56 protein-coding genes (1 of these 56 only partly in view) are annotated in these 55638 nt (G+C 71.5%); 23 read left to right on the top strand and 33 right to left on the bottom strand.

Going from position 1 to position 55638, the window contains the following annotated elements; genetic code table 11:
• The 3 genes from AC07DO_RS39525 to AC07DO_RS39515 form a co-directional block, all read right to left on the bottom strand.
• On the bottom strand, positions 1-102 hold the beginning of the coding sequence (locus AC07DO_RS39525) for a chaplin (RefSeq protein WP_150219425.1). 144 nt of this gene lie to the left of the window's left edge; 102 of the gene's 246 nt are visible here — the first part of the coding sequence; its start codon is at positions 100-102; its stop codon lies beyond the left edge, outside the window.
• A gap of 147 nt (positions 103-249) precedes the next feature.
• Positions 250-921 (bottom strand): response regulator, encoded by a 672-nt coding sequence (locus AC07DO_RS39520; protein WP_479067320.1) that lies wholly within the window; start codon positions 919-921, stop codon positions 250-252.
• The gene (locus AC07DO_RS39515) at positions 914-2059 is read right to left on the bottom strand and encodes a GAF domain-containing sensor histidine kinase (protein ID WP_479067318.1); all 1146 of its coding nucleotides are present in this window, start codon (positions 2057-2059) and stop codon (positions 914-916) included. The genes AC07DO_RS39520 and AC07DO_RS39515 overlap by 8 nt, the downstream gene beginning before the upstream one ends.
• Before the next feature lie 439 nt (positions 2060-2498).
• Here AC07DO_RS39515 and AC07DO_RS39510 point away from each other — a divergent pair, with 439 nt between their 5' ends.
• Positions 2499-3215 (top strand): transglycosylase SLT domain-containing protein, encoded by a 717-nt coding sequence (locus AC07DO_RS39510; RefSeq protein ID WP_479067316.1) that lies wholly within the window; start codon positions 2499-2501, stop codon positions 3213-3215.
• A gap of 112 nt (positions 3216-3327) precedes the next feature.
• On the opposite strand, the gene AC07DO_RS39505 is transcribed toward AC07DO_RS39510, so the two are convergent.
• Positions 3328-5991 (bottom strand): ABC transporter ATP-binding protein/permease, encoded by a 2664-nt coding sequence (locus AC07DO_RS39505; RefSeq protein WP_479067314.1) that lies wholly within the window; start codon positions 5989-5991, stop codon positions 3328-3330.
• Positions 5992-6257: 266 nt separating this feature from the next.
• Between AC07DO_RS39505 and AC07DO_RS39500 the strand changes: the two genes are divergently transcribed.
• Entirely contained in the window at positions 6258-8216 is a 1959-nt protein-coding gene (locus tag AC07DO_RS39500; RefSeq protein WP_479067312.1) for a streptophobe family protein, read from the top strand.
• A gap of 907 nt (positions 8217-9123) precedes the next feature.
• Positions 9124-10338 carry a phosphoserine phosphatase SerB gene (gene serB / locus AC07DO_RS39495; protein ID WP_479067310.1) on the top strand — a complete coding sequence of 405 codons (1215 nt, stop codon included), beginning with the start codon at positions 9124-9126 and terminating at the stop codon, positions 10336-10338.
• A gap of 125 nt (positions 10339-10463) precedes the next feature.
• On the opposite strand, the gene AC07DO_RS39490 is transcribed toward serB, so the two are convergent.
• The 4 genes from AC07DO_RS39490 to AC07DO_RS39475 all read right to left on the bottom strand — a co-directional run bounded on the left by AC07DO_RS39490 (position 10464) and on the right by AC07DO_RS39475 (position 13006).
• A complete protein-coding gene (locus AC07DO_RS39490; protein WP_479067309.1) occupies positions 10464-10982 on the bottom strand; it encodes a SixA phosphatase family protein in 519 nt (172 codons plus the stop codon).
• An 88-nt stretch (positions 10983-11070) separates the two neighbouring features.
• Positions 11071-11286: a hypothetical protein gene (locus AC07DO_RS39485; protein ID WP_479067307.1), complete on the bottom strand. Its 216-nt coding sequence runs from the start codon at positions 11284-11286 to the stop codon at positions 11071-11073.
• A gap of 168 nt (positions 11287-11454) precedes the next feature.
• A complete protein-coding gene (locus AC07DO_RS39480) occupies positions 11455-11571 on the bottom strand; it encodes an SGM_5486 family transporter-associated protein (RefSeq protein ID WP_268770442.1) in 117 nt (38 codons plus the stop codon).
• A gap of 115 nt (positions 11572-11686) precedes the next feature.
• Positions 11687-13006, bottom strand: coding sequence for a CynX/NimT family MFS transporter (locus tag AC07DO_RS39475; protein ID WP_479067305.1), 1320 nt, complete (start codon positions 13004-13006; stop codon positions 11687-11689).
• Between the two features lie 122 nt (positions 13007-13128).
• Here AC07DO_RS39475 and AC07DO_RS39470 point away from each other — a divergent pair, with 122 nt between their 5' ends.
• Complete coding sequence (locus AC07DO_RS39470; protein ID WP_479067303.1) at positions 13129-13815, top strand: FadR/GntR family transcriptional regulator; 687 nt, start codon at positions 13129-13131, stop codon at positions 13813-13815.
• Between the two features lie 29 nt (positions 13816-13844).
• Here AC07DO_RS39470 and AC07DO_RS39465 read toward each other — a convergent pair whose 3' ends face one another.
• The 3 genes from AC07DO_RS39465 to fabG all read right to left on the bottom strand — a co-directional run bounded on the left by AC07DO_RS39465 (position 13845) and on the right by fabG (position 15802).
• Complete coding sequence (locus AC07DO_RS39465; RefSeq protein WP_479067301.1) at positions 13845-14171, bottom strand: hypothetical protein; 327 nt, start codon at positions 14169-14171, stop codon at positions 13845-13847.
• A gap of 145 nt (positions 14172-14316) precedes the next feature.
• A complete protein-coding gene (gene fabI / locus AC07DO_RS39460; RefSeq protein ID WP_479067299.1) occupies positions 14317-15078 on the bottom strand; it encodes an enoyl-ACP reductase FabI in 762 nt (253 codons plus the stop codon).
• A 4-nt stretch (positions 15079-15082) separates the two neighbouring features.
• Positions 15083-15802, bottom strand: coding sequence for a 3-oxoacyl-[acyl-carrier-protein] reductase (fabG, locus tag AC07DO_RS39455; protein WP_479067297.1), 720 nt, complete (start codon positions 15800-15802; stop codon positions 15083-15085).
• A gap of 186 nt (positions 15803-15988) precedes the next feature.
• Here fabG and AC07DO_RS39450 point away from each other — a divergent pair, with 186 nt between their 5' ends.
• Genes AC07DO_RS39450 through tyrS form a run of 3 tightly spaced genes read left to right on the top strand, consistent with a single transcriptional unit; the run spans position 15989 to position 20226 of the window.
• A complete protein-coding gene (locus AC07DO_RS39450) occupies positions 15989-17512 on the top strand; it encodes a TldD/PmbA family protein (protein WP_479067295.1) in 1524 nt (507 codons plus the stop codon).
• On the top strand, positions 17509-18903 hold the full coding sequence (locus AC07DO_RS39445; protein ID WP_479067293.1) for a metallopeptidase TldD-related protein: 1395 nt from the start codon (positions 17509-17511) through the stop codon (positions 18901-18903). Before AC07DO_RS39450 ends, AC07DO_RS39445 begins: the two co-directional genes overlap by 4 nt.
• Positions 18904-18960: 57 nt before the next feature.
• Positions 18961-20226, top strand: coding sequence for a tyrosine--tRNA ligase (gene tyrS, locus AC07DO_RS39440; RefSeq protein ID WP_150166290.1), 1266 nt, complete (start codon positions 18961-18963; stop codon positions 20224-20226).
• A gap of 60 nt (positions 20227-20286) precedes the next feature.
• Here tyrS and AC07DO_RS39435 read toward each other — a convergent pair whose 3' ends face one another.
• Positions 20287-20562: a GlsB/YeaQ/YmgE family stress response membrane protein gene (locus tag AC07DO_RS39435; RefSeq protein WP_150183375.1), complete on the bottom strand. Its 276-nt coding sequence runs from the start codon at positions 20560-20562 to the stop codon at positions 20287-20289.
• A gap of 225 nt (positions 20563-20787) precedes the next feature.
• On the opposite strand from AC07DO_RS39435, the gene AC07DO_RS39430 reads away from it, so the two are divergent.
• Together AC07DO_RS39430 and AC07DO_RS39425 are read left to right on the top strand one after the other, a co-directional pair.
• Positions 20788-21174, top strand: coding sequence for a DUF3099 domain-containing protein (locus AC07DO_RS39430; protein WP_479067290.1), 387 nt, complete (start codon positions 20788-20790; stop codon positions 21172-21174).
• A 189-nt stretch (positions 21175-21363) separates the two neighbouring features.
• Positions 21364-21612: a hypothetical protein gene (locus AC07DO_RS39425; protein ID WP_479067288.1), complete on the top strand. Its 249-nt coding sequence runs from the start codon at positions 21364-21366 to the stop codon at positions 21610-21612.
• Here the strand turns inward: AC07DO_RS39425 and moaA are convergent, their stop codons facing one another.
• The 3 genes from moaA to AC07DO_RS39410 form a co-directional block, all read right to left on the bottom strand.
• Positions 21613-22620: a GTP 3',8-cyclase MoaA gene (gene moaA, locus AC07DO_RS39420; RefSeq protein WP_479067286.1), complete on the bottom strand. Its 1008-nt coding sequence runs from the start codon at positions 22618-22620 to the stop codon at positions 21613-21615.
• Between the two features lie 158 nt (positions 22621-22778).
• Entirely contained in the window at positions 22779-24416 is a 1638-nt protein-coding gene (locus AC07DO_RS39415) for a solute symporter family protein (protein WP_479067284.1), read from the bottom strand.
• Positions 24413-24832: a DUF485 domain-containing protein gene (locus AC07DO_RS39410; protein WP_479067282.1), complete on the bottom strand. Its 420-nt coding sequence runs from the start codon at positions 24830-24832 to the stop codon at positions 24413-24415. The genes AC07DO_RS39415 and AC07DO_RS39410 overlap by 4 nt, the downstream gene beginning before the upstream one ends.
• A 351-nt stretch (positions 24833-25183) precedes the next feature.
• On the opposite strand from AC07DO_RS39410, the gene AC07DO_RS39405 reads away from it, so the two are divergent.
• The 4 genes from AC07DO_RS39405 to AC07DO_RS39390 all read left to right on the top strand — a co-directional run bounded on the left by AC07DO_RS39405 (position 25184) and on the right by AC07DO_RS39390 (position 30095).
• Positions 25184-26731, top strand: a complete 1548-nt coding sequence (locus AC07DO_RS39405) for a S8 family peptidase (RefSeq protein ID WP_479067280.1) — start codon at positions 25184-25186, stop codon at positions 26729-26731.
• Positions 26732-26745: 14 nt separating this feature from the next.
• Positions 26746-28323: a S8 family peptidase gene (locus tag AC07DO_RS39400; protein ID WP_479067279.1), complete on the top strand. Its 1578-nt coding sequence runs from the start codon at positions 26746-26748 to the stop codon at positions 28321-28323.
• 82 nt (positions 28324-28405) lie between these two features.
• Positions 28406-28948 (top strand): hypothetical protein, encoded by a 543-nt coding sequence (locus AC07DO_RS39395; RefSeq protein ID WP_479067278.1) that lies wholly within the window; start codon positions 28406-28408, stop codon positions 28946-28948.
• A gap of 91 nt (positions 28949-29039) precedes the next feature.
• On the top strand, positions 29040-30095 hold the full coding sequence (locus tag AC07DO_RS39390) for a CopD family protein (protein ID WP_479067276.1): 1056 nt from the start codon (positions 29040-29042) through the stop codon (positions 30093-30095).
• On the opposite strand, the gene AC07DO_RS39385 is transcribed toward AC07DO_RS39390, so the two are convergent.
• The 6 genes from AC07DO_RS39385 to AC07DO_RS39360 form a co-directional block, all read right to left on the bottom strand.
• Complete coding sequence (locus AC07DO_RS39385) at positions 30002-30721, bottom strand: lysoplasmalogenase (RefSeq protein WP_479067274.1); 720 nt, start codon at positions 30719-30721, stop codon at positions 30002-30004. The two genes, AC07DO_RS39390 and AC07DO_RS39385, sit on opposite strands and share 94 nt — an antisense overlap.
• Positions 30718-31665, bottom strand: a complete 948-nt coding sequence (locus AC07DO_RS39380; RefSeq protein WP_479067272.1) for a sterol desaturase family protein — start codon at positions 31663-31665, stop codon at positions 30718-30720. Before AC07DO_RS39380 ends, AC07DO_RS39385 begins: the two co-directional genes overlap by 4 nt.
• Before the next feature lie 169 nt (positions 31666-31834).
• Complete coding sequence (locus tag AC07DO_RS39375; protein WP_479067270.1) at positions 31835-33088, bottom strand: amidohydrolase family protein; 1254 nt, start codon at positions 33086-33088, stop codon at positions 31835-31837.
• Entirely contained in the window at positions 33085-34368 is a 1284-nt protein-coding gene (locus tag AC07DO_RS39370) for an amidohydrolase family protein (protein WP_479067268.1), read from the bottom strand. Before AC07DO_RS39370 ends, AC07DO_RS39375 begins: the two co-directional genes overlap by 4 nt.
• A gap of 14 nt (positions 34369-34382) precedes the next feature.
• A complete protein-coding gene (locus AC07DO_RS39365) occupies positions 34383-35267 on the bottom strand; it encodes an SDR family NAD(P)-dependent oxidoreductase (protein WP_479067266.1) in 885 nt (294 codons plus the stop codon).
• Position 35268: 1 nt separating this feature from the next.
• A complete protein-coding gene (locus AC07DO_RS39360) occupies positions 35269-36066 on the bottom strand; it encodes an acetoacetate decarboxylase family protein (protein WP_479067264.1) in 798 nt (265 codons plus the stop codon).
• Positions 36067-36149: 83 nt separating this feature from the next.
• On the opposite strand from AC07DO_RS39360, the gene AC07DO_RS39355 reads away from it, so the two are divergent.
• From AC07DO_RS39355 to AC07DO_RS39330, 6 genes are all read left to right on the top strand, one after another.
• Positions 36150-36785 (top strand): TetR/AcrR family transcriptional regulator, encoded by a 636-nt coding sequence (locus AC07DO_RS39355; protein WP_479067262.1) that lies wholly within the window; start codon positions 36150-36152, stop codon positions 36783-36785.
• 31 nt (positions 36786-36816) lie between these two features.
• Positions 36817-37812: a DEDDh family exonuclease gene (locus tag AC07DO_RS39350; RefSeq protein WP_479067260.1), complete on the top strand. Its 996-nt coding sequence runs from the start codon at positions 36817-36819 to the stop codon at positions 37810-37812.
• A 102-nt stretch (positions 37813-37914) separates the two neighbouring features.
• Complete coding sequence (locus AC07DO_RS39345; protein ID WP_150166323.1) at positions 37915-38148, top strand: hypothetical protein; 234 nt, start codon at positions 37915-37917, stop codon at positions 38146-38148.
• Between the two features lie 49 nt (positions 38149-38197).
• On the top strand, positions 38198-38986 hold the full coding sequence (locus tag AC07DO_RS39340; RefSeq protein ID WP_479067258.1) for an SURF1 family cytochrome oxidase biogenesis protein: 789 nt from the start codon (positions 38198-38200) through the stop codon (positions 38984-38986).
• A gap of 125 nt (positions 38987-39111) precedes the next feature.
• Positions 39112-40890: a glycoside hydrolase family 15 protein gene (locus tag AC07DO_RS39335; protein WP_479067329.1), complete on the top strand. Its 1779-nt coding sequence runs from the start codon at positions 39112-39114 to the stop codon at positions 40888-40890.
• Positions 40891-40894: 4 nt separating this feature from the next.
• Positions 40895-41650: an SDR family oxidoreductase gene (locus AC07DO_RS39330; protein ID WP_479067256.1), complete on the top strand. Its 756-nt coding sequence runs from the start codon at positions 40895-40897 to the stop codon at positions 41648-41650.
• 101 nt (positions 41651-41751) lie between these two features.
• On the opposite strand, the gene amaP is transcribed toward AC07DO_RS39330, so the two are convergent.
• From amaP to AC07DO_RS39305, 5 genes are read right to left on the bottom strand one after another with little or no spacing between them, the layout of a single operon-like run.
• Positions 41752-42339 (bottom strand): alkaline shock response membrane anchor protein AmaP, encoded by a 588-nt coding sequence (amaP, locus tag AC07DO_RS39325; protein ID WP_479067254.1) that lies wholly within the window; start codon positions 42337-42339, stop codon positions 41752-41754.
• On the bottom strand, positions 42336-43004 hold the full coding sequence (locus AC07DO_RS39320) for a DUF6286 domain-containing protein (protein WP_479067252.1): 669 nt from the start codon (positions 43002-43004) through the stop codon (positions 42336-42338). The genes amaP and AC07DO_RS39320 overlap by 4 nt, the downstream gene beginning before the upstream one ends.
• Positions 43001-43345 carry an Asp23/Gls24 family envelope stress response protein gene (locus AC07DO_RS39315; protein ID WP_479067250.1) on the bottom strand — a complete coding sequence of 115 codons (345 nt, stop codon included), beginning with the start codon at positions 43343-43345 and terminating at the stop codon, positions 43001-43003. Before AC07DO_RS39315 ends, AC07DO_RS39320 begins: the two co-directional genes overlap by 4 nt.
• Positions 43346-43348: 3 nt before the next feature.
• Positions 43349-43534 carry a hypothetical protein gene (locus AC07DO_RS39310; protein WP_150166335.1) on the bottom strand — a complete coding sequence of 62 codons (186 nt, stop codon included), beginning with the start codon at positions 43532-43534 and terminating at the stop codon, positions 43349-43351.
• A 9-nt stretch (positions 43535-43543) separates the two neighbouring features.
• The gene (locus AC07DO_RS39305) at positions 43544-44029 is read right to left on the bottom strand and encodes an Asp23/Gls24 family envelope stress response protein (RefSeq protein WP_479067248.1); all 486 of its coding nucleotides are present in this window, start codon (positions 44027-44029) and stop codon (positions 43544-43546) included.
• Positions 44030-44137: 108 nt separating this feature from the next.
• On the opposite strand from AC07DO_RS39305, the gene AC07DO_RS39300 reads away from it, so the two are divergent.
• Entirely contained in the window at positions 44138-44878 is a 741-nt protein-coding gene (locus AC07DO_RS39300) for a nucleopolyhedrovirus P10 family protein (protein ID WP_479067246.1), read from the top strand.
• A gap of 15 nt (positions 44879-44893) precedes the next feature.
• On the opposite strand, the gene AC07DO_RS39295 is transcribed toward AC07DO_RS39300, so the two are convergent.
• The 4 genes from AC07DO_RS39295 to AC07DO_RS39280 form a co-directional block, all read right to left on the bottom strand.
• Positions 44894-45697: an enoyl-CoA hydratase/isomerase family protein gene (locus tag AC07DO_RS39295; RefSeq protein WP_479067244.1), complete on the bottom strand. Its 804-nt coding sequence runs from the start codon at positions 45695-45697 to the stop codon at positions 44894-44896.
• Positions 45698-45865: 168 nt separating this feature from the next.
• Positions 45866-46087 carry a helix-turn-helix domain-containing protein gene (locus tag AC07DO_RS39290; protein WP_055550175.1) on the bottom strand — a complete coding sequence of 74 codons (222 nt, stop codon included), beginning with the start codon at positions 46085-46087 and terminating at the stop codon, positions 45866-45868.
• Positions 46088-46468: 381 nt separating this feature from the next.
• The gene (locus tag AC07DO_RS39285; protein WP_479067242.1) at positions 46469-48067 is read right to left on the bottom strand and encodes an ABC-F family ATP-binding cassette domain-containing protein; all 1599 of its coding nucleotides are present in this window, start codon (positions 48065-48067) and stop codon (positions 46469-46471) included.
• A gap of 121 nt (positions 48068-48188) precedes the next feature.
• Positions 48189-48944 (bottom strand): hypothetical protein, encoded by a 756-nt coding sequence (locus AC07DO_RS39280; protein ID WP_479067240.1) that lies wholly within the window; start codon positions 48942-48944, stop codon positions 48189-48191.
• A 226-nt stretch (positions 48945-49170) separates the two neighbouring features.
• Here AC07DO_RS39280 and ypfJ point away from each other — a divergent pair, with 226 nt between their 5' ends.
• Entirely contained in the window at positions 49171-50061 is an 891-nt protein-coding gene (gene ypfJ, locus AC07DO_RS39275) for a KPN_02809 family neutral zinc metallopeptidase (protein WP_479067238.1), read from the top strand.
• Positions 50062-50089: 28 nt separating this feature from the next.
• On the opposite strand, the gene AC07DO_RS39270 is transcribed toward ypfJ, so the two are convergent.
• The 3 genes from AC07DO_RS39270 to AC07DO_RS39260 form a co-directional block, all read right to left on the bottom strand.
• Positions 50090-51547, bottom strand: a complete 1458-nt coding sequence (locus tag AC07DO_RS39270; protein ID WP_479067236.1) for a hypothetical protein — start codon at positions 51545-51547, stop codon at positions 50090-50092.
• A 101-nt stretch (positions 51548-51648) separates the two neighbouring features.
• The gene (locus AC07DO_RS39265) at positions 51649-52785 is read right to left on the bottom strand and encodes an alpha/beta hydrolase family protein (RefSeq protein ID WP_479067234.1); all 1137 of its coding nucleotides are present in this window, start codon (positions 52783-52785) and stop codon (positions 51649-51651) included.
• Positions 52786-52904: 119 nt separating this feature from the next.
• Positions 52905-53609, bottom strand: a complete 705-nt coding sequence (locus AC07DO_RS39260) for a class II aldolase/adducin family protein (protein ID WP_479067232.1) — start codon at positions 53607-53609, stop codon at positions 52905-52907.
• Positions 53610-53923: 314 nt separating this feature from the next.
• Between AC07DO_RS39260 and AC07DO_RS39255 the strand changes: the two genes are divergently transcribed.
• Together AC07DO_RS39255 and AC07DO_RS39250 are read left to right on the top strand one after the other, a co-directional pair.
• A complete protein-coding gene (locus AC07DO_RS39255) occupies positions 53924-55222 on the top strand; it encodes an inorganic phosphate transporter (RefSeq protein ID WP_479067230.1) in 1299 nt (432 codons plus the stop codon).
• A gap of 12 nt (positions 55223-55234) precedes the next feature.
• The gene (locus AC07DO_RS39250) at positions 55235-55459 is read left to right on the top strand and encodes a hypothetical protein (protein ID WP_479067228.1); all 225 of its coding nucleotides are present in this window, start codon (positions 55235-55237) and stop codon (positions 55457-55459) included.
• The last annotated feature ends 179 nt before the right edge of the window (positions 55460-55638 follow it).

Here is a 55638-nt window from a genome sequence, read left to right as displayed (position 1 = left end):
GTCGGCGTGCGCGCCGCCGTGGGCGGAAGCCATGCCGGCGCCGGCCGCAACCAGGCCGCCGGCCACCATCGTGACGGCAGCGGCCTTCTTCAGGTTCTTCACTTCTACGTCCTCCTGAGCAGAAGCTGCGGCCAGCCGCCGCAGCACGCACTGGAGAACGCCCGAACGCCCCGGGGGATACGCCATCCGGGGGACATCCACACGACGGTATGAATCTCAGACCGCAAGTCGACGGTTCGGCGGAAGGTCTCAGCCGGCCACGCCGTGGCGTACGGCCCAGAGCGCGGCCTGGGTGCGGTCGGCCAGGTCCAGCTTCATCAGGATGTTCGAGACGTGGGTCTTGACGGTCTTCTCGGAGAGGACGAGGGCGCGGGCGATCTCGCGGTTCGAGCGGCCGTCGGCGATCAGGCCGAGGACCTCGCGCTCGCGCTCGGTGAGCGAACCGCCCCTCCCCTGGCCGCCGCCCGTCTCCTCCTGGGAGAGGAGGGCGCCCGCCACCTCGGGCTGCAGGAGCACGTGCCCGGCGTGCACGGAGCGGATGGCGCCGGCGAGGGCGTCCGGGTCGACGTCCTTGTACACGTACCCGGCGGCGCCTGCGCGCAGGGCCGGGACGACCGTGCGCTGCTCGGTGAAGCTGGTGACGATGAGCACGCGCGCGGGGTTGGCGAGTTCGCGGAGCTTGCGCAGCGCCTCGACGCCGTCCATGCCGGGCATCTTGACGTCCATCAGGACGACGTCCGGTTTCAGTTCCTCGGCCTGTGCGACTCCTTCGGCGCCGTCCGACGCCTCTCCGACGACGTCTATGTCGTCCTGGATCTCCAGGAACGTGCGCAGGCCGCGGCGGACCACCTGGTGGTCGTCGACCAGCAGCACCCGGATCCTTGTCCCTGCGTTGACCGTATTGAGCGCTGCGTCAGCCACCGGGCACCTCCATCTCGATCGTCGTGCCCTTGCCGGGCTCCGATTCCACGGTCAGCCGTCCGCCGACCCCGCTCGCCCGGTCCCGCATGGAGACCAGGCCGAGGTGGCGCCCCGCGCTCCGTACCGACCTCGGGTCGAAGCCCGAGCCATCGTCGACGACGCGCAGGGCGGCACCGGCGCCGCGCTTGTCCAGGAGCACGGCGACGTGCTCGGCGCCGGAGTGGCGCAGAGCGTTGTGCAGGGCCTCCTGGGCGACCCGCAGCATGGCTTCTTCCTGGGAGGCCGGCAGGGCCCGCACTCCGTTGCTCTCGAAGGTGACCTCGGCGGAGTGCGCGCGGTGCAGCACTCGGGTGTGGGTGCGCAACGTGGCCACCAGGCCGTCCTCGTCGAGGGCGGCGGGGCGCAGTTCCACGACGGCCGCGCGCAGTTCGTCGGCGGCTTCGGCGGCGAGCATCGCCACCTGTTGCAGTTCGCCCTTGGCGCGGGACGGGTCGCGGTCCACCAGGGCCGTGGCGGCCTGGGCCGTCAGGCGCAGCGAGAAGAGTTTCTGGCTGACGGCGTCGTGCAGTTCGTGGGCGAGGCGGGAGCGTTCCTCCGCGATGGTCAGCTCGCGGCTGCGCTCGTACAGGCGGGCGTTGGTGAGGGCGATGGCGGCGTGCTGGGCGAGGATGGCGAGGAGCTCGGCGTCGTCCTCGGTGAAGCCGCACACGCCCTGGGGCTTGGAGCACTTCTTGTTGGCGAGGAAGAGCGCGCCGAGCGTCTCGTCGTCGGAGCTGATGGGCACGCCGAGGAAGTCGGACATGTCCGGGTGGGCGGAGGGCCAGCCGCCGAAGCGCGGGTCCTCGCGCACGTCGCCGAGGCGGACGGTCTCGCCCTTCTGCAGCATCGAGGCGAGGATGCCGTGCTGCCGGGGCAGCGGGCCGATGGCCTTCCACTGGTCCTCGCTGACCCCGTCGACGACGAACTGGGCGAAGCCGCCGTGGTCGTCCGGGACCCCCAACGCGGCGTACTCGGCGTCGAGCAGCTCGCGGGCCGAGGCGACGATCGTCTTGAGGACGTCGCGCACCTCGAGGTGCCTGCTCATGGCGAGGAGCGCGGAGCTCACCGCGGTCAGGCCGGATCGGGGTCCTTGACTCATGGGCACACGCTACCGGCGGGGTGTGACCGTGCGGATCCGACCTGTGGAGGCCCCCGCCTAGGGCGCGGGGCCTAGGTCCATGGTCCGTGGGCCGGGCGGAGAGGCTCCTCACGGAGAGCGTTGCTCGGGCAACTCTTGGTGAGACTGTTACGTGTTCGATGTGAGCCCGCGCATAGGACGCACATCACGTACGAAGGTCCCTAGTGGATAAGGAATCCCTTTATGTCACGGGGATGCATGGCGCCTGCGGCTTATACGGAACGGTTGATCCACTACCCGGGATCGTACATCACACCTTTGCCACAGATTTTTGCTGCCGCTAAGAATTGCTCCCGTCGCTCGGCGCCGCGGTCTCACCATCGCGGCGTTTGTGCCGGAGAAGCACCATGTCCCCCGCCGGACCAGAGCGACCTCCGCTATCCGAAGAGGTCCATCTCGCATGTCCAAGCACAACCTTCCTGGTCATAGTCGCTCGACCGTGACCAAGACCCAGAAGCTCTCGATCGCCGGTGTCGCCACGCTCGGCGCCGCCGCCCTCGCGTTCTCCCTCGTGCCGGGCAACTCCGAGGCCACCACCCAGGCCGCCGGCGACGTCTCCCCCGTCGCCTTCGCCGCGGGCACCGGCGCGCAGCAGGCCGTCCACGCCAGCGTCTCGAAGCAGCAGTCCAACGCCGACAAGCAGGCCAAGGACGCCGCAGAGAAGGCCGCCGCCGAGAAGAAGAAGGCCGACGAGGCCAAGAAGGCCGCCGACGAGGCCGCCGCGAAGAAGAAGGCCGAGGACGAGCGCAAGGCCAAGGAGGCCGCGAGCCGCGCCGCCGCCCGCAAGCCCGTCTACGCCAACAACCTCGACGGCTGGATCCGCCAGTCCCTCGACATCATGAAGGCCAAGGGCATCCCCGGCTCCTACGAGGGCCTGCACCGCAACATCATCCGCGAGTCCGCGGGCAACCCGCAGGCCGTGAACGGCTGGGACATCAACGCCATCAACGGCACCCCGTCGATCGGTCTGCTCCAGGTCATCCAGCCGACGTTCGACGCGTACCACGTCGACGGCACCTCGACGAACATCTACGACCCGGTCGCCAACATCACGGCCGCGGCCAACTACGCCGCCGACCGGTACGGCTCGATGGACAACGTGAACGGCGCCTACTGAGCCTTGATCGCCTGATCACTGGACCTCTTCAGCCGAAGCAGAGGTTCTCAAGACGCCGAAGGGCGGCACCCCGCGCGGGGTGCCGCCCTTCTCGTGTGCCCGAGGGCACCGGTCACTTGCGCATGACCTCCGGCTCGTGGCGGCGCAGCAGGCGTGCGACCGCGAAGCCGCAGATGACGCCGAGCACGATCAGAACCGTGATGTTGAGGCCCCACTGGCCGGCCGAGTGCTCCCACAGCGGGTCGAGGTCGCCCGGCTTCTTCGGGTCCCACGGCGGCATGAGGTGGGCCAGGTCGAGTGTGGCGCCCGCGCCGGCGATGGCCCAGCGGGACGGCATCAGCCAGGCGAACTGCTCCAGGCCGGGCGAACCGTAGATCTGGAAGAGGACGCCGGTGAACACGACCTGGACGATCGCGAACATCACCAGGAGCGGCATGGTCTTCTCGGCGGTCTTCACCAGCGACGAGATGACCAGGCCGAACATCATCGACGTGAAGCCGAGCGCGATGATCGTCAGGCAGATCTCCGCGGCGGGGGGCATGATCAGGCCCTCCTCCGGCAGTTCGCGCGGGGCGAAGCCGATGCCGCAGATGATGACGCCCTGGATGGCCGTGATCACGCCGAGGACGATGACCTTGGACATCAGGTACGCCGAGCGGGACAGGCCGGTGGCCCGTTCCCGTTCGTAGATGACCCGTTCCTTGATCAGTTCTCGTACGGAGTTGGCCGCGCCCGAGAAGCACATGCCGACCGCGAGGATCAGCATGATCGTGCCGGCGTCGCCGTTGAACTTGACCGGCGGTTTCGGTGGCGCGAGGCCGAAGTCGGCCGGGATGACGACGCTGACGATGCCGAGGACCGCGGGCAGGATCACCATCAGGCCCATGAAGCCCTTGTCGGAGGCGATCACCGAGGTGTAGCGGCGGATCAGGGTCCACAGCTGTGAGCCCCAGCCCTGTGGCTTCGGCGGCCTCACCGCCTGCGGCGGCGGCATCTGTACGGACTGCGCGGCGACGGCGTCGATGTCCGCGGCGTACATCTGGTAGTGCTGCGAGCCCTTCCAGCGGCCCGCCCAGTCGTAGTCGCGGTAGTTCTCGAAGGCGGAGAAGACGTCGGCCCAGGTGCTGTAGCCGAAGAAGTTGAGGGCTTCCTCCGGCGGGCCGAAGTACGCCACCGAGCCGCCGGGTGCCATCACCAGGAGCTTGTCGCAGATCGCGAGCTCCGCGACGGAGTGCGTGACGACGAGGACCGTGCGGCCGTCGTCGGCGAGGCCGCGCAGCAGCTGCATGACGTCGCGGTCCATGCCCGGGTCGAGGCCGGAGGTCGGCTCGTCCAGGAAGATCAGCGAGGGCTTGGTCAGGAGCTCCAGGGCCACCGACACGCGCTTGCGCTGGCCGCCGGAGAGGGAGGTGACCTTCTTCTCCTTGTGGATGTCCAGCTTGAGCTCGCGAAGGACCTCGTCGATGCGGGACTCGCGCTCGGCCTCCGTGGTGTCCGCGGGGAAGCGCAGCTTGGCCGCGTACTTGAGGGCCTTCTTGACGGTCAGCTCCTTGTGCAGGATGTCGTCCTGCGGGACCAGACCGATGCGCTGACGCAGCTCCGCGAACTGCTTGTACAGGTTCCTGTTGTCGTACAGGACGTCGCCCTGGTTGGCGGGCCGGTAGCCGGTGAGCGCCTTGAGCAGGGTGGACTTGCCGGAACCCGAGGGGCCGATGACCGCGATGAGCGACTTCTCCGGGACGCCGAAGGAGACGTCCTTGAGGATCTGCTTGCCGCCGTCGACCGTGACCGTGAGGTGGCGGGCCGAGAAGGAGACGTCACCGGTGTCGACGAACTCCTCGAGCTGTCCGCCGACGAGACGGAAGGTCGAGTGGCCGACGCCGACGATGTCGTTCGGGCCGATCGAGACCGTCGAGGACTTCGCGATCGGCTGGCCGTTGACGTACGTGCCGTTGTGGGACCCGAGGTCGTGGATCTCGAAGCGGCCGTCGGGCGTCGCCGTGAACTCGGCGTGGTGGCGCGAGACCTGCAGGTCGGAGACGACCAGCTCGTTCTCGAGCGCACGGCCGATGCGCATCTTGCGGCCCAGGGCCAGCTGGTGGAACGTCGTCGGGCTGCGGTCCCCGTAGACCGGCGGGGCCCCCGCGACACCGCCGGAACCCGGAGATTTCTGTGCGTACTGCTCGGACGGGCCGCTCTGCTGCTGGGGCACGTGCGACTGGTGCTGCTGCTGAGGCGGGTGCTGCTGATGCACCGGCGCCTGATGCTGCTGCGGTGGCTGGTGTTGCTGCGGTGGCTGCTGCCAGCCCTGCTGCTGCGGCTGGTACGGGGCCTGCTGCTGGGGTGCCTGCTGCTGCGGGGTCTGAGCGGCCCAGCCGGGAGCTTCCTGCTGGTGCTGCTGGTGCTGCTGGTGCTGCTGGGGCGCGTGCTGCGGCGCAGCCTGCTGCTGGGCGTGCTGCGGCGCGGAGACGGCCGCGGCGGCGGCGCCACCGGACACGTTCACCAGTGGACCGTCGGTCGCGTTGCCGAGGTGCACGGCCGTGCCCGGGCCGATTTCCATCTGGTGGATCCGCTGGCCCTGCACGAAGGTGCCATTGGTGCTGCCGTGGTCCTCGATGACCCAACTGCGGCCGCTCCAGCTGATCGTCGCGTGACGCCAGGAAACCCTGGCGTCGTCGAGCGAGATATCCCCCTGCGGATCACGTCCGAGGGTGTACGGCCTGGACGCGTCCAGCGTCCAGGTCCTGCCATTCAATTCCAGTACGAGTTCCGGCACTCCATGCCCCACTGAGTTGTCCCCCGAGCTAGCCCCCATCGATGGGGAGTCTAGGGATGTCGAACATCGGGAGGAACTATTTCAGGCGGAGGGCTCTGACCGAAAGTCGGGCCTTGTGAAGACTGCGTACGCGCGTGACGGGTTGCCCCGTTGACGGAGAAGAAATCGCCCCGGAGAGTAGTAAGCGCCCATCAGTGCATACGGATCATGCTCATTGAGAGCATTAAGTGCATTTAGGGCAACGCGCTGCGGTCCGGGGGGTCCTGATGCAGGCCGAGGAACGGAACGGCGAGAGCCGGGGCGTGCGGTGGGGCGATGTGCTGCTCTCCGCGATCGCCGCGGTCAGTTGGGCGCTGGTGGGGATGGCGGGGGCGGCCGCGCTCGCCCTGCACCTGCTCGGTGCGGACGCGGTGGCCGCGCTCGGGCCGATGACGGCGGCCACCGTCGCGCTGGGCGCGGGCGGTTCGGTCACGCCGTCCGGCGACGTCTCGGCGTTCGGTCTGGACGACGCCGAGGCGACCACGACAGTCGATATTGCGCCACTCGGTGTGGGTTTGGTCGGAGCGCTCCTGCTCGCCCACTTCTTCCTGCGTTCCCTGCGCGGGGCGGGGCTCGTGATCTCCCCCGCCGAACTCCTCGCGCGTGCGGGCGCGGTGATCGCCCTCTTCCTCGGGATGCTCGCGGGGCTCGCCTGGGCCGGTCACGACATCGTCACGATCGACGGCAAGCAGCTCGGCATCGACAAAGGGATCGGGGAGGGCGTCGACGAGCTGCCGGGCGGCATCGGCGACAAGCTGCCCGGCGGGATCGGGGACATCGGCGGGCTGCTGCCGGACCGGCTCGGGGACCTCGTGGAGGCGAAGACGTCGGTCGGGTTCACCGTCGACACCGGTCCGACGCTGCTCGGCGGCGCGGTCTGGGTGACCGCCGTCCTGCTCATCGCGCTCCTCGCGTCGCGGCGCACTCCGTTGCTGCGCGCCCTCGACGGCCTGCACCGGGTGGTGCGGCCGGCCGTGTCCGCGCTGGTCGCGGTGGTACTGGTGGCGGTGGCCGCGGGGTGGGCCGCGGCGGGGTACGCGATGATCGGCGACGACCATCCGAAGCGGATCGCGGGCGCGGCGCTGCTCGGGGCACCGAACGGGGTGTGGCTCGGCCTGCCGGTCGGCCTCTTCGTCCCGTGGGACGGCGAGGCGACGGGCGCGCTCACGCGCTTCCTGCCGGACCCGGTGGACGACCTCCTGACGGGCCCCTCCGACAAGGCGCTGACGCTCGGGCGCCTGGCCGAACTCGACGGGCGGGTGTGGCTGTTGGGGGTCGCGGCCGCGATGGCGATGCTGTTCGCGGGGGTGCTGACTGCTGTACGTACTCCTCGCGCCCGGGACACCGTGTCCGCGGCCGGGTTCGCCGGGCGGTGCGGGGTGCGTCTCGGGGGCGTGACCGCGCTGGGCCTGCCGCTCCTGGTGTGGCTGACGGAGGTGTCGGCCGACGCCTCGCTCTCCGTGTTCGGCTTCGACGCGTTCGGCGCCGGGATCGAGCTGCACGGGCGGTTGGGGGCGGCGGCGCTGCTGGGGGCGGCGTGGGGGTTCGGGGCGGGGTTGGTGGGGGCGGTTCTCGCGGTGCTGACGGGGGCGGCGGGCACCCGGGCGGCAGGCTTGGCCCTCGCATCCGGCGCGGGGGGCCTCCCTGGGCGCCATGGCCCCGGCATGCCTGCGGGTTCGCAGCCGGGCCTCCCTGGACCCCATGGCCCCGGCATGCCTGCGGGTTCGGAGGCGGGCCTCCCCGGACACTATGACCCCGGCATGCCTAGGGGTTCGGAGGCGGGCCTCCCCGGACACCATGACCCAGGCATGCCTCCGGGTTCGGAGGCGGGACCGTACGCGCCCGGGACGCCGTACCGTCCACCGAACCCTGACACGAACCCGTACCTGCGCGCGATGGGGCCCGGCTCTGCGGGCCTGGCGGGCTCTACCGGCTCGGCGGGCGCTGCGGGCTCTACCGGCTCGACGGGCGCTGCGGGGCCGACGGGTTCTCCGGGACCGGCGGGATCGGCGGAGCCCTCACGAGGAACCCCTCCGCGGTCCGACAGAGACGTCTCCGGGGCCCCCACGGTTCTGGGCCCGGTGGTCCCCCCTCCCTCACGCCGCTCCCGCCCCCGCTCCGCCGACTGGCCACCCCCGCCTCCGCCGCCCCCACCGCCACCCAAAACCCCACGAGACCCGGACTGAACGCCCGCCCCTGTGGGCTGCGCCCACCCGCCCCACTCTGCGGCACGCCTGCCCCCGGGCGGGGGGGCGGGGCCCCGGCGCAGGTGGCGGGGGCGGGCCCTGTGGGAGGGGCGGGGGGCGGAGGGTGCCGTGTCACGGGGCAACGGGGGCGAAGGCGGGATGGGCGAAGGGCGAGCGGGGTCAGGCGGGGTCAGGCGGGCATAGGGGCGGAGCGTTCAGCCCCAACGCGCACGCCACGCCCCGCCACAGAGCACACGACCGGCACGGAGGGCGCCTCATGCGGAAAGACCACGTCCCGGGGCAAACGGGCGGGTCCGTCGGCTTCAGCCGGTGCGCCGCAACGCAGGGCGAACAGCGGGCGGAGACAAGAGTTGCCGGGGGTGCGCCAACGCCCCGGGCTAACGGGCGGGGTGGGGGTTTTGGCTTGGGTGGGGGGCTGGCTTGGGTGGGGTGTTGGGCGTTGCGCCGCGGGGTGCTCGGGCAGGTGGGCGGGTGGATGGATGAAGGAGGGCTGCGTCGCGGTGTCCCGGTGGCGGACCGGCGGCGGCGCCCGGCAGACCGGCGGGTGGCGCCCGGCAGACCGACCGCGCGGCGCCCGGCGGACGACCGCGTGGTGTCCGGCGACCGGCGGCACGGCGCCCAGTGGACCGGCGGAGCGGGGCCCGGGTGGCGAACCGGCGGCGTGGTACCCCGCGGACCGGCGGCGCGGCCCCCGGCAGACCGGCGGCGCGGTACCCCGCGGACCGGCGGCGCGGCCCCCGGCGGACCGACCGCACGGTGCCCGGCGGACCGACCGCACGGTGCCCGGCGGACCGACCGCACGGTGCCCGGCGGACCGGCCGCGCGGTGTCCGGGTGGCGGACCGCGAGGCACCCCCACGAAGAGGGCGGATACCGTAGGGATCACCATGAGTGCTTCGCAGCCCCCTCAGCCCGCCGACATCCCGACGCTCCTCGTCAAGATCTTCGGCAAGGACCGCCCCGGCATCACAGCCGGCCTCTTCGACACCCTCGCCGCCTACTCCGTCGACGTCGTCGACATCGAGCAGGTCGTCACCCGTGGCCGGATCGTGCTGTGCGCGCTCGTGACCGAGCCGCCCGCCGGCCTGGAGGGTGACCTGCGCGCCACCGTCCACAGCTGGGCGGAGTCCATGAAGATGCAGGCCGAGATCATCTCGGGCATCGGCGACAACAGGCCGCGAGGCCTCGGGCGTTCGCTGGTGACCGTCCTCGGCCATCCGCTGACCTCCGAGTCGACGGCCGCGATCGCCGCCAGCATCACCGCCACCGGCGGCAACATCGACCGTATCTTCCGGCTCGCCAAGTACCCGGTCACCGCCGTCGAGTTCGCCGTGTCCGGCACCGAGACGGAGCCGCTGCGCACCGCACTCGCCATAGAGGCCGCGCGGCTCGGCGTGGACGTCGCGGTCGTGTCGGCGGGCCTGCACCGCCGTGCCCAGCGCCTGGTGGTGATGGACGTCGACTCCACGCTCATCCAGGACGAGGTCATCGAACTCTTCGCCGCGCACGCCGGATGCGAGGCCGAGGTCGCCGAGGTGACGGCGGCGGCGATGCGCGGGGAGCTGGACTTCGAGCAGTCGCTGCACGCCCGCGTGGCGCTCCTCGCGGGTCTCGACGCCTCGGTCGTGGACAAGGTCCGCTCCGAGGTCCGGCTCACCCCGGGCGCCCGTACCCTGATCCGCACCCTCAAGCGTCTCGGCTACCAAGTGGGCGTCGTCTCGGGCGGGTTCACTCAGGTCACCGACGATCTGAAGGAACGTCTCGGCCTCGACTTCGCCCAGGCCAACACCCTGGAGGTCGTCGACGGCAAGCTCACCGGCAAGGTGACCGGCGAGATCGTCGACCGCGCGGGCAAGGCCCGGCTGCTGCGCCGCTTCGCCACGGAGGCCGGCGTCCCGCTGGAGCAGACCGTCGCGATCGGTGACGGCGCGAACGACCTGGACATGCTGAACGCCGCGGGCCTCGGCGTCGCCTTCAACGCCAAGCCCGTGGTCCGCGAGGCAGCGCACACCGCGGTGAACGTCCCCTTCCTGGACACGGTCCTCTACCTTCTCGGCATCACGCGCGAAGAGGTCGAGGCGGCGGATACGCACACCGACTGAGGCCGCGGCGCGCATCGCTTACGTCTACCTGCGTCGCGTACGACCACGTCAGTCGCGTACGACCATGTCAAAGGGGCCCGGCACCGTGAAGGTGCCGGGCCCCTGGCGACGGGCGGGGAGAGGGGCTACTCGGACGGCGCCCAGTAGTCGACGAGCGTGGCCACGCCGGGCTCCAGCGCCTTCCACGAACCGGAGTACGTCAGGACGGCGAAGGCAGCGGTCGGGAAGCCCCTGCGGTTCAGCCGCGTCCTGGCGTCGCCCTCGGTGTCCCCCGCGAGGACGTCGGTGAGACCCTGGATGCCGGGGTTGTGGCCGATCAGGACAAGGTTCTGTACGTCGTCCGGGGTTTCGTTGAGCACGGCGATCAGCTCACCGGGAGAGGCTTCGTACACCCGATCCTCGTAGACGGTCTTCGGCCGCTGCGGGAGCTCCTGGACGGCGAGCTTCCAGGTCTCCCGGGTCCGGGTGGCGGTCGAGCAGAGGGCCAGGTCCAAGGCGATGCCGCTGTCAGCCAGCTTGCGTCCGGCGACGGGGGCGTCCCGGCGTCCGCGCTCGGCGAGCGGCCTCTCGTGGTCGGAAACCTGCGGCCAGTCGGCCTTCGCATGCCGGAAGAGGACAATCCTGCGGGGTTCTGCGACGCTCATGCTTCCCAGCTTCGCATGAAACGCGCCACGGGGCGCAGGGAGTTGGTGCGGTCCCCCGACGCGGGTGACGGCACCGGGGGAAACGGGGTCACGAGGCCGTGCGCAGGATCATCGTCTGTATCCGCTCCAGGACGTTGGTGATCACCGGCTCGCTGGATGCCGCGTGCGCGTCCACGGGGTTCAGGATCAGCAGGAGCAGGGCCGCGAAGGCGATGGCAGGAAGGGCGATCGCCCACCAGGGAAGCTGGACCTCGATGCTGCCCGACTTCGCCGGGTCGCGCAGGGTGTGCGATCGGGCCGACATGTCGCCTCCGTGGTCCTCGAGTGCTCCGTGCCGCGTCTTCGCGGCCACAACTCGAAGTTAGGCGATCGGCGCCCCTCAACCCATCCGGAGATCCACCCACTTGACCCTGACACTGACCCCCTAGGGGATGGTGGTGCTAGCCCCACCATCGCCCGCCCGGGGGCCGGTTCACGGCGAGGCGATGGATGCGATGACGCCGATGATCACGGTGATGGCCAGCATCGCGCCGAGCACGATGAGCAACTTCTTCTGGCCGTTCTGGGGGTTCGGGTCAAGGACGGGCATACGGCCAGTCTCGCACCCTTTGCCCGCCCTCCCTCCGGCGGGGTGGGCCGCTCCCGTGGGCCGCTCCCGTGCGCCGCTCCCCCGGCGAGGCGGGCCGCCCCCTCCCCCAGTGGGGTCAGGCCGCCGCGCCCCGGGCCGCCACCTCGTCCTCGACCGTGCGGTTGCGGCCCGCGAGGGTACCGATGACGATCTGCGGCACCATGAGGCCGGCCATGAGCGCGAGGGGCAGCCCCCAGCCGCCGCTGTGCTGGTAGAGCACGCCCACGAGGAGCGGGCCCGGAATCGAGATCAGGTAGCCCGTGCTCTGCGCGAAGGCGGACAGCTTGGCCACGCCCACGCTGCTCTTGGCGCGCATGCCGACCATGGTGAGGGCGAGCGGGAAGGCGCAGTTGGAGATGCCGAGCAGCAGGGCCCAGGCCCAGGCGCCGCCCGCGGGTGCGAGGTAGAGGCCCGCGTACCCGGCGAGGCCGCACGCGCCGAGGACGATCACAACAGGGCCCTGGTTGGTGAGGCGCGTGGCGACCCGCGGGATGACGAACGCCAGGGGCACGCCCATGGCCATCGTGACGGCGAGCAGGACGCCCGCCTCGCCCGCGGGGACACCCGCGTCGCGGAAGATCTGCGGCATCCAGCCCATCGTGATGTACGCGGCGGTGGCCTGGAGACCGAAGAAGACGGCGAGCGCCCAGGCGGTGCGGCTGGAGGTGATGCGCAGCCCGTCGTCCTCGCGTCGGACGGCGGCACTGACGTGCTCCGGCACGGCGGCCGCGGCCTGGCTGCGGTCGCGGACGAGCGGGATCCAGGGGATGACGGCGACGACGGCGAGCAGGGCCCAGACGGCGAGGCCGGTCTGCCAGCGTCCGCCGAGGCCGTCGGTGACGGGCACGGTGAGGGCGGCCGCCAGGGAGGTGCCGAGTGCGAGCGCCATCGAGTACAGGCCGGTCATGGAGCCGACGCGGTCGGGGAACCAGCGCTTGACGATGACGGGCATCAGGACGTTGCTGACGGCGATGCCCGCGAGGGCGAGCGCGGTGGCGGCGAGGAAGCCCGCGGTGCCGCCGATGAAGGGCCGGATCACCAGGCCGGCGGCGATGGCGACCATGCCGACGCAGACGACCGCGCTGGGGCCGAAGCGCTTGGCCAGACGGGGCGCCATCACGCCGAAGAACGCGAAGCACAGCGGCGGCACGGAGGTGAGCAGGCCCGCGAGGGTGCCGCTCATGCCGAGGCCGTCACGCACCTCTTCGAGGAGGGCGCCGAGGCTGGTGATGGCCGGGCGAAGGTTCATGGCGGCGAGGACGATGCCGACGATGACGAGACGCGTCGCCCACGCGCGCGTGGGGGCCTGTTTCTCGTCGCTCCCTGCCGGTACGGGGGACGTTGCCGGGTTTGCCCCGGCCGTCGGGGTCATCGTCTCGGTTTTCTCGCTAGCCATGGAGCCATCATAGAATCATGGGATGATTGACTGTCCAATCGATTGCGTCACACTGCTCGTCCGCGGGCAACCGTCCACACCCGAGTAACCCCTCATCCACCGGCCACGCACGAAGGAACGTCATGCCGCTGACCACCCCTCGCCGTTCGGCACTCTCCGAACAGGTCATCTCCGAGCTGCGCAACCAGATCTCGTCGGGCGAGTGGCCGGTCGGTTCCCGCATCCCCACCGAGCCCGAGCTGGTCGACCAGCTGGGCGTGGCCAGGAACACGGTCAGGGAGGCCGTGCGCGCCCTCGCGCACAACGGCCTGCTCGACATCCGGCAGGGCTCGGGAACGTATGTGGTCGCGACGAGCGAGCTCGCGGGCGTGATGCAGCGCAGGTTCGCCGACGCGGACCCGCGGCACATCGCCGAGCTGCGCAGCACGCTGGAGTCCAGTGCCGCGAAGCTCGCCGCCGAGCGACGCACCGAGCGGGACCTCAAGCAGCTTGACGCGCTGCTCGTGCGCCGCGAGGAGGTGTGGGCGTCCGGGGACGCGGAGGCCTTCGTGACGGCCGACGCGACATTCCACATGGCCGTCGTCGCCGCGTCGCACAACGACGTCATGACGGCGCTCTACGCGGACCTCGGCGAGGTGCTGCGTGACTGGCTGCGCGAGGACATCGGCGAGGAGCTGACGCCCGAGGCGCACATGGACCACGCGCGGCTGGTCGACGCGATCCGCGCGGGCGACGCGGAGGCCGCCGCTTCGGAGGCCGCGGGCTACCCGTTCATGTGCCGCCCGGACCGTTTCGCTTCCGGCGGCTGACCGCACTCACTTGCGGCGACCGGCCCCGCTCACTTCTGGTGGCTGACCCAGACCGAGCGGATCTCCTTCCAGCACCGCCCGGTGAGACGCACCGTCATCGCGGGTTCCGCCTCGACGGGGCGGGAGTCCGTGTCGATGTCCCACCACTGGTCGCACTCCACGTGCAGACGGACCCGGTCGGTCTCCGGGTAGGGGTTGTGGCAGTACGCGACGACGTGGGGACCGGCGACGCCGGTGCGGCACTCCGAACCGAAGGGGCGCGGTTTCTCCCGCGTGTCCGCCCTCCCACGCGCGTGGGAGGAACCCTGCGGCGCGGCGCTCGGCGCGGCGACCACAAGAGCGAGAGCCACGAGCACCGCACCTGTAAGACGCACACTTCAGAGTGCCGGTCCCTCCCCCCTCGCCGCCTGACAAGGGGGCCGAACGGGTGAGGCCCCGCCGCCCGCGCGCTGCGGGGGACGGGGCCTCGAAAACGTACCCACTACTGGGGCGAGTGCCTGGTCAGGCGCCCATCATGTGCACGCCGCCGTCGACGTGGATGATCTCGCCGGTGGTCTTCGGGAAGAAGTCCGAGAGCAGGGCGACGACGCCGCGGCCCGCGGGCTCCGGGTCGGCCATGTCCCAGTTCAGCGGGGAGCGGGTGTTCCAGACGTCCGCGAGCTCTCCGAAGCCCGGGATGGACTTGGCCGCCATGGAGCCGAGCGGGCCCGCGGAGATCAGGTTGCAGCGGACGTCCTCCTTGCCCAGGTCGCGGGCGAGGTAGCGGCTGGTGGCCTCCAGGGCGGCCTTGGCCGGGCCCATCCAGTCGTACTTCGGCCAGGCGTACTGGGCGTCGAAGGTGAGGCCGACGACCGAGGCGCCGCCCTCGAACAGCGGGCGGCAGGCCATGGTGAGCGACTTCAGGGAGTACGCCGAGACGTGCATCGCCGTGGAGACGTCCTCGAACGACGCCTCCAGGAAGTTGAACGCGCCCTGCGGCGCGAAGCCGATGGAGTGCACGATGCCGTCGAGGCCGCCGAGCTCCTCCTTGACGACGCCCGCGAGGCGGTCGAGGTGCTCCTGGTTGGTCACGTCCAGCTCGATGACCTTGGCGGGCTTGGGGAGCTTCCTGGCGATGCGCTCGGTGAGCGTGGGCCGCGGGAAGGCGGTCAGGATGACCTCCGCGCCCTGCTCCTGGGCCACCTTGGCCGCGTGGAAGGCGATGGAGGCCTCCGTCAGCACACCGGTGACGAGGATGCGCTTGCCGTCGAGAATTCCGCTCATGTGATCAGTGACCCATGCCCAATCCGCCGTCAACGGGGATGACGGCTCCAGTGATGTAAGAAGCGTCGTCCGACGCGAGGAACTTCACCGCGGCGGCGATCTCCTCGGGCTGCGCGTAACGGCCGAGCGGCACCTGAGAGACGATGCCCTCACGCTGCTCGTCCGTCAGCACCTTGGTCATGTCGGTGTCGACAAAACCGGGGGCGACGACGTTGAAGGTGAGGTTGCGCGAGCCGAGCTCGCGGGCGAGCGAACGCGCGAAACCGACCAGACCGGCCTTGGAGGCGGCGTAGTTGGCCTGTCCGGGTCCTCCGTAGAGGCCCACCACGGAGGAGATCAGGACGACGCGGCCCTTCTTGGCGCGCAGCATGCCGCGGTTGGCACGCTTGACGACGCGGAAGGTGCCGGTGAGGTTGGTGTCGAGGACGGACGTGAAGTCCTCCTCGGACATGCGCATCAGGAGCTGGTCCTTGGTGATGCCGGCATTGGCGATCAGGACCTCGACGTTCCCGTGCTTCTCCTCGATCTCCTTGTAGGCCTGCTCCACCTGCTCGGCGTCGGTGATGTCGCACTTGACGGCGAGGACTCCGGCGTCGGTGAGGAGCTTCGGCGGTTCACCCGAGCGGTAGGTGATCGCGACCTTGTCGCCGGCGTCGGCGAAGGCGCGGGCGATGGCGAGGCCGATGCCCCGGTTTCCTCCGGTGACGAGAACCGAGCGGCTCAACGGATCACCCTTTCCATAGTGGTCTGGTACCTCGAAAACCTATCGGTACCTGTCGCGATACGGAGAATCGACGACCGACAGTGGCTCAGAGGACTCGCTGTCGGATCCCTACAGAAACCCCTGGCCGCCGGGGCGCCGGGCGCGACATGATCGGGGCTGACCGGAGCCGACAGCAGGGAGACATCCGTGCCTCATTCCATCGATGAAGCCTTCACGGCACTGCCGCTGCGGGCTCTCGCCGACGCCGCGCTGGCCCGCGCGCGGGCGCTCGGCGCCGACCACGCGGACTTCCGCCTGGAGCGGGTGCGCAGCGCGTCCTGGCTGCTGCGCGACGCCAAACCGGCGGGCAGCTCCGACACCACGGACCTCGGGTACGCGGTCCGTGTGGTGCACGGCGGCACCTGGGGCTTCGCCTCCGGTGTCGACCTGACGATGGACGCGGCGGCGCGCGTCGCCTCGCGGGCCGTGGCCATGGCGAAGCTGTCCGCGCAGGTCATCAAGGCCGCGGGATCCGACGAGAGAGTGGAGCTCGCGGACGAGCCGGTGCACGCGGACAAGACGTGGGTCTCCTCGTACGAGATCGATCCGTTCTCCGTGCCGGGCGAGGAGAAGGCGGGGCTGCTCGCCGACTGGAGCGCGCGGCTGCTCGCCGCCGACGGGGTCACGCACGTCGACGCGTCGCTGATGACCGTGCACGAGAACAAGTTCTACGCGGACACGGCGGGGACGTCGACCACGCAGCAGCGCGTGCGGCTGCACCCGCAGCTGACCGCGGTGGCCGTCGACGCGTCGAGCGGCGAGTTCGACTCGATGCGGACGATCGCGCCGCCGGTCGGCCGCGGCTGGGAGTACCTCACGGGGACCGGCTGGGACTGGGAGACGGAGCTGGCCGGGATTCCGGAGCTTTTGGCGGAGAAGATGCGGGCGCCGAGCGTCCGGGCGGGTGCGCACGACCTCGTCGTCGATCCGTCGAACCTGTGGCTGACGATCCACGAGTCCATCGGCCACGCCACGGAGCTGGACCGCGCGCTCGGCTACGAAGCGGCGTACGCGGGCACCTCCTTCGCCACCTTCGACCAGCTCGGCAAGCTGGCGTACGGCTCCTCGCTGATGAACGTGACGGGCGACCGGACTGCCGAGCACGGCCTCGCGACGATCGGATACGACGACGAGGGCGTGGCCGGCCAGTCCTGGGACCTGGTCAAGGACGGCACCCTGGTCGGCTACCAGCTGGACCGGCGCATCGCGAAACTCACCGGCTTCGAGCGCTCCAACGGCTGCGCGTACGCCGACTCCCCCGGTCACGTCCCGGTGCAGCGCATGGCGAACGTGTCGCTCCAGCCGGACCCGGGCGGGCTCTCCACGGAGGATCTGATCGCGGGCGTGGACCGCGGGATCTATGTGGTCGGGGACCGGTCGTGGTCGATCGACATGCAGAGGTACAACTTCCAGTTCACGGGACAGCGCTTCTACCGCATCGAGAACGGGCGTCTCGCCGGGCAGCTGCGCGACGTCGCCTACCAGGCGACAACCACCGAGTTCTGGGGGTCTATGGCCGCGGTCGGCGGTCCGCAGACGTACGTCCTCGGCGGCGCCTTCAACTGCGGCAAGGCCCAGCCCGGCCAGATCGCCGCGGTCTCGCACGGCTGCCCGTCCGCCCTGTTCCGGGGCGTGAACATTCTGAACACCACGCAGGAGGCCGGTCGATGAGCCGCAGCGCCACCAAGCCGCACGAGATCGTCGAGCGCGCCCTCGAACTGTCCACCGCCGACGGCTGCCTCGTGATCGCCGACGAGGAGTCGACGGCGAACCTGCGCTGGGCGGGCAACGCCCTGACCACCAATGGCGTCACCCGCGGTCGCACCCTCACCGTCATCGCGACCGTCGACGGCAAGGAGGGCACCGCGTCCGGTGTCGTGACGCGCGCGGCCGTGACCGCGGACGACCTGGAGCCGCTGGTGCGGGCCGCCGAGGAGGCCGCGCGCGGGGCGGGGCCCGCCGAGGACGCGCAGCCGCTGGTGACCGGCACGGCCGCCTCCCCCGACTTCACCGAGGCGCCCGTCGAGACGTCCTCGGCGGTCTTCGCGGAGTTCGCCCCGGCGCTCGGCGAGGCCTTCGCCCGGGCCCGCGCGGGCGGCCGGGAGCTGTACGGCTTCGCGAACCACGAGTTCGTGTCGAGCTATCTCGGTACGTCGACGGGGCTCCGTCTCCGGCACGACCAGCCCAACGGCACCCTGGAGCTCAACGCCAAGTCGCCCGACCGCACCAGGTCGGCGTGGGCGGGGCGCGCCACCCGCGACTTCAAGGACGTCGACCCGGCCGCGCTCGACGCCGAGCTCGCCCAGCGCCTCGGGTGGGCGGAGCGCCGTATCGTCCTGCCCGCCGGGCGGTACGAGACGCTGCTGCCGCCGACCGCCGTCGCGGACCTGCTGATCTACCAGCTGTGGCAGTCCTCGGCCCGCGACGCCGCCGAGGGCCGCACGGTGTTCTCCAAGCCGGGCGGTGCCACGCGCCTCGGCGAGCGGATCGCCGAGCTGCCGCTGACGCTGCGCAGCGACCCGCACGAGCCGGGCCTGGAGTCGGCGCCCTTCGTGCTCGCGCACGCCTCGGGCGGCGACGCCTCGGTCTTCGACAACGGTCTGCCGCTGTCCGCCACCGAGTGGATCCGCGCCGGTGAGCTCGCTCACCTCGCCACCAGCAGGCACAGCGCGCAGCTGACCGGGCTTCCGGTGACACCGGCCGTCGACAACCTCGTGCTGGACGGCGGCGGCGAGCGCACGCTGGACGAGATGGTCGCGGCGACCGAGCGCGGGCTGCTGCTCACCTGCCTCTGGTACATCCGTGAGGTGGACCCGGCGACGCTGCTGCTCACGGGGCTGACCAGGGACGGCGTGTACCTGGTCGAGAACGGGGAGGTCGTGGGCGAGGTGAACAACTTCCGGTTCAACGAATCGCCCGTGGACCTGCTCGGCCGGGCGACGGAGGCGGGCCGTACGGAGAAGACGCTGCCGCGCGAGTGGGGCGACTACTTCACCCGGGCCGCGATGCCCGCGCTGCGCGTCCCCGATTTCAATATGAGTTCGGTCAGCCCGGGCGTATAACCTCGGACCCTGCACCTACGTGCACAGTGTCAGCACACCCAAGGAGACGCGAGACCCGTGACGGACATCGTCGACGAGCTGAAGTGGCGGGGGCTCTTCGCCCTGTCCACCGATGAAGACGCACTGCGCAAGGCGCTCGCGGACGGTCCCGTCACGTTCTATTGCGGCTTCGACCCGACCGCGGCGAGCCTGCACGTCGGGCACCTCGTGCAGGTCCTCACCGTCCGGCGGCTCCAGCAGGCGGGCCACCGCCCGCTGGCGCTGGTCGGCGGGGCGACGGGCCAGATCGGCGACCCGCGGCCGACCGCCGAGCGCACCCTGAACGACCCGGAGACGGTCGCGAACTGGGTGGCGCGGCTGCGCTCGCAGATCGAGCCGTTCCTGTCCTTCGAGGGCGAGAACGGCGCGACGATGGTGAACAACCTCGACTGGACCGCGGGCATGTCCGCGATCGAGTTCCTGCGCGACATCGGCAAGCACTTCCGCGTGAACAAGATGCTGACCAAGGACTCCGTGGCCCGCCGCCTGGAGTCCCAGGAGGGCATCTCGTACACGGAGTTCAGCTACCAGCTCCTGCAGGGCATGGACTTCCTCGAGCTCTACCGGCGGTACGGCTGCACGCTGCAGACCGGCGGCAGCGACCAGTGGGGCAACCTCACGGCGGGCATCGACCTGATCCACCGCCTGGAGCCGGACGCCGCGGTCCACGCGCTCGGCACGCCGCTGATGCTCAAGTCGGACGGCACCAAGTTCGGCAAGTCCGAGGGCGGCGCGGTCTGGCTCGACCCGACGATGACGACGCCGTACGCGTTCTACCAGTTCTGGCTGAACACGGACGACCGGGACATCTCGACGTACATGCGGATCCTGTCCTTCAAGTCCCGCGAGGAGCTGGAGGAGATCGAGAAGCAGACGGAGGAGCGTCCGCAGGCGCGTGCCGCGCAGCGTGCGCTCGCCGAGGAGTTGACCACGCTGGTGCACGGCGCGGACCAGTGCGCCGCGGTGATCGCCGCCTCCAAGGCGCTCTTCGGGCAGGGCGAGCTCGCCGGGCTCGACGAGGCGACGCTGGCCGCCGCGCTCTCCGAGCTGCCGCGCGTCGAGGTCGCCGAGCTCGGCCCGGTCGTGGACCTGCTCGCGGAGGTGGGCCTGGTGGCGAGCAAGTCCGCCGCGCGGCGCACGGTCAAGGAGGGCGGTGCCTACGTGAACAACGTGAAGGTCGCCGCCGAGGACGCCGTGCCGGCCCGCGAGGACCTGCTGCACGGGCGGTGGCTGGTGCTGCGCCGCGGCAAGAAGAACCTGGCGGCGGTCGAGGTCACGCGGTAGCCGTCGTCCGCGGACGAGAGGGGCCGGTCCCGAGGGACCGGCCCTTTCCGTGCGAGGCGGCTACGCCCTGCGTTTGTTGCCGCGGAGCATGGTGTACGCCGCGTCACCGAGGCCGACGACGACGAGCGCCGCGACCAGCTGGAGCGCGTGCCGGCCCCAGTCGATGCCCTTGGTCTCGTTGATGCCGAACTGCGTCGCGAGCCAGTTGCCCAGCACGGCTCCGATGATGCCGAACACCGTGGTCAGCCAGAGTGGACTGTGCTGCTTGCCGGGCAGAATCGCCTTGGCAATCAGCCCCAGCACGAATCCCACGATGATCGCCCACAACCAGCCCATAGCTGCCTCCTAGTCGGCTCTACATGAGCGTTACGGCCAGTCTCGTCCCGTACGCCATACGGCGCATGTCGGGCAGCTCCATACGTGGCACGGCGCAGGCAGGGCACCGAGGTGAGGGCTGCCCCGGTCTCGTAGGCGGCGCAGCCGCGGCGTAACGTTGGACGGGTCGGGCCAGGGGTGGATTCCAGGGAGAGTCCGGCACAGCGGACAGGGCGGTGGAACGTGATGCGGAAGCAGAGCAGCGGCCAGGTCTTCCGGATCACGGGGGCCCGGCAGGGGCTGGCGGAGGACGTGCGGGGCAGGCAGCGCCGCTACGTGATCTCCATGTCGGTACGCACCGTGTCCGTGGTGGCCGCCGCGGTGCTCTGGAACGTCGAGCGCCATGTCGCGCTCGTCGCACTGGTGCTCGGAATCCTCCTGCCGTACATCTCCGTCGTGATCGCCAACGCCGGGCGGGAGAGTCCGCCTTCGCTGCCGTCGACGTTCGTGCCCGCTCCTTCTCGGCCAATGCTGGCGCCGCCCGCCGCGGCCGCCGCCGCGGAATCCGTCCCGGAAGATCCCCCGGGGCCCGCGTACGACCAGCGGCGCGGCGCGGCGACCGAGCCGAGCTGACCGTCGACGTTGCGCCAAGCTCAAGAAAACCTCAGATCAATCATGTAGTTCCGGTGCCAGTAGCCGGGTCCCCCATGACATACTTCGTACGCGCTCCGCATCCCCCGTCGGAGCGACAGACCGACGCCGGGCAGCTCCCCCCGTGGCTGCTCGGCGTCGCCTTGTTTGAAGCACTTTTTGGACGCGCCTGTGAGTGACGAAAACCCGATCTGTTCCGCCAAGGGCTGCCGCGTCGACGCGGTCTGGGTACTCGCCTGGAACAACCCCAAGATCCACACCCCGGAGCGCCGCAAGACGTGGCTCGCGTGCGACGAACACCGCGAGCACCTCTCCCAGTTCCTGGGTGTACGCGGGTTCCTGAAGGACGTCGTGACGCTGGAGGAGTGGCAGGCGCGCGAGGCCGCCGACGGCGAAGTCGGCGGCAGCGGGAACAGCTAGTCAGCCGCCGATCGCCGACATCGGGCGGTCCGGTTGCAGGAACTCCGGGTCGTCCAGGCCCGAGCCTGCCTTCTTGCCCCACATCGCGATCTTCCAGATGCGGGCGATGGCTTCGTCCGAGCCGTCCGTGGTGTCTTCCGGGGCCACGCGCAGTGCCGCGCGCAGATCCGTTTCCTCGGTGGCGAAGAGGCAGGTGCGGACCTGGCCGTCGGCCGTCAAACGGGTGCGGTCGCAGGCCGAGCAGAACGGGCGGGTGACGGAGGCGATGACACCCACGCGGTGCGGGCCGCCGTCCACGATCCAGCGCTCGGCGGGGGCCGAACCGCGCTCCGTGGAGCCCTCTTCGGTGAGTTCGAAGCGGGTGCGCAGGGACTGCAGGATGTCACCCGCGGTGATCATGCCGTCGCGCTTCCAGCCGTGCTGGGCGTCCAGGGGCATCTGCTCGATGAACCGGAGTTCGTAGTCGTTCTCGACGGCCCAGGCCAGCAGGTCGGGGGCCTCGTCGTCGTTCAGGCCCGGCATCAGGACGGTGTTGACCTTGACCGGGGTGAGGCCCGCGTCGCGGGCGGCTTCGAGGCCTTCGAGGACGTCCTTGTGGCGGTCGCGGCGGGTGAGCGTCTTGAAGACGTCGGGGCGCAGCGTGTCCAGGGAGACGTTGACCCGGTCGAGGCCCGCGGCCTTGAGGGCCTTCGCGGTGCGCTTGAGGCCGATGCCGTTCGTCGTCAGGGACATCTTGGGGCGGGGTTCCAGCCGGGCGCAGCGCTCGACGATGCCGACGAGGCCGGGGCGGAGGAGGGGTTCGCCGCCGGTGAAGCGGACCTCCGTGATGCCCAGCTGGGTGACGGCGATGCGCACGAGCCGCACGATCTCGTCGTCCGTGAGCAGGTCCGGCTTGGCCAGCCACTGCAGGCCCTCTTCCGGCATGCAGTACGTACAGCGCAGATTGCAGCGGTCGGTCAGTGATACGCGCAGGTCAGTGGCTACACGGCCAAAGGTGTCGATGAGCACTGCGGCCCCCTCCCCGGCGGTTGGATGTTCTGGGTCCACTGCTTTCGACCTTACGCGACGCCTCTGACATCCTCATGGGCCATTTGCCACGAGGAACGGTACGGCCGCGTCGTAGGACTCTACGACGCGGCCGCTACAGATGTGTGAACGAAGTCCGGTCAGTGGGCTCCGACGCCTGTGAGGGACTTGACCTCCAGCTCCGCGTACTTGCCCTTGTCCGGCTCCTCCTTGGAGAGGAGCGAGCCGAGCCAGCCGAGCAGGAAGCCCAGCGGGATGGAGATGAGGCCCGGGTTCTCCAGCGGGAAGAAGTCGAAGTTCGCGTCGGGGAACATCGAGGAGGGCTTGCCGGAGACGACCGGTGAGAACAGCACCAGGCCGACCGCGGCGACGAGGCCTCCGTAGATGGACCAGAGGGCGCCCTGGGTGGTGAATTTCTTCCAGAACAGGCTGTAGAGGATCGTCGGCAGGTTGGCGGAGGCCGCGACCGCGAAGGCGAGGGCGACCAGGCCGGCCACGTTGAGGTCGCGGGCCAGTGCGCCGAGCGCGATGGAGACGATGCCGATGAACACCGTCGACCAGCGGGCCGCCTTCATCTCCTCCTTCTCCGTGGCCTTGCCCTTGCGGATGACGTTCGCGTAGATGTCGTGCGCGAACGAGGACGACGAGGCGAGGGTGAGGCCCGCGACGACCGCGAGGATCGTGGCGAAGGCGACCGCGGAGATCACCGCGAGCAGGATCGCGCCGCCGGTCGAGTCGCCACCGCCGCCGATCTCCATGGCGGCGAGCGGTGCCGCCGTGTTGCCCGCCTTGTTGGAGGCGATGATCTCGCCGGGCTTGAGCAGGGCGGCGGCGCCGAAGCCGAGGACGATCGTCATCAGGTAGAAGGCGCCGATGATGCCGATCGCCCAGTTCACGGACTTACGGGCGGCCTTGGCCGTGGGCACCGTGTAGAAGCGGATGAGGATGTGCGGCAGGCCGGCGGTGCCGAGGACGAGGGCGATGCCGAGCGAGATGAAGTCCAGCTTCGAGGTGCCCGACACGCCGTACTTGAGGCCGGGCTCCAGGAACGCCGAGCCCTTGCCGCTGTTGGAGGCGGCCGTGCCGAGCAGGTCGGAGACGTTGAAGTTGAACTTCAGGAGGATCAGGAAGGTGATGAGGACGGTGCCGGTGATGAGCAGGACGGCCTTGACCATCTGCACCCAGGTGGTGCCCTTCATGCCGCCGATGGTGACGTAGACGATCATCAGGACGCCGACGAGGGCGACGATGAGGACCTTGCCGGCGTCGGAGGTGATGCCGAGCAGCAGCGAGACGAGGACGCCCGCGCCCGCCATCTGCGCGAGCAGGTAGAAGATCGACACGACGATGGTGGAGGTGCCGGCGGCGGTACGGACCGGGCGCTGGCGCATGCGGTACGCGAGGACGTCACCCATCGTGTAGCGCCCGGAGTTGCGCAGCGGTTCGGCGACCAGGAGGAGCGCCACCAGCCAGGCGACGAGGAAGCCGATGGAGTAGAGGAACCCGTCGTAGCCGAAGAGGGCGATGGCGCCCGCGATGCCGAGGAAGGACGCGGCGGACATGTAGTCGCCGGAGATCGCCAGGCCGTTCTGGAAGCCGGTGAACTGGCGGCCGCCCGCGTAGAAGTCGGCGGCGCTCTTGGTCTGCCGTCCTGCCCAGACGGTGATGCAGAGGGTCGCGACGACGAAGGCCGCGAAGAGGCTGATGATCAGTGTCCGGTGCTCGGAGGCGTCGGACGCGGCCGCCAGCTCGATGACGGCGGGGTGCGCGGGGCTCATGCGTCGCCCTCCAGGCGGGTCTGCGGGCGGTCCGAAGGCGTCTGCGTGCGGTGTTCCATGCGGGACCTGATGGCCGTGGCCTTGGGGTCGAGCTTCGAGGCGGCGTGGCGCGAGTAGAACCAGGCGATGAGGAACGTGGTGAGGAACTGCCCGAGCCCGAGGACCAGGGCCACGTTGATGTTGCCGAAGAGCTTGGTGCCCATGAAGTCGCCCGCGTAGTTGGAGAGCAGGACGTACACGAGGTACCAGGCGATGAAGGCGACGGTGAGCGGGAAGGCGAACGAGCGGTGCGCGGAGCGCAGTTCACCGAATTCCGTGCTCTCCTGCACCTCGGTGAACTCCTCCGTGGAGGGCGCGTGGGGAGCGGGTTCTTTTCCTGCGCCACCCTTCGAAGGGGGCGGTGCGTCGGTGGCCACGGAGTCTCCTCGTGGTGCGGGTGGGGTGGGGACGGACAGTTGTTCCATGGGCTCCGGTCTCACATCCAGCGTGACGCGGATCACGTGAGCCACGGATGGCGATGCTAAGGCCATGGGACGTGATCCGACAGGGGGTTGATGTTGCTTCCGTTGTCTGCTCAACGTCCCCGCGCCGCGTCCGACGTGGCCGAACTCCCCCATTTCTTCGGTAAGTCATTGCTGGCCTGGGAGTTTCAGGGTTAGCTTCACCCTGAACCACCCGTCATGTACCTGCCCGAGCACCAGTCGTGTTCGGGCAGTTCCGTATGCGATTCCGTATGCGGTTCCGTCTCCGGATGATGTGGAGATCCCATGGCTCATCTGCGTTCCAGACGCCGTACGGCACTGATCGTGCCGCTCGGCCTCGCGCTCGCCGCCTCGGTCGGCTTCGTGCCCGGCGCCGCGACCGCGGCCCCCAACGAGTCGCCCGCCCCGGTGTCGGCGAAGGCCGCGGAGGACGCCCCCGTCTTCGCGTACGTCGTCAACACCCGTACCGACCGCAAGACGCTCGCGTACGTCAAGAAGGCGATCGCCAGGGCCGGTGGCTCCGTCGTCGTCACGCACGACAAGATCGGCGTCATCGTCGCGCACTCGTCGAACCCGGAGTTCGGCGAGCGGATACGTGGCGTCCGCGGCGTCCAGTCCGCGGGCGCGACCCACACCTCGCCCCTGAAGGCCGCGGGCACCACGGACGACGGCAAGGCGAAGCTGCTCTCCAAGTCCGAGGCCAAGGCCCTGAAGCGGAGCGCCGCCCCCGGCGCCGAGCCGATGGAGGCCGACCAGTGGGACCTGCGCGCGATAGACGCCGACAAGGCCGCGAAGATCAACCCCGGCAGCAAGAAGGTCACTGTCGCCGTGATCGACACCGGCGTCGACGACACCCACCCCGACCTCGCGGCCAACTTCTCGCCCCAGCAGTCGGCGAGCTGTGTCGGCGGCAAGGCCGACACCTCGGCGGGGGCCTGGCGCCCGTCGTCGAAGGACAGCTACCACGGCACGCACGTGGCCGGTGAGATCGCCGCCGCGCGCAACGGCGTCGGCGTCGCGGGCGTGGCGCCCGGCGTGAAGATCTCGGCCATCAGGGTGGCGGACCCGGTCGACGAGCTGTTCTACCCGGAGAACGTGGTCTGCGCCTTCGTGTTCGCCGCCGAGCACAGCGTCGAGATCACCAACAACAGCTACTACGTGGACCCGTGGCTGTACAACTGCAAGGACGACCCGGACCAGCGGGCGATCCTCGACGCGGTCAACCGCGCCCAGCTGTACGCCCAGAAGAAGGGCACCCTGCACGTCGCCTCCGCGGGCAACTCCAACCACGACCTGGACTCCGAGGCGATCGTCGACACCTCGAGCCCGGACGACTCCACCCCGGTGACCCGCACCATCGACCCGCACGAGTGCCTCGACGTGCCGACCCAGCTGCCGGGCGTCGTCACCACCAGCGCGACGGGCGTGAAGGACCTGAAGTCGATCTACTCCAGCTACGGCAAGGGCGTCGTCGACATCGCCGCCCCGGGCGGCGACAAGTTCCAGATCCCGGCGGACACCCCGTCGAAGAACGGCCGCATCCTCTCCACCATGCCGGGCGGCGAGTACGGCTGGCTGCAGGGCACCTCGATGGCCGCGCCGCACGCCTCGGGCGTCGCCGCGCTCATCAAGTCGACGCACCCCAAGGCGAGCCCGGCCGAGGTGCAGCGGCTCCTGAAGAAGCAGGCCGACCGGCTCGAGTGCCCGGCGGGTCCGTACGACCCCGACGGTGACGGCGACGTCGACGCGGTCTGCCAGAGCGGCGGCAAGCACGACAACAGCTTCTACGGCAGTGGTCTCGTCGACGCGCTCGACGCCGTGAAGAAGAAGTGACGGGGAGAGAGAACGTGCACAAGTCCCACATATCGGCAACGGCCTTCCTGCGCTCCCGCCGCGCGCTGGCCCTGCCGCTCGGCGCCGCGCTGGTCTCGGCCGTCGCCTTCCTGCCGGGGACGGCCTCGGCCCGGCCCGCGGCGGTCCCGGACGCTCCGGCCTCGGTGTCGGCGGCTTCGGGAGCCACGGCCTCGGACGCCGGGTCGATGAGCTACGTCGTGAACGTCCGCCCCGGCAAGGGGAGTTCGGAGCGGGCGAAGAAGGCCATCGCCAAGGCGGGCGGTGACGTCGTCATCGCGTACGACCGGATCGGCGTCATCGTCGTCCACTCGGCCAACCCCGACTTCGCGAAGACGATCCGCGAGGTCAAGGGCGTCGACTCGGCGGGCGCGACGCGGACGGCCCCGCTGTCGGCGCAGGCCGACGACGCCCTGGAGTCGGAGCGGCCGCTGACCGCCCAGGAGGCGAAGGCCGCGGCGGGCAAGGCGTCGGCGGGTCAGGACGAGCTGGAGCCGCTGCAGTGGGACCTGCCCGCCATGAAGGCGGACAAGGCGCACGAGATCTCGCTCGGCAGCCGCAAGGTCACGGTCGGCGTGCTCGACTCCGGGGTCGACGACACGCACCCCGACATCGCGCCGAACTTCGACCGCGGGGCGTCCGCCAGCTGCCTGGGCGGCGTGCCCGTCCAGAAGGGCGACGCCTGGCGTCCGGTGGCCGGGGAGAGCGACCACGGCATGCACGTGGCGGGCACCATCGCCGCCGCGAAGAACGGCACCGGCGTCACCGGTGTCGCGCCCGGCGTGAAGGTCGCGAGCCTGAAGGTGGCCGAGCCGGCGACCGGCATGTACTACACGGAGGCCGTGGTCTGCGGCTTCGTGTGGGCGGCCGACCACGGCGTCGACGTCACCAACAACAGCTATTACACCGACCCGTGGCTGTTCAACTGCAAGACCGACGCCGACCAGAAGGCGCTCGTCGACGCGGTCGGGCGGGCCTCGAAGTACGCGGAGCGCAAGGGCGCGGTGAACGTCGCGGCCGCGGGCAACGCGAAGACCGACCTCGCCCAGGACGAGATCCTCGACGAGTCGAGCCCCGACGACACCACTCCGGTGCCGCGGACCATCAAGACCAAGGACTGCCTCGACCTTCCGTCGCAGCTGCCCGGTGTCGTGACGGTCTCGGCCACCGGCGCCAAGGGCTTCAAGTCGTCGTACTCGAACTACGGCAACGGCGTCGTCGACATCACGGCTCCCGGCGGCGACTCCACGAAGTACCAGGCTCCGAACCCGCCGGCCGTCGACGGCCGCATCCTGTCGACGCTGCCGGGCGGCAAGTTCGGGTACAAGGCCGGTACGTCGATGGCGTCGCCGCACGCCGCGGGCGTGGCCGCGCTGCTGAAGTCGACGCACCCGCACGCCTCGGCGGCGCGCATCAAGGCGCTGCTCTACCGCCAGGCGGACGCGATGGCCTGCACCAAGCCGTACGACTACGACGGTGACGGCAAGGCCGACGCGGTCTGCGAGGGCGGCCGGAACAAGAACGGCTTCTACGGCGTGGGCATGGCCGACGCGCTGGACGCCGTGCGCAAGTAGCACCGGAACGCGGTGGGGCGGGGCCGGGCGGCCAGGGGGTCGCCCGGCCCTTTCCCGTCGGCCCACGAGAGGATCTCGTGTCATGTACGAGTACAAGAACTCCGAGTTCGTCGTCGCCGGCACGGAGCACTGGGTGGCGTGGCCCACGCGCCCCCGGTGGCAGCTGGTGGCCCGGTTCGCCGCCACGGTGGTGTTCCTGCCGTTCTGGGTCGTCCTCGGGATCGCGATCTTCCTCGGCACCCTCGCCATCGGCCTGGTCACCGAGGTGATCGCGGCGGTGAGCTCGTCGTACGAGAAGGCCTTCGACCGGTTCATGGACAAGGCGCTCGGCCGTGTCTTCACACTGCCCCGCTGGTGCGTGCTCTGGTCCGAGATGCGGTACGAGGGGGACGCCGCGCACTACCGCGCGGAGGTCGACAGGCTCGTCGCCAAGTGGACGGCCAGGGCGTCGGTCCCGCGCGTGCCCAACAAGTCGCGGCCGGTCTCCGAGTGCGAGATCCCGCGCCGTGCCTACCGCGGGTGCGGCGGGCACTACGTCGTCCAGGTGGCGGCCGCCCAGGGATGGGAGCTGCGGCCCTCGGATCCGGAGAAGTCGGTCAGGCTGTGGTGGTCGGCGAGCAGTTGAGAAATGAGTGACTCGATCCGATCGGAACTGCTTTGCACCAGTTGTCCCCTAGGACTTGCCCGCCACGGGAAGCCCTGGTGAAGATCATGTGGTGAGCTCCATACGACCGTCCGTCGAGCCCGGAGGCGATGCCGCGACCGGTGTACCGGCCACCTCCCCCGTCTCGCACCGCGCCCCGCGCCGTCGGCCCTCCGTCGGCCGCGCCGTCGCCGTGCTCGTCCTCGTGGCCGTCGCCGCGCTGATCCCCCTGCTCGGCCCGTCGGCGGCGCTGCACGACACCGGTGAGGCCCGGGCGCCGGGCACGGGCGGGATCACGGTCCTGCGGACGGTCCTGTTCGCCGCCCTGTGCGTGCAGTTGGGCGAGGTGTTCGCCGTCCGGCTCGCGCGCCGGGTGCCCGGGGCGCCGCTCGACCGGGCGCCGGGCAGCTGGTCGGCGTACGCGGCGTGGGCGGGGTGTGCGGCGGCGCTGGGGCTCGCGGCGATCGTGGCGAACGGGAACCTGGTCCCGCGGGAGCTCTCGGACCTGGACATCGGGCGGCTGTACGACACCCGGGACGGGCGGCTCGCCCTCCTGGAGGTCAACGCGTTCATCGTGGCCGCGCTGTGCGCGCGATCCCGGCGTCCGGCGGGGGCGGCGCTCCCTCTGGCCGCGGTGATCGTCGCGGAGGCGCTGCGTGCCCACCCTCCGGTGGAGGACGCCCCGCTCGTCGGCAGCGGTCTCACGCTCGTCCATCTGACGTGCGGCGCGCTGTGGGCGGGCGGGCTGCTGTACGTCCTGCGCATGCTGCGCCGGTGGCGGACGTCGTCCCCGGAGGAGGCCGTCGCGGTACTGGGGCTCTACGCGCGCGTGGCCGCCTTCCTGTTCGCCGCGATCACGGCGACCGGGGTGTGCAGCACGCTGCGCCGGATGCCGGCGGGCACGGTCGTCGACCAGCTCACCGGGACGGCCTACGGCCGCACCCTGCTCGCCAAGGTGCTGCTCGTCCTGGCCGTCGCGCTGCTCGCGGTGCTGGCCCGTCGCCGGCTGCGCGGCTCCTCGGACCGCGCCTCGGCCTACGCGCCCGCGCGCGGGGAGGTGATCGCGCTGGGTGTCGTCGTCATCCTCTCGGCGCTGCTCACCGCGGTGCCGGTACCGATTCGCTGGTGAGCCGCCAGCACTCCTTCGGTCAGCAGGAACTGGGCCGCGATGTAGGTGATCATGATCGCGAAGTCGGGCCGGGGCGGCTGGGGCCACTCGGCGACGCCGGTCGCGATCAGGGTGTCCGAGAGCAGGAAGAGCGCCCCGCCCGCGGCCGCCGCGGGACCGAGCGTGGTGGCGCCGAACGCCATGGCGGTGAGCAGCAGGCTGTAGCCCGCGACAGGCCCCCGCATGTCGGCCGGCAGATCGGGCCAGAGCAGCGCCACGGTGCCGATGAGCGCGAGGGCGTACACGGCGACGAGGCCCGCCCCACGCGCGCGGGATGCCTGCTTTCCGTACCGCTTGAAGAGCACGAGGTAGCAGACATGGCCCGCGGCGAAGGAGCCCATCCCGGCGAGGAAGGCGGGCTCGGCGTCGAAGAGCAGGAAGGTGTCGCCGCCCCAGCCGAAGAGGAGGGCGGCGATCAGCGGCCGCGGCCCGTTCCGCAGGGCGACGTACACCGCGAGGAGCGGCATGAGCAGTGGCTTGCAGACGGCGTGGCCCGGCTCGAAGTCCGCGAGGAGCGCGAGGAGGTCACCGAGCGCGGCGACGCCGAGGGCGCCGAGGACCGTCCGCGGCGCGGGACGTCGCGTCACGCGGCGCGCTCCGGGACGGTCGCCTCGACGGCGGGGAGCGCGTCCGCCGGGGACGCCTCGGGGGCGGCCCGGGGAGCCTCGGGGGTCGCGGAGGCCGCGGGGGCCGCGGGGGCCGCGGGCTGCCAGCCGGGGCCGCGGAAGACGCGCCCTGCCCGTTCGCGCCAACCGGTGGCCGCCTTCAGGTCCCTGGCGATGGCGGCGTACTCGTGGGTCGCGACGCGCAGCGGATTGTACGTGTGGATGTTCTTCGTGAGGCCGTACACGGGGCGGTCGGTCTCGGCGACCCAGGAGCCGAACACGCGGTCCCAGATGATGAGGATGCCGCCGAAGTTGCGGTCGAGGTAACCGCCCTGGGACGCGTGGTGCACGCGGTGGTGCGAGGGCGTGTTGAAGACGTACTCGAAGGGGCGGGGCAGCTTCCCGATGCGCTCGGTGTGGATCCAGAACTGGTAGACCAGGTTGGCCGAGGAGCAGAACGCGAGCGCCGCCGGGTGGACACCGCAGGCGATCAGCGGCAGATAGAACGGCCACACCGTCAGGCTCGTCCAGGGCTGGCGCAGCGCCGTGGTGAGGTTGAACTTCTCGCTGGAGTGGTGCACCACGTGGCAGGCCCACAGGACGCGGATCACGTGGTGGCCGCGGTGCGACCAGTAGTAGAAGAAGTCCTGCGCGAGGAGCATCAGCGGAATCGTCCACCACAGGACGGGCACGCGCAGCGGGGTCAGCGCGTAGACGCCCGAGTAGATCGCGACGATGGGGATCTTCCACAGGAAGTCGAAGACGAGGCTGCCGAGCCCCATGGTGATGCTGGTCGCGGCGTCCTTGCTCTCGTACCCCGCGGCATCGTCGTCGGGATGGATCCGGTGGCTCACGATCTCGACGACGGTGAGCAGCACGAAGGCCGGGATGGACCACAGCACGACATCGGGCAGGTTCGGGGACATGCAGGCACCGTAGAACGGCTATTCGCCCACGACTAGGGGTTGTTACCGACAAGTATTACCGGCGGTACGGGTGCGGATGTTGGTGATCCTCACCAAAGATCCCGGCTCAAACGGGCGGCGAGCGGGCGGGGGCGCACCGAACCCCTGCCCGCTCACCGGCCGCGCCCGCTCACCAGACCCGCACCGCCCCTCCCGTCGCGAACACCGGACTCGTCGCGTCCGCGGGTGTTTCCTTGAGAGGTTCGTCCAGTTCGCCGACCGTCGGTCCCACGCGCGCGGCGATCTCCCCGAGCCGTTCCAGGTCGAAGCCGTAGACGCGGGCCGCGTTGCCGCCGACCATGGCGGCGATCTCCTCCCTGGGGAGACCGGCGTAGGCGATGCGCAGGCCCTCGCGCGAGTAGGGGTACGTCCCCTCGTCGTGCGGGTAGTCGCTGCCCCACATGATCTTGTCGAGGCCGATGCGGTCGCGCAGGGCCGCCTCGTGGGGGCGCATGAAGCTCGCGCCCACGAAGCAGTTGTCGCGCCACACCTCGGAGGGGCCCTTGCCCATCGCGTCGGCGAGCCCCGCGCCGAACTTCGACTCTGCCGTGTCCGCGCCGCCCGCCCGCCGCGCCGCGGCGACCAGCCGGCCGTGGTAGTAGTCCAGCATGTCGAGCACGCCGGGGACCCAGCCCGAGCCCTGCTCGGTGAGGACGAGCTTGAGTTCCGGGTGGCGGCGGAAGGCCCCGCCGAAGGTGAGGTGCCAGAGCGCCCGGTGGGAGAACCACGTCGTCTCGACCATGAACACCGCGCGGGCGGCCGGTTCCTCGCCGAGCGGCGGCGACGCCGAACCCGCGTGGTGGTTGACGGGCACGCCCAGCTCCGCGCAGGCCGCCCAGATCGGGTCGTACGCCGATGAGTAGAGCTCGGGAAGGCCTGAGCCCGGTGGAGTGCCGGGCAGCATGAGGCCGCCCGTCAGGCCCGCCTCCGCCGACCGGTGGATCTCCTCGACGGCCCGGTCCACGTCGTTGAGGAGGATCTGGAAGACGCCCGCCCTGCGCCCGGGCGCGGCGGCGCAGAAGTCCGCGAGCCAGCGGTTGTGGGCGCGCAGTCCTGCCCAGCGCTGCTCGAACTCCTCGCGGGTCGGCGCCGGTGCCATGAGGGACGCCGAGGGGAAGAACGGCGGGATGGTGTTGGGGAAGACGACCTCGGCGACGATGCCGTCCGCCTCGAGCTCGGCGACCCGGCGGTCGGAGTTCCAGTTGCGGTCGGCGGTGTCGGCGAGGAGGTCCTCGTACGGGTTGACGTACGTGGCCGCCCAGGCGTCGAACGCGTCGTGGTGGCGCGACTCCAGGTACGGCCTGTAGTCGAGGAGGTCGGCGCCCGCGTGGCAGTCCGCGGAGATGACGGTGTAGCGGTCCTCGGTCGTCCGTGGTGCATTCATGCGTCCGCCCCCAGTACCGGGAAGTCGTGGTCGGTCAGCCAGTGGCGGCCCACCTCGCGCGAGCGGGCCCAGGAGGCCTCGACGGACGTCTGGTCGGCGTCCTGGCCGAGGTCGCCGGGTGTCGGGCCGATGCGGTGCGCCAGCGGCGCGAGTGCCGTCGTGTCGAAGCCGAAGACCTCGGCGGCGGCGAGCCCCAGCATGCGGCGGCTCTCCGCCACGGGAATGTCGTGGAAGGTCTTGCGCAGCCACGCGCGCGTGTCGGGCCAGGTGCCCTCGGGGTGCGGGAAGTCGCTGCCCCAGAGGATGTTGTCGACGCCGATCTCGTAGCGCTGAGCAAGTTCGCGGCGCTTGGTGTTGGTGGCGCAGACGAAGATCTGGCGGTCCAGGTACTCGTGCGGAGGGCGTTTCAGCTCCGCGAACGGGGAGAGCTTCTTGCCGCCGTGCGCGCCCAGGTAGAGGCGGTCCATGAACCACAGGAGGTTCGGCAGCCACCAGCAGCCGGACTCGGCGACGCCGAACCTCAGCCCCGGGTGGCGTTCGAAGACGCCGGACCAGAGCATGAACCACAGGGGGCGGGCGGGCCACCAGGTCACTTCGCAGACGTAGATCCCGAGGTGGTCGCCGTATTCGTGGCGGGGCGCCGCTCCGGAGTGGGTGACCACGGGCATGGCGCACTCGGCCGCCGCGGCCCACACGGGGTCATAGCGCCGGTCGTGGTAGGGCGCCTTGTCGACCCACATGGAGGGGATCATCAGTGCGCCGAGCCCCGACTCCTTGGCGCGGTGCACCTCGGCGACGACGCGGTCGACGTCTCCGGTGATGGGCAACAGGGCGACGCCGCAGTGCCGTTCGGGGTGCTCGGACACGAAGTCGGCCAGCCACCGGTTGTGGGCCTGGGCGCCCGCCATGCCGAGCTCGGGGTCCTGGTCGCCGGAGAGACCGAGGCCGACCCCGAAGGGCGCCGCGGTGCGGCTGTCGACGGCGTCCGCGTCGGGGAAGACGACCTCGGCGGCCACCCCGTCGCCGTCCAGCTCCTTGAGGCGCTGTGCGGCGTCCCAGCCGCCGCGCAGGCCCTCTTCGTTGTCCTGGAACCACTTGGCGGCGAAGGCGTCGTTGCGGATGCCGAGCCGGGTCGCCTCCTCGCGGCGGGCGCCGCGCTCGCCGAGGAAGTCGTCGAAGTCGCGGTGGAAGCGGCGGTCGAGGTAGGGCCGGTACTCCTCGGTGGGGAGTCCGGCGTGGCAGTCGGAGGAGATGATCAGGTACGGGTCCTGGGCGCTCATCTGCGAAGCTCCCTTCAGTCCAGGATGAAGTTCTCCAGGTACGCCGGGTCGGCGCGGTCGAGCATCGAACGCGACCTCGCCCTGATCTGGCGGTCGCTGTGCTCGCTCTGCGGAAGCAGCCAGAAACGGCCGGCCGCGATGCCCTCGGCCACGAAGTCCGCGACCTCCTCGACCGGCGTGAACGCGATCTCCTGGCCCGCCTCCTTCATCGCGGTCTCCCACTGGTCGAGACTGCGGTAAGGGGTCCTGCGGGGGCGGGACTTGGCGTACCGGTCGGGCCGGTTGCGGTGCGACTCCCACAGGCCGGTGCGGAGCATGTGCGGGCCAGGGAAGAGCACGGAGGCGCCCACGCGCGCGTGCTCCGCCTTCAAGTGGGCGTACAGCGACTCGGTCATCGTGACGACGGCGGCCTTGGTGACCGCGTACACGGAGGCGGTGGGCAGCGGGGCGATGCCGCCGTCGCCGGACGAGGTGTTGACGACGTGCCCCGGCTCACCGCCCGCAATCATGCGGGGCACGAAGGCCTGGACGCCGTGGAAGACACCCCAGACGTTGACTTCGAAGGCCCACCTCCAGTCGTTCGGGTCGTGCTCCCACATGCGCCCCTCGGCGCCCGACCCGACCCCCGCGTTGTTGCACAGCACGTGGACGGCGCCGAACCTGTCGTACGTCTCCTCGGCGAGGGCGAAGACCTGCTCGCGCACCCCGACGTCCACCACGCGCGCGTGCACCAGCGCACCGTCCTCCCGCAGGGAGGCGGCCGCCTTCTCCAGGGCGCTCTCCTCGACGTCCGCGAGGACCACCCGCAGGCCGTCCGCCGCGAACCGGCGCGCCATGGCGAGCCCGATGCCGCTCGCCGCGCCCGTGACGACGGCGACCTGACCCGCGCGCAGCTCCATCTCAGGCGCTCCCCTCGGGCGGGCCGTCGAGGATCTGGGCGGGGTCGTCGTAGCGCTGGTGGATGTAGGGCAGCAGGGCCTGCGCGCTGACGCGCTCGACGACGCGGCCCTGCTGGTCGGTGGTCTTCTCGCCGATGGTGATCTCGACGAGGGCGCGCACCGGCAGATCGGCCACCGGGTCGTACATCGACTCGCGCAGCACCACGTCCCCGGTGACGGCCTCCAGCTTGCGGACCTTCTCGTTCCGTACGCAGTGCACGAGCACGGGGTCCGCGTCGAAGCCCGAACCGTCCACCGCGGGCAGGAACTTGAAGTAGAAGTCGGTCTTCTGTGCCGGGTCCGGCAGCGGCAGGTCGCCGCTGACCGCGCCCCGCACCTCCACGAAGGAGATGCCGTGCCGGGCGAGGCGGGCACGTACCACCAGGCCGTCCCGCTCGACCTCCACCTCGCCGAGCTTCTTCGGCTCCCCGAACACCTCGCGTCCGCCGATCAGGGCCCGCTCGTGGGTCATCGGCATCACCAGCGGATACCAGCCCTCCACTCCCCCGTGCTCGGCGGCGACGGCGACCGAGCCCGCGCCCAGTGGGTAGCCCGGCAGGTCGACCTTGCTGATGTTCGCCCGCACCAGAGGCCGCCCGGCGGGCTTCAACGGCGGCGGAAGGACCGCGGCGACCACGTCCGGGTCGCTCTCCCAGACGGCCACGACACCCGTGGACCAGATGTCGGGGAGTCGGGAACTCGCGGCGCGCGCGGCGGCGATCTCCGCCTCGTCACGTGCTCCGTAGCGAATGCGTGCCATGTCGTACCACCCTTCGTCGGCGCGGACCGAGGGTCCGCGGGCGGGACTTGCGGCGGTTCTGTAACACAGTTACAACAGGACCCGTGAAGGGTAAAGAGACGCGCACGCAGCTGAACCGGGCCGTCGTGCTCGACACCGCCGCGCACCTCGTCAAGCGGCACGGCCCGCAGGCCCTGACGATGCGGGCGCTCGCCGCCGAGCTCGGCACCGCCGTCACCTCCATCTACTGGCACGTCGGCAACCGCGAGTCGCTCCTGGACGCCCTCGTCGAGCGCACCCTCGCCGACCTCGGCGAGATCCGCGCCACGGGCCGCACCCCCGGCCGGCGCGTCGCGTCCGTGGCCGACGCCCTGCGCCGCCAGCTCCTCGACCACCCGCACCTCGTCGCGATGGTCCACGAACGCGGCCTGACGGAGAGGATGTTCCTGCCCGCCCAGCGCACGCTCGTCCACGAGGTCCACGAGGCGGGTCTGCGCGGGGCCCGCGCCGCCGAGGCCGTGCGCGCCGTCCAGGTCCACGTCGTCGGCCATGTGCTGGTCGAGCGCGCCCGCGAGCGGGCGCCCGTGCAGCGGCCGGGCGAGGAGGAGTTGTGGACGGAGCAGGCGGCGGAGCAGGACGGCGCACTCGCCCGCGCCCTGGCGGGACCCGTCGACCCCGAGGCGGTTTTCGCCACCTCCGTCAGGGCTCTGGTGGCCGGGCTTCTCGGACCGGCGCCCTGACTGTCGGTCGCGGCCCGTATCCTCATGGACCATGCTCGAAGACCGCACGACCGCAGCGTCCGCAGTGCCCTGGCCGGCCGCGTATCCAACGGGGTACGCGGTCGTCGACGTGGAGACCACCGGCCTGGCCCGCGACGACCGCATAGTGTCGGCCGCCGTCTACCGCGTGAGCGCCCGGGGCGACATCGAGGACCACTGGTACACGCTGGTGAACCCCCAGCGCGACCCGGGTCCCGTCTGGATCCACGGGCTCACCGGGGAGATGCTCGCGGACGCCCCCCTCTTCAAGGACGTCGCCGAGGAGTTCGCGGCCCGGCTCGACGGGCGCGTCCTCGTCGCGCACAACGCCGTCTTCGACTGGTCGATGATCGCGAGGGAGTACGCGCGCGCGGAGCTCACGGCCCCCGTGCGCCAACGCCTGTGCACCATCGCGCTCTCCAAGGAGCTTGCACTCCCGCTGCCCAACCACAAGCTGGAGTCCCTGGCCGCGCACTTCGGCGTCGAGCAGCGCCACGCGCACAACGCCCTGGACGACGCGCGCGTGCTCGCCGAGGCGTTCCGCCCCAGCCTGCTGGCGGCGGCCGGCGGCAACGTCCGCCTGCCGCTCCTGGAGTGCAGGCCGCTCACCGAGTGGTCGGACGGCGCGCCCCGCATCGTCCGCCAGTCGACGGGACCGACGCCCGCCTCGTCGTACCGGCCCGGAAGTTGGCGCCCCTCACGGAAGCGCCCGCCGTGCCCGTACCCGAACCCGGGGCGTTACGAACCGGGCAAACCACTCAAGCAGGGCATGCGGGTCGCGTTCTCCGGGGACACCTCCGTGGAGCGTGAACTCCTGGAGGACCGCGCGGTGGAAGCCGGGCTGCACATCGCGACGAGTGTGTCGCGCCTCACGAGCCTGCTCGTCACGAACGACCCGGACTCCGGCACCTCCAAGACGGTCAAGGCCCGCTCGTTCGGCACGCCCGTGATCGACGAGGCGGCGTTCGGACAACTCCTCCAGGACGTGACGCCCGCCACGGAGTCGTAAGCGCCTGACTTGCACCCCCGCACGCGTCAGACGGGTGATTGCCGCGCGACTCGCCCGCCGACCGCTCGCCCCGCACCGCCGCGGCGTCCCACCCTGTGGCGCATGGCACGTTGCGAGGTCTGCGGAAACGACTACGGCATGTCCTTCGAAGTGCACGCCCAAGGGGCCGTGCACGTCTTCGACTGCTTCTCCTGCGCCATCCACCGCATGGCGCCCATCTGCGAGCACTGCCGGTGCCGCATCATCGGCCAGGGCGTCGAGGTGGAGGGCCACTGGTACTGCGGCGCCCACTGCTCACGCGCGGAGGGGCGGGTGGGCATCGTCGACAACGTCTGACCGGACCCCGCCGCCGTACACCCCACGACCCGAGAGGTACCTTCGTGGGGTGTACCGCTTCCTGTTGTCCCGGCAGTGGGTGATCCTCACCCTCATCGCCCTCGTTCTCATCCCCGTGATGGTCGAGCTCGGCTTCTGGCAGCTGCACCGCCACGAGAACCGTGTCGCCCAGAACCAGCGGATCTCAAACGCGCTGAACGCCGACCCGGTCCCGGCCGAGAAGCTCACCTCGCCCGATCACGAGGTGCCCAAGGAGGACCTCTACCGCCGGGTGAGCGCCAAGGGGACGTTCGACACGAAGCACGAGGTCGTCGTGCGGCGGCGCACCAACTCCGACGACGCGGTCGGCTTCCACGTCCTGACCCCGTTCGTCCTGGACGACGGCAAGGTCCTGCTCGTCAACCGCGGCTGGATCCCCGCCGACGGCCCGCAGACCGCCTTCCCGAAGATCCCCGCGCCCCCCGGGGGCGAGATCACCGTCACCGGCCGCCTCATGGCCGACGAGACGTCCGCGGCCAGCGGCATCAAGGACGTCCGCGGTCTTCCGGACCGTCAGATCATGCTGATCAGCAGCGGGCAGCAGGCCGACGCCCTCGGCAAGGAGGTCCTCGGCGGCTACGTCGAGCTGTCCGCCCCCGAGGCGAAGGGCGGCTCCCCCGAGCTGATCGGCGAGCCCGACCACAGCAGCATCGGCCCGCACATGGCCTACGCGGTCCAGTGGTGGCTGTTCGCCTCGGGCGTCCCGGTCGGCTGGGTGGTCCTGGTCCGCAGGGAGCGGCGCGACCGCGCGGCGGCCGCCGAGGCCACCACTGCGGAAGCGACGCCCGCGGCCGTCTAGGTCCTGAGCCGACAGTCCCGCATTCGCCCGGATTGACGGGGCCCCACTCCGGGAAACCGTCATCCGTGTCCCGCCACATCGAAGACCTCGCGCCCGCCACCGACCTCCCGCCCGCCGAAGAGCTCGTGCCCGTCGAGGACCTCGCGCTCATCGGCGACCATCAGACCGCCGCCCTCGTCGGCAGGGACGGCTCCATCGGATGGCTCTGCCTGCCCCGCTTCGACTCGCCCGCCTGCTTCGCCGCGCTGCTCGGCGACGAGGAGAACGGCCACTGGCGCATAGCGCCCAAGGGCGCGGAGGCCTGCACCCGCCGCGCCTACCGTCCCGACTCCCTCGTCCTCGACTCGGAGTGGGACACCGACGACGGCTCCGTCCGCGTCACGGACTTCATGCCGCAGCGCGACCGCGCCCCCGACGTCGTCCGCATCGTCGAGGGCCTCAAGGGCCGCGTCACCGTGCGCAGCACGCTCCGGCTCCGGTTCGACTACGGCTCGGTCGTGCCCTGGATGCGCCAGAAGGACGGCCACCGCGTCGCCGTGGCGGGCCCCGACTCCGTGTGGCTGCGCAGCGAGCCGTCCGTGCACACCTGGGGCCATGCCTTCGGGACGCACTCCGAGTTCACCGTCGAGGAGGGCGAGAAGGTCGCCTTTGTCCTCACCTGGCACCCCTCGCACGAGCCGCGCCCCTCGCTCGTCGATCCGTACGAGTCGCTGGAGCACAGCCTGGAGGACTGGTGCGCCTGGACGTCCCTCTGCCACTACGACGGACCGCACCGGGACGCGGTGATGCGCTCCCTCATCACCCTCAAGGCCCTCACGTACGCCCCGACGGGCGGCATCGTCGCCGCCCCCACCACTTCGCTGCCCGAGGAACCCGGCGGCGTGCGCAACTGGGACTACCGCTTCTGCTGGCTGCGCGACTCCACCCTCACCCTGGGCGCGCTGCTCGCCGCCGGCTTCTCGGAGGAGGCCGAGGCGTGGCGCGACTGGCTGCTGCGCGCCGTCGCGGGCAACCCGGCGGACCTGCAGATCGTGTACGGCCTCTCCGGAGAGCGCCGATTGCCGGAGTACGAAGTTCCGTGGCTGTCCGGGTACGCGGACTCCACCCCGGTCCGCATCGGCAACGAAGCGGTCGAACAGTTGCAGCTCGACGTGTACGGCGAGGTCGTGGACTCCCTCGCCCTCGCCGACCGTTCGGGCCTCGCCACCCCTCCGCACGCCTGGCACCTCCAGCTGTCGCTGCTCGAGTTCCTGCACAAGAAGTGGCGGGAGCCGGACCAGGGCCTGTGGGAGGTGCGCGGCCCGCGCCGGCACTTCGTGTACTCGAAGGTGATGGTCTGGGTCGCCGCCGACCGCACGGTGCGCGCCCTGGAGGAGAACCCGAAGCTCCGCGGTGACGTCGACCGGTGGCGGAAGCTGCGGGACGAGGTGCACCGCGAGGTCTGCGAGCGCGGCTACGACCCGGAGCGCAACACGTTCACGCAGTCCTACGGCTCCGCCGAACTGGACGCGTCGCTGCTGCTCATACCGCGTGTGGGGTTCCTGCCGCCCGACGATCCGCGCGTCATCGGCACCATCGACGCGGTCCACGCCGAGCTCGGCCACGGCGGGCTCCTGCGCCGCTACACCGCCGACCAGACGGAGATCGACGGCCTGCCGGGCCAGGAGGGCGTCTTCGTCGTCTGCTCGTTCTGGCTGGTGGACGCGCTGCACATGACCGGCCGTACGAAGGAGGCGCGCGAGCTGTTCGAGCGTCTGCTCGCGCTCCGCAACGACGTGGGGCTGCTCGCGGAGGAGTACGACCCCTCGTCCCGCCGTCAGCTGGGCAACTTCCCGCAGGCATTCAGCCACATCGGCCTGGTGAATACCGCTCTCGCGCTCTACGGGGCGAACGGGGGAGGATAGGGCCATGGATCTTGGACTGGAAAACCGTGTCTACGTAGTCACCGGCGCCACCCGGGGCCTCGGCAACGCCACCGCCCGCGAGCTCGTCGCGGACGGCGCGAAGGTCGTGGTCACGGGCCGTCAGCAGAAGACGGTCGACGAGGCGGCCGCCGAGCTCGGCCCGAACGCGGTGGGTGTCGTCGCGGACAACGCCGACCCGGACTCCGCGGCCGCGCTCGTCGCCGCCGCCCGTGAGCACTTCGGGCGCTTCGACGGCGTGCTGATCAGCGTCGGCGGGCCCGCGCCCGGCTTCGTCGCCGACAACACCGACGAGCAGTGGCAGGCGGCGTTCGAGTCGGTGTTCCTCGGAGCGGTGCGCCTGGCACGGACCGCGGCCGCGGAGCTCGGCGAGGGCGGCGTCATCGGCTTCGTGCTCTCCGGGTCGGTGTACGAGCCGATCGCGGGCCTGACGATCTCGAACGGTCTGCGCCCGGGGCTCGCCGGGTTCGCCAAGTCCCTCGCGGACGAGCTCGGACCGCGCGGCATCCGCGTGGTCGGCGTGCTGCCCGGCCGGATCGGCACCGACCGCATGCGCCAGCTGGACGGTCTCTCCCCCGACCCCGAGGCCGCCCGCGCCGCCAACGAGGCGGGCATCCCCCTGCGGCGCTACGGCACCCCGCAGGAGTTCGGCCGCATCGCGGCGTTCCTGCTGTCGCCCGCGGCCTCGTACCTGACGGGGATCATGGTGCCGGTGGACGGCGGTTCACGCTCCGGGTTCTGACGGCGCGGGTCGCACGGGCCGTGCGGGTCACACGAGCCGTGCGGGGCGTGCGGGCCGTGCGGGGCGTGCGGGACGTGCGGGCCGTGCGGGACGTGCGGGGCTCAACTCACGCGTTCCGCGCGGTGCTTGGCGGCCCGCAGCCGGACCGTGGCCGGCAGGGTCGCGAGGCCCGCCGAGTCGCGGGCCCGGCCGAGCGTGTCGGCGGAGAGGTGGTGCAGCGCCTCGCACGGGGCGGCGTGGGGGGCCAGGGTGAGGTCCACACGCGCCCGCGGTGTGCTGCGCCGACCGGTCAGGACGACCTGGGCGCGGTCGACGCCGTCCAGGGTCTCGGCCTCGCCGGCCAGGACGTTCTCCATGGCCCGGCCGCGCAGCAGCGCACCCTCGCCGTCCCCGGTCTCCACCAGGACCTCGGCGAGGCGGCGCCTGCGCAGCTGCGCGGAGAGCCACCACAGCGCGAGCAGCACGCACACCGCGAGGGCGGCGATGACCGTCGGCCAGAACCATCCGTCGTCCCGCCACCGCGCCCGGTCGGCGGCGCTGACCAGCACGTCGTGCCGGCCGTCGTGGATCCACCAGGAGGGCGGGGACGCGCCGAGTCCGACGGCGAGCACGGAGCCGCCGAGGACCAGCAGGACGAGCCCGGCCAGAGCCAGGACGACGCGGTTGACCGTACGCAGCACGCCGCTCACCCCTTCCTTCCGGGCCGGGCCACGTGGACGGAGAGTCCGGGGGCACGGGCGAGGCCCAGGTCGCTGATGCCGTCGGCAAGCGTCGCGTCCAGGTCACCGCGTACGTCGTCGAGTTCGCGGAAGTGGGACACGGCGCGCACGTCGACCTTGGAGCGCTTCATGCGGACCCGCACGGACTGCACGCCCGGCACGTCCATGGCCCGGTCGCGCAGGACCATGGCGGCAGCCCCGCGGTAGAGACCGCCGCGTACGTCGGAGTGGGTGCGGCGCATCGGCAGGATGCCGCGCTGCCCGGGCGTGAGGGCGAGGACGAGGAGCCAGAGGCCCAGGAGGGCGGCGGTCGCGGCCCCGGCGAGCACCGCGGTGTCGTCGAGGGGTCGCCTGCCGAGCTGGTGGGCCAGTTCGCGCCGCCAGTGCATGGCGGGGTGTTCGGCCCGGACGGCGACGACGTCGTAGAGGAGCAGCCCCGCTGCGCCGAGGACCACCAGGGCGAGGAGGGCGGCGGGCACCCGGCGGGACGACCAGAACCGGGAGGCCTTCTCCTCGTCACCGGAGAGCGTGGGCAGCGGGTCGTACGCCGTCGCGGACGACGACTGGCGCAGCTCGCCCTCCGTCTGTTCGATGACCGGCAGCGGCTGGGTGCCGCCCCCGTGGGGTTCGCTCATCGTGTCCTCCCCTGTGCCGCGGCGCGTACCTGCGCGGAGTGCAGCCGCTCCACCTGAACGGCCACCTCGGGTACGTCCATCCCCGCCAACGCCTCTACCCGTTCGGCGACATGGCGACGCACCGCGCCGCACTGCCCGCCGATGTCGCAGGGGTACTCCAGCTCCAGGCTGACGCGGATACGGGCCGCCTCGTGGTGGACGGAGACCGTGGCACGGGGCGGCGATCCGTCGGCCGGGACCGCGTCCACCGCCTCACGTGCCGCTCTCGCGGCGATCTTCGCGACGACCCGGTCGGCGATCCGGGTCGCGCCGCGCTCCCGGGGCGCGACCTGTGCCGCCACCGCTCACCGCCGCCGGTCGCCGCGGGTGCGGAAGAACTCGCCGGGTTCCAGATCTCCGTCGAGGAACTTGCCGGCGACGAAGCCGATGGCGCCCAGGGCGGCCACCAGCAGGAATGCCCCGAATCCGCCGAAGTATCCGGCGAAGCCCAAGGCCATTCCCGCGATCATCCCGATCACGGCCATACTCATGTGCGCTCCCTACTGAAGGCGTCCTTGTTGCTCGTCGTCTTCCTCGTCGGGCAGCTTCACGTCACTGACCGCGATGTTGACCTCGACGACCTCCAGGCCGGTCATGCGCTCGACGGCCGTGATCACGTTCTCCCGTACGTCCTGGGTGACGTCCGCGATCGAGACGCCGTACTCGACGACGATCTCCAGGTCGAGCGCGGTCTGCACCTCGCCGACCTCGGCCTTCACACCGCGCGACACCGACTTCGAGCCGCCGGGCACGCGGTCGCGCACGGCCCCGAAGGTACGGGCGAGACCGCCGCCCATCGCGTGCACGCCGTCGACGTCCCGCGCGGCGAGGCCGGCGATCTTCTCGACGACGCCGTCCGCGATGGTGGTGCGGCCGCGGCTGCCGGGGGCACCGCCGCCCCGTCCGGGCCCGGACCGGGCCGCGCTCTCCTCCGGGGTGTCCTTCTCCAGCGTCTGCGACGCCTTCCGCTGTCCGGTGTCGGTCATGGCCGTCCCGTCCCTTTCGAAAGGGGAACTGCCCGAGTCGGGCTGCTTCTCCGCCCACATTAAGCGCGGCCCCGCGCCCGCGCGCCCGGGATGCGGCAGGCTGGGGTCATGACGGGAGAGGGTTGGACACAGGCGGTGCGCAGGCAGCTGGGGCTCGGCCGGGTGCTGCCGCTCGGCGGTGCCGCGGACGGCGTGTGGATGACGGAATCGGCGGCGGACGGCGCGTTGCGCCGAATGGCTGAGCGGGTTCCCGGTGTGCGGCTCGGCACGGTGCGCATCGCGCAGGCCGCACCGGACGAGGCGGGGGTCCCGGCCGTTCCGCCGCCCCCGAGCGCGCTGCCGCCCGGGCCGCTGCGGATCACCGCGGAGTTCGCGGCGGTCGCCGGCGAGCCGATCCCCGCGGCGGCGGACCGGCTGCGCATGGCGCTGTCGGAGGCGGCGAAGGAGCTGGGCCTGATCGTCGACGAGGTCGACTTGAGGGTGACGGCGCTCCTCGACGAGGCGGACGGGGCGGAGGACGGGGCCGGCGCTCGGCAGAGCGACGATCCCCCGCAACCCTCCCCGGAGCAGCCGGCGGGCGAGGGCGCCGACAACGACGACGAGGCACGCGCCGAACGGGCAGCCCTCTCGGTCCCCGGAGTGACACACCTGACCGGCGTCCTGGGCCGTGCCGTCCACTTCGAGGAACCCCCGGCAACGCACACGCTGCCGCGCCGCCACGCGCGCGTGGAACTCGCGACGGACCGCGAGCACCGCGCCCTGGATGTGGCGCTCGCGGTCCGCAAAGCGGTCGGCACGGCCCTGCCCGACGGTCCTTCGGTGGCGGTACTCGTCACCGAGGTGCGGTAGGAACGCCCCGCGGGATCAGTCGCCGAGGCCCGCGAGGTCGCGCAGGCGACGGCCCTGGGCGGCGCGTTCGGCGATGCGCTGGTCCTCGTAGGAGCGGCCCACCGCGCCCTGCAGCAGGGCCTTCGTCTCGATGACCGCGTCGCGGGGCGCGGCGACGAGCGCGGCGGCGAGGTCCGTGGCGGCCGCGTCGAGCTGGTCGACGGGCACGACGAGGTTGGCGAGGCCCACCCGCTCGGCCTCGTCCGCGTGGACGAAGCGCCCGGTGGCGCAGATCTCCAGCGCACGGGCATAGCCGACGAGCCCTACCAGCGGGTGTGTGCCGGTGAGGTCGGGGACCAGGCCCAGGCTGGTCTCGCGCATGGCGAACTGCGCGTCGTCCGCCGCGATCCGCAGATCGCAGGCGAGCGCGAGCTGGAAGCCCGCGCCGATGGCGTGTCCCTGGACGGCGGCGATGGACACGATGTCGCTCCGCCGCCACCAGGTGAACGCTTCCTGGTACTCGGTGATCGTGGCGTCGAGAAGGCCGTCCTCACCACGTGCCAGATCGATGAAGGACGGTTCGCCGTCGAAGCCCTCGGGCGTGAACGCCTGCCGGTCGAGGCCCGCGGAGAATGACTTCCCCTCCCCGCGCAGCACCACGACACGGACGCTGCCCGGCAACAGCTGACCGGCCTCGACCAACGCCCTCCACAGCGCGGGAGATTGGGCGTTGCGCTTGGCCGGATTGGTCAGCGTCACCGTGGCGACGGCCTCGTCGATGGTGAGGCGTACGCCGTCCTTGTCGAGAACCGGTGCGAGCTCGCTGTCGGACGAAGCCATGGGTGCCTCCGATGGGGGTGCGGTCGGACCGGACGCCGGGGGCGCCCGTAAGTGACTGCACAGTAACCACCCGGTCGGCAGGGGATACCCCCAGGCCCCCTTAAGGGCACTGGGGGAAGACCGACCGGGTGGTCACCATCGGACCATGGGACAGCGTGCCGCCCGCCGTCAGCCGGCGGCGGCCTTCTTGCCTCGCGTCGCCCCGCCGCGTCCCCGCAGCGTGACGCCGGATTCGCTGAGCATGCGGTGCACGAAGCCGTACGAGCGGCCGGTCTCCTCGGCCAACGCCCGGATGCTCGCACCGCCGTCGTACTTCTTCTTCAGGTCTGCCGCGAGCTTGTCGCGCGCGGCGCCGGTTACCCGGCTGCCCTTCTTCAGAGTCTCGGCCACCCGTGCCTCCTCGTGGGAAGTGCGCTCTGGACTTCTCATGATCACCCCTCCTGGGCTTCCTGGCCACCCATTCGACAAGGTCCGTACGGCGGGGTTCGTCCCTTCGGGGACGGACATCACGAGCGGAGTGCAGGATTCCGCACGTCGTCCTGCGCGAAGCGGAACGCGAAGAACGGCGAATGCCCAGGTCAGCGCCGTGACCATCGCCGGGGCAAGCCTTGTCGCAGCTCAGCCCGGAAATCCGTGTATGCCACACCTCGGTACGAGGTCGGCTCACACAGATGAGGGATCACGGATCGGCCGAATGATCCATACCCAGTGGATCAGTCATTCGATCAAGCACGGTGGACGCCCCGGCACGGGTCTCCGGGGCCGCCGGTCTCAGGCGAGGGCGACCAGGTCCGCGTAGTCCTGGCCCCACAGGTCCTCGACACCGTCGGGCAGCAGGATGATGCGCTCGGGCTGGAGCGCCTCGACGGCGCCCTCGTCGTGCGTGACGAGGACGACGGCTCCCTTGTAGGTGCGCAGCGCGCCGAGGATCTCCTCGCGGCTGGCCGGGTCGAGGTTGTTCGTGGGCTCGTCGAGCAGGAGGACGTTGGCCGAGGAGACAACGAGGGTCGCGAGCGCGAGCCGGGTCTTCTCGCCGCCGGAGAGGACACCGGCGGGCTTGTCGACGTCGTCTCCGGAGAAGAGGAACGAACCGAGCGTCTTGCGCACCTCGACGAGGTCGAGGTCGGGCGCGGCCGAGCGCATGTTCTCCAGGACCGTGCGCTCGGGGTCGAGGGTCTCGTGCTCCTGCGCGTAGTACCCGAGCTTCAGGCCGTGACCCTCGATGACCTGGCCGGTGTCGGGCTTCTCGGCGCCGCCGAGGAGCCGGAGCAGCGTGGTCTTGCCCGCGCCGTTGAGGCCGAGGATGACGACGCGCGATCCCTTGTCGATGGCGAGGTCGACGTCGGTGAAGATCTCCAGCGAGCCGTACGACTTCGAGAGGCCCTCGGCCATCAGCGGCGTCTTGCCGCACGGCGCGGGCTCGGGGAAGCGCAGCTTGGCGACCTTGTCGTTCTGGCGCACCGCCTCCAGGCCCGCGAGGAGCTTGTCGGCCCGCTTGGCCATGTTCTGCGCGGCGACGGTCTTGGTGGCCTTGGCGCGCATCTTGTCGGCCTGCGAGTGCAGCGTCGCGGCCTTCTTCTCGGCGTTCTGCCGCTCGCGCTTGCGGCGCTTCTCGTCGGACTCGCGCTGCTGCTGGTAGAGCTTCCAGCCCATGTTGTAGACGTCGATCTGGGCGCGGTTGGCGTCCAGGTAGAAGACCTTGTTCACGACCGTCTCGACGAGGTCGACGTCGTGGGAGATCACGATGAAGCCGCCGCGGTACGTCTTCAGGTAGTCCCGCAGCCAGACGATCGAGTCGGCGTCGAGGTGGTTGGTCGGCTCGTCGAGGAGGAGCGTGTCGGCGTCCGAGAACAGGATGCGGGCCAGCTCGATACGGCGGCGCTGACCACCGGAGAGCGTGTGCAGGGGCTGGCCGAGCACACGGTCCGGGAGGTTGAGCGCGGCGGCGATGGTGGCGGCCTCGGCCTCGGCGGCGTACCCGCCCTTGGTGAGGAACTCCGTCTCCTGGCGCTCGTACTGCTTGAGGGCCTTCTCGCGGGTGGCGCCCGAGCCGTTCGCGATGCGCTGTTCGTTCTCGCGCATCTTGCGGATCAGTACGTCGAGTCCGCGCGCGGAGAGGATGCGGTTGCGGGCGAGCACGTCGAGGTCGCCGGTGCGGGGGTCCTGCGGGAGGTAGCCGACCTCTCCGGAGCGGGAGATCGTGCCGCCGGCGGGGATGCCCTCACCGGCCAGACATTTGGTGAGGGTGGTCTTGCCCGCGCCGTTGCGGCCGACGAGGCCGATGCGGTCGCCCTTCGCGATGCGGAAGGTGGCGTTCTCGATGAGGATGCGGGCGCCGGCGCGCAGCTCGATGCCGGAAGCGGTGATCACGGGGTTCTCCAGAAACAGAGTGGACGGCGAGAGGGACGACTGAGGTGCTCAGGACCGGTGTCTATGCCGTCCAACTGAGGAGAGGTGCTGCCATGGCAGCCAGTCTAACGGGCCGTCGCAACTAGTTTTCCGGGCTCCCGGCGCCGTCGGCGCCCCGCCGCAGGTCACCGTTGCCCAGCGGAGTGCGGCCCGGAACGATTCTGCCGTAGTCGTCCACGGCGACGATCTGCGCGGTCCAGGCGGCGGCCGGGCCCGTGCAGGGCTGGGCGACCAGGAGCGCCCCGCCCCGGCGGACGGAGCGTGCCGGTTCGAAGGCGCAGCCGGTTCTCGCGGGCAGAACCCAGCGCAGATCGCCGTCCGACGTGCGGTAGGCGGCGATGCGGTGCGGGGTGACGACGGCGAGCATGCCGGCGGCCCGGGTGAGCGGCTGGAGGACTCCGGCGCCGGCACGGGCCTCCGGGGTACGCAGCCAGTCGGCGCTCGCGGGGACGGCGCGGTGCCAGCGCACGGAGCCGCCGTCGGCCCGCGCGGTGTCGGTGACCAGGCCGTCGCTCCAGAGCGTGAAGGCGTGGCCCGGCGCGGACAGGAGGGTGACAGGACGGCGTCCCGCGCGGGTGTACGTCCAGCGCGGGGTGCCGCTCTCCTTGTCGTACGCCTGGATGGCCGGGCCCGTCGCGCGCAGCGCGGGTTCCCGGGCGGACCGCGCGTCGTCCACGCGCGCGTGGACGGTGAGCCGGTCTCCGTAGGGGGCGGGCCGCGAGTGGTGGGCGGCGGTGATGAGCGGCAGGGCGAGCACGGCGAGGGCCACGGGCAACGCGATGCGCGTGCCCCGGCGGGCCGGGGCGTGGCCCCTCGCGTCGAGCGGCAGAGCGGCCATGACGCCCCCTTCGGTACCACTGCCCACGGATCAGGCGCAGAGCGTAGCCGCGGGGGTCGGGGCTGCTGTCCCGCGGCGGGGCGACACGGCGCGGGGAGCGTTCCGTGTCCCCCGTTCGGACCTTCCTCCGGGGCTCGGCGGGGGCGGGCACATCAGGATGAAGTGGCCGGTGGTCCGGCGCGGGACGGCGTGTGCCGTTCCGGATGCGCGGCAGAGGGGTGCGCCCATGCAGTTCGACGACGACGCCGACCTGGACACCTCGGAGGTGCAGGATGTGCGCGGCAGTCGGATCCCCGGCGGCCGGGCGACGGTGGGCGGCGGCATCGCCGGCCTGATCGCCCTGCTCCTGGGGCTCTTCTTCGGGGTCGGGCCCGACCAGCTGGGGCTCTCCTCCGGCGACGAGGAGCCCGCGGTCACCTCGTCGTCCCTCGCGCAGGTGCAGCAGACCTGCCACAAGGGGCGGGACGCGAACAGCAAGGAGGACTGCCGCATCGTGGCGGTGGTCAACAGCGTCCAGGACTTCTGGCGGCCCGAGTTCCAGCGCCGGGAGGGCACGTACTCCCCCGCGCGGACCATCCTGTTCACCGGCCGGGTGGGCACCGCGTGCGGCGCCGCCACGTCGGCGGTCGGTCCGTTCTACTGCCCCGGCGACCGGAAGGTCTATCTGGACCTGGACTTCTTCGACGACCTGCGGACCAAGTTCGGGTCGAGCGGCGGACCCTTCGCGCAGGCGTACGTCGTGGCGCACGAGTACGGGCACCACGTGCAGAACCTGATGGGCACCCTGCAGCGCTCCCAGGACGGCCGCACGGGCCGCGACAGCAACGCCGTGAAGGTCGAGCTGCAGGCCGACTGCTACGCCGGGGTGTGGGCGCGGCACGCGACGCGCAGCCCGGACGACCGCACGGGCCGGCCGCTGATCAGCAGCCTCGACGACAACGACATCCGTGACGGTCTGGACGCGGCGGCCGCGGTCGGCGACGACCGCATCCAGGAGAAGTTCCAGGGCCGGGTCACCCCGGAGTCCTGGACGCACGGCTCGGCCGAGCAGCGACAGCAGTGGTTCTACGAGGGCTACCGCACCGGCGACATGGGCCGGTGCGACACCTTCCGCTGAGCCGCCGGAACGCTCCCGGCGCCGCGGCTCACTCGCCGCCGGTGTGGACCTGGAAGGCCGCCCGGCGCACGGCCTTGGCGAGCGCCGGGTCGGGGTGGGCCGCCGCGAGGGCGACGAGGACCTGCACGGTGCGGGGGTGCCCGACGCGGCGGACCTCGTCGAGGAGGGCGGGGACGGTGGGCTGGACCGCCGACTCCAGGTGCCGGACGAGGAGTTCGGCCTCTCCGTGGTCGGCGACGGCCGCCGCGGTGTCGACCCAGAGCCAGGTGGACTCCTCGCGGGTCAGCACGAGGTGGACGTCCTCCGGGTCGGCGCCCTCCTGCTCGGCGAGCCACAGCAGCGCGTAGGGGCGCAGGGAGGACTCCTCGACGACGGCCCTGACGTCCGCCTCGGCCGGTGCGCCGACGACGCGCAGCGCCTCGAAGGCGAGGCCGCGCAGCAGGGCGTCCTCGCCGCGTGCGGCGGTGAGGAGGTCGGTGACGGCGCTGCCGACGGGGCGTGCGGCGAGCCAGGCGCGGTATTCGGCGCGGGCCGCGGCGGGGCGCAGGCGCGCGCAGCCGCGCAGCATGTCCTCGGCGGACTGCTCGAAGTGCCCGGCGGGGCTCTGCGCGGCGACGCAGATCTGTTCCAGCTTGACCCAGACCGCCCAGCTGCCGAGCGGGGTGAGCGTGGCCTGTCCGTCGGCGCAGGTGAGCGCTCCGACGGCGGCGAGGCCGTGCAGGGCCCAGTCGAGGAGGGCGGGGAGCGGGGCGTCCTGCGGGACGTCGGCGGGGGCGGCAGGTCCGGGCTGGGGGCCGTGCGCGATCTCGCAGCGTTCGGTGCGCAGTTCCGTGACGCGCTGGTCGAGGAGGTCGAGGAGCTGCGGCACGGGGACGGGCCCTGCCGACAGTTGCAGGAGAGACAGGACCTGCGGCATGGCCTCGACGATCTCAGCGACGGCCGCGGGGGCGAGGTCGTCGGGCGCCGGGTGGGCGAGCGACCAGGCGTCGAAGAGGGCGACCCAGCCGCGCAGTACGGCGGTGTCGTCGCGGTCCCACACGCGCAGCCGCCAGCCGGGGCGTGCGCTGTCGCCGTGCACCTCGATGAGGCCGGAGAGGCGGGCGGTGTCCCAGTCGGCGCGGACCTGAGCGGGGGTCAGTCCCAGTTCGGCGGCGGCCCGTTCGGCGGTGGCGTCGGAGAGGGTGCCCTTCCCGTCGGGGGTCGCGCCGGTGCCGCCGGGGCCCGGGCGCAGGGCCGCGTCGGCCCAGCGGGCGACCCGTGCGGCGGCGGCGAGGACGGCTCGTGCGCCCCGTGCGAGCTCCGATGGAGCGGGCGTGCCCTCCGGCGGACGGGGTGCGGGACGGCGCGTGCGGCGGCCGCCCATCGCGCCGGGCGCGGCGGACAGGGGCCGTGCTGGGTCGCGCCGGGTCTCTCCTCGCTCTTCGGCCCTCTGGCGGGGCGCGCGGACAAGTCGGAGCCTGGAGTCGCGCGGGGTACGGGACGTCACAGGAGCAGTCTTCCTGTTGACGGTCCGAAAACCCAAACGGAATGGCGGCGCGGGCCTTCGAAGGCGGTGCGCGGCCGGCGTACGGGAAGGGTTCCGAAGGGTCAGATGAGGGGGGTGAGGAAGCGGCGCAGCACCTCTTCGTAGGCCGCCGGGTCCGCGTTCCACATGGCGCCGTGCGGCGCGTCCGGTACGGGGTGCAACGTGACCAGGTCCGGGCGCCGTTCGGCCATCCTGCGGGAGAAGACCCAGGGGGCGACGGTGTCGTCGGGGCCGTGCACGACGAGGGTCGGGACCTTCAGCGCGTCGGGTCCCGCGGACGCCAGGATGCGGTCGCCGCGCAGACCCGTGCGCCCCTGCGCCGCACGGACCGCAAGCGGAAGGAGCGGTCCCGGGGTGCGGCGGGCGCCGGCGAGGGCCCGCAGGGTGACCTCCCAGTTCAGTACCGGCGAGTCGAGGACGAGGCCGCTGATGCGCTCGCGGAGCGCCGAGTGCGCCGCGGCGTGCAGGCACATGGCGGCGCCGGTGGACCAGCCGTGCAGGACGACGCGCTCGGCGCCGTTGCGCACGGCGTGGCGGATGGCGGCGTCCAGGTCGCGCCACTCGGTCTCGCCGAGGTGGCCGAGGCCGTCCGGGGAGCGGGGCGCGCCGAGGTCGCCGCGGTAGGCGAGGTCGAGGACGGGGATCCGCAGGCGGTTCAGGAAGTCCATGACGACCATGGGGTGCTCGCGGGTGGTGCCGAGGCCGTGCACCGTGATGACCCAGGTGTCCCGGGTGGCGGGCACGAACCAGGCGGGCAGGCCGCCGAGTTCGCCGGGGATGTCGACGTCGGCGTGGTCGAGGCCGAGTGCGGTGCGCGGGTCGCCGATGTGGACCTGGGGGGTGAGCCAGACGCGGGCGCCGGGTTCCAGGGCGCCGTGGGTGACGGCTTCGAGACGGCGTACGACGGTGTCGGCCTCGTGCGGGGCGGAGTCCAGGACGGGTCCGACGACGGCGTGGGTGCCGTTGCCGCTCAGGCCGTACGTGCCGGGGCGCAGGCTCGCCAGGGCGCGGGTGAGGCTGATCTGGCCCGCGGCCGTGGCGTGCACGGTGAGGCGGGGCTCGGTGGGCAGGGGTCGGCCCGCGGGCGCCTTGAGGGCGGCGTCGCTGGCGAAACGGCCCGCCGCGATGGCGGCTGCGGCCGTCCCCAGGGCGGCTGTTACTGCGGTGACGGCCGCTGCCGTCGCTTTGGCTGGGCGCACCGCTCCAGTGTTATGGGCGGAAGGCTTCGGGGCCAGTGGGCGGTGTCCCTGGGGTGACCGGATCGCTCCGGTGCGCCGTCCAGGGCGTCGAGGAGTCATCGTCCAGGGACGTCGAGCAGTCATTCGGCGGGCTGCCCGTACCCCTTCAGCCGCTCCTCCGCTTCGTGCAGCTGGGAGGGGGACAGGAGGGTCGGGGCGCGGCCCGGGACCGCGGCGGCCGTGAGCCAGAGGCGGGACATCCATTCCAGCTGGGCCGTGCGGTCGTACGCCTGGGAGAGGGTGTCTCCGTAGGTGACCGTTCCGTGGTTCTGGAGGAGGCATCCGGTGCGGTCGCGCAGGGCGCTGAGCATGTTCTCGGCCAGCTCCTCCGTGCCGTACAGCGCGTAGGGCGCGACGCGGGGCGGGCCGCCGAGGATGCCGGTCATGTAGTGGACCGCGGGGAGCTCGGGGACCAGCATCGAGACGGCGGTGGCGTGCACCGCGTGGGTGTGGACCACGGCGCCCGCGGAGGTGTTCCGGTAGATCGCGAGGTGCATGGGCAGTTCGCTGGTGGGCGAGAGGTCGCCGAAGAGCTGCCGTCCTTCGAGGTCGACGCCGACCGCGTCCCCGGGCCGCAGGCGGTCGTACGGCATTCCGCTCGGGGTGACGAGGACGGTGCCGCCGACCCGTATCGAGACGTTGCCCGAGGTGCCGACGACCAGGCCGTCCGTGACCGTCCTGCGGGCCGTGTCGACGAGCTCCTCCCAGGCCCGCGCGAGGGCCTCCTCCGTACCGGCCGCCGCGTCCCCGTGTCCGTCGTCCCCGTGCTGCCGCTGCTCCGTCATGCGGCGATCCTGCCAGCCGTTCTTCGAACGCCGGAGGGCGCGGGACGCGGGGTGATCAGTATCTCTTCGACGGGCTTGTCGGACTGTTCGAAGCGGTGCGGCGCGGCGGCGGCCGCCGGATGGCGGAGCCCGACACTCCGCCCGGTTTGCGGGCCCCCCGCCCCCGCTCCTTACGATCGCTGTCGAACGCCCGGAACAGACCAGGTGAGGGCACTCCGCTTCGGGTCACCGCACCGCCCGGCCCAGTTCACTTTCCGTTCACCCGGAGTGCCTACGTTCAACTTGCCACTGACGTCCAACAGAAGCCTGGGTAAATGGAACACATCACGCTTCTCCTCGGGATCGTGATCGTTACCGCTCTCGTGTTCGATTTCACGAACGGTTTCCACGACACTGCCAACGCGATGGCGACGACCATCTCGACCGGCGCTCTGAAGCCCAAGACGGCGGTGGCCATGTCCGCCGTGCTCAACCTCGTCGGCGCTTTCCTCTCGGTGGAAGTCGCCAAGACGATCTCCGGCGGCATTGTCAACGAGGACGGCCTCAAGACAGAGGTCATCTTCGCCGCGCTCGTCGGCGCGATTCTCTGGAACCTCCTGACCTGGCTGGTGGGCCTGCCCTCCAGCTCCTCCCACGCGCTCTTCGGCGGCCTCATCGGCGCCGCGGTCATGTCGATGGGCTGGTCGTCGATCAACGGCGGCACCGTCGTCACCAAGATCCTGATCCCGGCCGTCGCGGCCCCGCTCGTGGCGGGCATCGCCGCGACGCTGGCCACGCGCCTGACGTACCGCATCGGCCGCAACACGGACCAGAAGTCCACCGCCAAGGGGTACCGCGCGGGCCAGATCGCCTCCGCCGGCCTCGTCTCGCTGGCCCACGGCACGAACGACGCGCAGAAGACCATGGGCATCATCACGCTCGCCCTCATCACGGGCGGCGCCCTGAACCCCGGCGCCAACCCCCCGATGTGGGTCATCGTCTCCGCCGGTGTCGCCATCGCGCTCGGCACCTACCTCGGCGGCTGGCGCATCATCCGCACCATGGGCAAGGGCCTGACCGACCTCGCGCCGCAGCAGGGCTTCGCCGCCCAGACCAGCGCCGCGACGGCGATCCTCGCCTCCTCGCACATCGGCTTCTCGCTCTCCACCACGCAGGTCTGCTCCGGCGCCGTGATGGGCGCGGGACTCGGCCGCAAGGGCGGCGTCGTCCGCTGGTCGACCGCGACCCGCATGTTCGTCGCGTGGGGCCTGACCCTGCCGGCCGCCGGCCTGGTCGGCGCGGGCGCCGAGTTCCTCACCAAGCAGGGCCCCTGGGGCATCGCGGCCACGGCCGCGCTCCTCATCGGCGGCTCCGCCGTCATCTGGGTGCTCTCGCGGCGCAACGCCATCGACCACACCAACGTCACCGACGACGAGGTCCGCACGGACGGGACCATCCCGGCCGGCGAGCCCGCGGGCGTCGTGACCACCGCGATCGCCGCCGTCACGCCGCCCCCCGCGGGCACCCTGGCCGCCTCGACCGTCCCGGACGAGCCCGTCAGGGCCGGCGTCTCGGCCCCGACCACGACCACGACCGGCGCCATGGCGGACCCCGCCCGGCCCGCGACGGTGTAAGGACAGATCAGCATGAGCATCGACTGGGCAGCTCTCGGCTCCGTCTTCGGCGTCAGCCTCGCGGTGACGGTGGCCCTGGTGGGCCTCTTCACCGTCGGCATCGTCGGCCTCTCCCAGCAGGAGAAGGCGACCGCCGCCTCCGGTGGCTCGGCGGCCATGGCGCGCACCGGCGCGTACGCCTGCTTCGCGCTGTGCGCGGCGGCCGTGGCGTACGGGATCTATCTGATCGTCGCCTGACAGCGGCAACCGCCGTCATCCGACGGCAGCGTTTCCCGGGAGGGGGGGGGGGGGGGGGGGAAAACCCCCCCCCCCCCCCCCCTCCTGGTGTTTGGGGCCCACCAGGGGTTCCCCCAACCCCCCCCCCCCCCCCCCCCCAAAAAACGGACAAGGCGGCCCTGGGGGGGGGGGGGTGGCGT

The sequence above is a fragment of the Streptomyces sp. NPDC045678 genome, from assembly GCF_056432085.1.
The sequence above is the reverse complement of the archived record's forward strand: the minus strand, read 5'-3'. Positions and strand labels throughout refer to the sequence as shown.

Coding starts and splice junctions, on each gene's coding strand:
- AC07DO_RS39515 (WP_479067318.1), bottom strand. CDS start 2,059: ATGAGTCAAGGACCCCGATCCGGCCTGACCGCGGTGAGCTCCGCGCTC.
- AC07DO_RS39510 (WP_479067316.1), top strand. CDS start 2,499: ATGTCCAAGCACAACCTTCCTGGTCATAGTCGCTCGACCGTGACCAAG.
- AC07DO_RS39500 (WP_479067312.1), top strand. CDS start 6,258: ATGCAGGCCGAGGAACGGAACGGCGAGAGCCGGGGCGTGCGGTGGGGC.
- serB (WP_479067310.1), top strand. CDS start 9,124: ATGAGTGCTTCGCAGCCCCCTCAGCCCGCCGACATCCCGACGCTCCTC.
- AC07DO_RS39490 (WP_479067309.1), bottom strand. CDS start 10,982: ATGAGCGTCGCAGAACCCCGCAGGATTGTCCTCTTCCGGCATGCGAAG.
- AC07DO_RS39485 (WP_479067307.1), bottom strand. CDS start 11,286: ATGTCGGCCCGATCGCACACCCTGCGCGACCCGGCGAAGTCGGGCAGC.
- AC07DO_RS39480 (WP_268770442.1), bottom strand. CDS start 11,571: ATGCCCGTCCTTGACCCGAACCCCCAGAACGGCCAGAAGAAGTTGCTC.
- AC07DO_RS39475 (WP_479067305.1), bottom strand. CDS start 13,006: ATGGCTAGCGAGAAAACCGAGACGATGACCCCGACGGCCGGGGCAAAC.
- AC07DO_RS39470 (WP_479067303.1), top strand. CDS start 13,129: ATGCCGCTGACCACCCCTCGCCGTTCGGCACTCTCCGAACAGGTCATC.
- fabI (WP_479067299.1), bottom strand. CDS start 15,078: ATGAGCGGAATTCTCGACGGCAAGCGCATCCTCGTCACCGGTGTGCTG.
- AC07DO_RS39445 (WP_479067293.1), top strand. CDS start 17,509: ATGAGCCGCAGCGCCACCAAGCCGCACGAGATCGTCGAGCGCGCCCTC.
- AC07DO_RS39435 (WP_150183375.1), bottom strand. CDS start 20,562: ATGGGCTGGTTGTGGGCGATCATCGTGGGATTCGTGCTGGGGCTGATT.
- AC07DO_RS39430 (WP_479067290.1), top strand. CDS start 20,788: ATGCGGAAGCAGAGCAGCGGCCAGGTCTTCCGGATCACGGGGGCCCGG.
- AC07DO_RS39415 (WP_479067284.1), bottom strand. CDS start 24,416: ATGAGCCCCGCGCACCCCGCCGTCATCGAGCTGGCGGCCGCGTCCGAC.
- AC07DO_RS39405 (WP_479067280.1), top strand. CDS start 25,184: ATGGCTCATCTGCGTTCCAGACGCCGTACGGCACTGATCGTGCCGCTC.
- AC07DO_RS39395 (WP_479067278.1), top strand. CDS start 28,406: ATGTACGAGTACAAGAACTCCGAGTTCGTCGTCGCCGGCACGGAGCAC.
- AC07DO_RS39380 (WP_479067272.1), bottom strand. CDS start 31,665: ATGTCCCCGAACCTGCCCGATGTCGTGCTGTGGTCCATCCCGGCCTTC.
- AC07DO_RS39375 (WP_479067270.1), bottom strand. CDS start 33,088: ATGAATGCACCACGGACGACCGAGGACCGCTACACCGTCATCTCCGCG.
- AC07DO_RS39370 (WP_479067268.1), bottom strand. CDS start 34,368: ATGAGCGCCCAGGACCCGTACCTGATCATCTCCTCCGACTGCCACGCC.
- AC07DO_RS39365 (WP_479067266.1), bottom strand. CDS start 35,267: ATGGAGCTGCGCGCGGGTCAGGTCGCCGTCGTCACGGGCGCGGCGAGC.
- AC07DO_RS39360 (WP_479067264.1), bottom strand. CDS start 36,066: ATGGCACGCATTCGCTACGGAGCACGTGACGAGGCGGAGATCGCCGCC.
- AC07DO_RS39350 (WP_479067260.1), top strand. CDS start 36,817: ATGCTCGAAGACCGCACGACCGCAGCGTCCGCAGTGCCCTGGCCGGCC.
- AC07DO_RS39345 (WP_150166323.1), top strand. CDS start 37,915: ATGGCACGTTGCGAGGTCTGCGGAAACGACTACGGCATGTCCTTCGAA.
- AC07DO_RS39330 (WP_479067256.1), top strand. CDS start 40,895: ATGGATCTTGGACTGGAAAACCGTGTCTACGTAGTCACCGGCGCCACC.
- AC07DO_RS39320 (WP_479067252.1), bottom strand. CDS start 43,004: ATGAGCGAACCCCACGGGGGCGGCACCCAGCCGCTGCCGGTCATCGAA.
- AC07DO_RS39310 (WP_150166335.1), bottom strand. CDS start 43,534: ATGAGTATGGCCGTGATCGGGATGATCGCGGGAATGGCCTTGGGCTTC.
- AC07DO_RS39305 (WP_479067248.1), bottom strand. CDS start 44,029: ATGACCGACACCGGACAGCGGAAGGCGTCGCAGACGCTGGAGAAGGAC.
- AC07DO_RS39300 (WP_479067246.1), top strand. CDS start 44,138: ATGACGGGAGAGGGTTGGACACAGGCGGTGCGCAGGCAGCTGGGGCTC.
- AC07DO_RS39295 (WP_479067244.1), bottom strand. CDS start 45,697: ATGGCTTCGTCCGACAGCGAGCTCGCACCGGTTCTCGACAAGGACGGC.
- AC07DO_RS39280 (WP_479067240.1), bottom strand. CDS start 48,944: ATGGCCGCTCTGCCGCTCGACGCGAGGGGCCACGCCCCGGCCCGCCGG.
- ypfJ (WP_479067238.1), top strand. CDS start 49,171: ATGCAGTTCGACGACGACGCCGACCTGGACACCTCGGAGGTGCAGGAT.
- AC07DO_RS39260 (WP_479067232.1), bottom strand. CDS start 53,609: ATGACGGAGCAGCGGCAGCACGGGGACGACGGACACGGGGACGCGGCG.
- AC07DO_RS39255 (WP_479067230.1), top strand. CDS start 53,924: ATGGAACACATCACGCTTCTCCTCGGGATCGTGATCGTTACCGCTCTC.
- AC07DO_RS39250 (WP_479067228.1), top strand. CDS start 55,235: ATGAGCATCGACTGGGCAGCTCTCGGCTCCGTCTTCGGCGTCAGCCTC.